The sequence below is a fragment of the Actinosynnema sp. NPDC002837 genome, from assembly GCF_040295345.1.
In the GTDB taxonomy this organism is placed as follows: Bacteria; Actinomycetota; Actinomycetes; order Mycobacteriales; family Pseudonocardiaceae; genus Actinosynnema.
In genome coordinates this window covers 56,328-105,379 of the sequence record NZ_JBEOVG010000023.1, presented here as the reverse complement: position 1 = coordinate 105,379, position 49,052 = coordinate 56,328, and the positions used below count along the sequence as shown (strand labels likewise).

Here is a 49,052-nt window from a genome sequence, read left to right as displayed (position 1 = left end):
AAGGCCGGGCACGTCGAGGTCGTCACCGGCTTCCGCACCGCAGCCGTCGAACGAGACGGCGACCGCGTGGTGCTGGTGTCGCAGGACGGACACCGGCTGGACCCCGTGGACGAAGTCGTGGCACTGACCGGGTTCCGACCGGACCACTCCTGGCTGTCCGAGGTCCGGCTCGACCTCGACCCCGTACTCCAAGCGCCGACCACGCTCGCCCCGCTCATCGACCCCAACGTCCACTCCTGCGGCACCGTCTACCCACACGGCGCGAACGAACTGCGCCACCCCGAGCCCGGCGTCTACCTCGTGGGGATGAAGAGCTACGGCCGCGCCCCGACGTTCCTCGCGATGACCGGCTACGAGCAGGTCCGCAGCGTGGCCGCCGAGATCGCCGGCGACCACGAAGCCGCCACCAAGGTCGAACTCACCCTCCCCGAAACCGGCGTCTGCGGCGGATCCGGAGTCTTCGACGTCGAACCGACGTCCACCGGTGGGTGCTGCGGCGGCCTCCAGGTGGCGGAGCTGACGTTGACGGCTCCGAGTTCGCGCGTCTGACGTCCGGCAGCCCGGCGGAACCGAGGGGCGCGCCGGGCTCCGGCCCCGCTCGCGGTGAGGACCGAAGTGATCACCCGCGGGTAACCCTGCCCAGTTCCTTCGCGATGGTGTGCACGGCGGCGCGCGCGGTCGGGCCGACGCCGATCAGGGTGGCCGAGGCGGGGCCGGTCCAGTTGCCGTAGCCGAGCAGGTGCAGGCGGGGTTCCCCGTGGACGTGGCCGTCGCGGTCGCGCAGGCCCAGCGGCGCCAGGTGGTCGAGCGCGGGGCGGAAGCCGGTGCACCAGATGACCGTGTCGGCGTCGGCGAGCGCTTGGCGGTTCATCGGTTGGGCCACGAGGACGCCTCGGTCGCGGGCGTCGCGCACGGGTGGGACGGCCACGATGTCGCCGAGGGCCCCGACGCCGCCGGGCTGGTGGGTGGCGATGTCGAACAGGGCCTTGCCGTCGATCTCGTCGGGCAGGTAGCGGGGCGGTCGGCGGGTGATCCAGGTCAGGTCGACGTGGTCGGCGAGGTCGGCGGCGATCTGGGCGCCGGAGTTGCCGCCGCCGACCACGACCACGCGTTGCCCGGCGAGTTCCCGCGGGTTGCGGTACCGCACGGTGTGCAGTTGGCGTCCGGGCAGGCCGCGGGCGCCGGCGGGGACGAACGGTCGCCACCACGTGCCGGTGGTGCTGATGACGGCGTCGGCGAACCGGCCGTCCACGTCGTAGCCGCCGTCGACCCGGCGGACCGCGCGCACGCGGACCGGACGTTCGACCGGCAGCTCGTAGCGCTTCTCGTAGGCACGCAGGTAGTCGACGACGTGCCCGGCGGTCGGGTAGCCCTCGTGCGGGAAGGACGGCATCGGCCGGCCGGGCAGGGAGCTGTGCCGGGCCGGGGAGAACAGGCGCAGCGAGTCCCAGCCGTGCAGCCACGCGCCACCCGGCTCGGGCTGGGCGTCGAGGATGGTGAAGTCCAGCCCGGCCCGGCGCAGGTAGTAGCCCGCGGCGAGCCCTGCCTGGCCGCCGCCGATCACGATGACGTTCAGCGCCGCTCCGCCTCTGCCGACTCCTCGTGGGGCGGACGGTGGGGGCCCGCGGTGCCCGGTGAGTGCTCGACCCGGTTCCGGCTCCACGGGCGGCTCGGTGCCCAGGCGTTGACGGGGGTCTTCAGGTGGTGGCTGAGCGCTTTGTCCGCCATGAGCTGCGCAGCCTCCCCCATTGGTCCGGAATCCGTCGGCGCAATGGTCGCATCCCCGACGACCGGGGTGACGGCAGGCCGGGGTCCTCACGCAACCGGCACGTCCAGTTCGGCGAGCAGGGCGCGCACCCGGCGTTCGATCTCGTCGCGCACCGGCCGGACGTCCGCCACCGCCTTGCCCGCCGGGTCGTCCAGCTCCCAGTCCAGGTAGCGCTTGCCGGGGTGGACGGGGCACGCGTCGCCGCAGCCCATGGTGACCACGACGTCGGCGGCGCGGACGATCTCCTCCGTCCACGGCTTGGGGAACTCGCCGGTGATGTCGATGTCGCGTTCGGCCATGGCCTCGACGGCGGAGGGGTTGATCTCGTAGCCCGGCTCCGAGCCGCCCGACCACGCCACCGCCGCGTCACCGGCCAGGCGCCGGAAGAACCCGAGCGCCATCTGGCTGCGCCCGGCGTTGTGGACGCAGAGGAACAGCACGGTCGGCTTGCCGTCCTGGTGGTGGCCCTCGACCCGGGCGAGGGCCTGGAGACGTTGGCGGGCGAACCGTTCGGCCAGCAGCGGCAAGTAGTTCGGGATCGTGCTGTGCGCGGCGAACTGGTCGTAGCTGGAGTGCAGGAACCGCTCGATCGTCTCCACGCCGAACACCCCGTCGAACGACTCGCGCAACCGTGCCGCCGCCGTGCGCAGGGCGAGTTGCTGATCGATGCTCAGATCGTGGTGCTCGCGTGTCCCGGCCATGCCAGGCCCTCCAAGTCGATCAGTCAGGAGTTATTGAGTCAATGATGGTTGACCTTTACCCTCCGAGTCAACCCGCACCCAACCACCGACCGAACCCTCGACCCCGCCGCGCCCTCCGCCACCCGCCACCCCGTCCGGACGTCTCCCTGGAGCCACCGGCCCCACCTCCAGCCGCCCACTCGCGGCCATCGGCCGTCAGATGAGGTTCGGGATGTCCGCGAGCTTGTGGTAGCCGATCTGCTGGTCGACCACCCTCGCCAAGTCCTTGGCATCTCGGGCCCGACCCAAGACCTCGTCCAACCACACCCGTCCGTTCACCCAGTCGAGCGGAAGCCGAGTCCGCGGCCAGACCTCGAGAAGGGAACGGGCCACCGCGGTTCCTTCATCGACCAGGTCTTGTTCCGCGCAGACCGCTGCCACCAAGATGCTTTGCCCGACTTCGTGAACGGCCGGCGGGTGACCATCGGCATGCCGGTTCTTCGCATGGTCGTGGAGCGCACGAACCACCTCCACAATCCCAGGCGGTTCGTCCACCGACAGGCTGGACTGTCGACGAACACCCTCGACCGCAACCCGGAACTCTTCCGCGTGCCGCGAGAACATGACCTGTTTCTGCGCACCCGAATCATCCAGGAGCCTCTGCCCCATGGTCAGGGAGATGACCGGGAAAGGCACTGCGAGCACATGGATGTGCACCGTCGGGAAGTACGCGTCGCCCGCGGTGTTGCGATCGAGGGTTATCCCTTGCACCACCGGACCCAGCAGCCTCAACAACCGCAGCGGACGCCACACCGCGAACTGGTCGAAAGTCCGGCCCCAGTCAGAGGTGACCTTTCCGCTCCCGACGGTCATGCCGTGTCACGCACGGTCGGGTCGGTGCGGTCGTAGCCCTCACGGTCGCCGTGACCGGGGGTCACGAACTTCGGCATGGCATTTCCTCCCCGCTTGGTGCGGACGCTCGACGGTACTGACCCCACGTCGCCGGACGTGTACTGCCCGCCCGGTCACCGGGGTTCGGTGCGCAGTTCGAGCATGCCGTCACGGAGGTCGACACGGGTGCCGAACAGGTGGCTCAGCTGATCCAGGACGGAACGCAGGTGGGCGGTGTCGGCGTCGGCGGTGTGGTGGAGGCGCAGGCGGTTGGCTTTCACCGGGGCCATCCGCAGGCGGGCGAGGTGGCCCGTGTCCGGGTGGACCGTGGCGAAGTACAGCAGGCGCAGGTCGTCGCGGTACTCCTCGTGACCGGTGATGCCTTCGTAGTCGTTGATGAGGTCGCCGCAGCCGTAGAGGATCAGCTTGCCGTGGTGGAGCTCGATCGGGCGTGGGTGGTGCGAGGAGTGGCCGTGCACGATGTCCACCCCGCCGTCGACGAGCGCGTGCGCGAAGTCGACGTGCGAGTCGGGAACGTCGTAGCCCCAGTTCGACCCCCAGTGCAGCGACACCACGACGACGTCACCGGGACGCTTGATCCGCCGCACGCGGGCGGTGACGTGGTGGGCGGCGGCCCCGGACACGTCCGGCAGCAGGGCGACCCCCGGCCGGTCCGGGGTGGCCGCCCAGCTGCCGGGGATTCCGCTGGACCGGGCCCCGAGCGAGACGAAGACGACCCGGCTCCCGTCGCCCGCGGGGAGGACGGCGGGCTGTTCCGCCTCGCTCGCGGTGCGTCCCGCGCCCGCCACCGCGATCCCTGCCCTGGTCAGCACGTCGAGGGTGTCGACCAGTCCGCGGCGGCCGAAGTCGAGCACGTGGTTGTTGGCGAGCGCGCAGGCGTCGGGTCGGGCCGCGGTCAGGCACGGGACGTTCCCCGGACTCATCCGGTAGTGCAGTCGCTTGGCGGGGTCGATCCCGCCGTCGCCGGTGACGCTGGTCTCCAGGTTGATCAACCGCACGTCCGGCGCCTCCTCGGCCAGCACGCGCAGGGCATCTCCCCACGGCCACGCGAAGTCGACCGGGCACGGGATTGGGCCGTTCTCCTGCTCCGCCAACGCAACGTAGGACCGCGCGTCCTCGACCCACGGCTCGTGCAGCCGCGGGTCGCCCGGGTGCGGCAGGATCTGGTCGACCCCGCGCCCGGTCATCACGTCACCGCACAGGAACACCGTGACCACCGGTCGATGGTCCACCTGGAGCCGAGAGATCGCCGACCACCGCACCGACCCCGAGCCCGAGTCCGAGTCCGGACGACGTCACGGTGACGGCGTCGTCCGGACCGGTGTGGAGGCCGGGTGTCCGGTGCTCGGCGACCGGTGTTCGCCCGCCGTCAGACCACGGGCTGTGCCAGCGCCGCCTCGGTCGCCTCACGCACACCCGACCGCAGGACGACGAGGTCCACGATCCCCGTCTCGGTCAACGGCCTGAGCACGGCGCGCTGGTCGGCGGCCACGGCGAACCGGACGCCCCGCCGTTCGGCCCGGTGCCGCGCCTCGATGAGCATCGACAGGCCGATCGTGCCGAAGAACGTCACCGCGGTGAGGTCGAGCACCAGCACCTCGGACGGCTCGGCCAGGCGGGCGATGACCTCGGTGCGCACGTCGTCGCAGGTCAGCATGTCCACCACGCCGTCGACGCGGATCACCGTGGCGCCGTCGCGCCGGACGGTCTCCACGAGGATGTGTGGAGCAACCTCGACCTGCTCGCTCATCGGACTGCGCCTCCTGGGAAGTCGTCGGACAACACCGTGCCCCGCCGCGGCAACGCGCCGGTCGGCCACCCCATAGTTGCCCACGGCCGGGCGCGGTGTCACCGCCGAACGTGGATGTGCGGTGGCCCGCCGTCGGGGTACGGCAGCGGAGGTACGCACCGATGTCACACGATCGGGTGGTCGTGGTGCGATCACCCGGGGAGGGACGCCACGAGCACGGCGGCGCCGTCGACGCGGTCCGCGGCGAGGTCGGTCAACGCCTGGTCGGCCGCGTCGAGCGGGTAGGGCGTGGTGGTGACCTCCAGCCGGTGCGCGCCCGCGAAGCGCAGGAACTCCGCGGCGTCCTGCCGGGTGTTGGCCGTGACGCTGCGCAGCTGCCGTTCCTGGAACAGGTGCGACCGGTAGACCAGCGGCGGGATGTCGGTGAGGTGGATGCCCGCGATCGACAGCGTGCCCCCGCGGTCCAGCGCTTCGAGCGCGGGCCGGACGAGCGTGCCGACCGGGGCGAACAGGATCGCCGAGTCCAGCGGCTCCGGTGGCGGGTCCGCGGCGTCGCCCGCCGACGTCGCGCCGAGGGCCATCGCCAGCTCACGGGCCCGAGCGCTGCGGGTCATGACGTGCACGACGGCCCCACGGGCCAGCGCGACCTGTGCCGCCAGGTGCGCGCTCGCCCCGAAGCCGTAGATGCCCAGCCGTCCGCCCTCGGGCAGTTCCGCGCGCTGCAACGCCCGGTACCCGATGATCCCGGCGCACAGCAACGGGGCCGACTCGGCGTCGGAGTACCCGGCGGGCAGGTGGTGGGCGTAGTCGGCGGGGACCACGGTGAAGTCGGCGTAGCCGCCGTCGGCGTCCCACCCGGTGTAGACCGACTCCGGGCACAGGTTCTCGTCGCCACGCAGGCAGTACCGGCACCGACCGCACGTGCCGCGCAGCCACGCCACGCCCACCCGGTCGCCGATCGCGAACCGGTCGTCGTCGGACCGGACGACCTCGCCGACGACCTCGTGCCCGGGCACGACCCCGGGACGGTGCACGGGCAGGTCGCCTTCGGTGACGTGCAGGTCGGTGCGGCAGACCCCGCAGACCAGCACCCTGAGCAGCAGCTCCCCCGGTCCCGGCTCGGGCACCGGATCCCGGTGCTGCACCAGCGGCCCGCCCGCCATCGGGCCGGGCCGGTCCACGTGCCACGCCCGCATGGTGCTCACCGGTCGATCGTCGCACCGATCCTCCCCCGCGCACCCGGAGCCCGGGGCGCCCCGCCGATGACGGTCGGCACATCGACCGCCGTCACGGCGGGTGATCCCCGTTCGGGTCGCACATTCCCCCGGAGGCTCGACACGGCCCGGTCAGGGGTATCCCATGCTGGAGTCGTCCAGAGGAGGGATGTGCCATGCGGGCAACCGTCGGTGACGAGCTGTTGGTGCACGGCAAGGTCGTCGGGCAGCACGACCGCACCGCCGAGATCCTCGAAGTGCTGGGGAAGGACGGCGAGCCGCCTTACCGGGTGCGGTTCGAGGACGGGCACGAGACCGTCATCCTGCCCAGCCCGGATGCGATCGTGCGCCACGCGAAGGGCGAGGCGTAAGCGCTCGGGCAGCCCCGAAGCGCACTGTCCACAACAGACAGTCGCGTCCGTCGGGCTGAACCCCCGATCGCACCCGGCGCTAATGAGACGCACAGATCGTTCCGGGGCTTGCCGGTTGGAACTGTTTCGCTCGATACTTCGTAACGTTTCAGTCCCGACACTGGCGTCGGGAGACGGGTGGCCCCTCCGGCGGAACCGTCTCTCGCTTACCTGCCGAGGAACGGTCCGATGAACCTGAAGAACTTGTTACCCGGCGCCGTCCTGGCGGTCGCGGGGGCGATGGTCGCGGCGTTGTTGGCGTTCGCCGCGCCGCAAGCGTCGGCGGCGAGCCTGACCCAGGTGACGAACTTCGGCACCAACCCCACCAACCTGCAGATGCACCTGTACGTCCCGGACCGCGTGGCCGCCAAGCCCGGGATCCTGCTGGCCATCCACTACTGCGGCGGGTCCGGGCCGGGATTTCACTCCCAGACCCAGTACGCGTCCCTGGCCGACCGCCACGGCTTCATCGTGATCTACCCGACCGTCACGCGCAGCAGCAAGTGCTGGGACGTCTCGTCACCGGCGGCACTGCGCCGCGGTGGCGGCAGCGACCCCGTCGGGCTGATGGCGATGGTCGACTACGTCAAGCAGCGCCACAACGGCGACCCCGGCCGGATCTTCGCCACCGGCACCTCCTCCGGCGCGATGATGACCAACGTCCTGCTCGGCGTCTACCCGGACGTCTTCCAGGCCGGCGCTTCGTTCGCCGGCGTCCCGTTCGCGTGCTTCGCCACCACCAACGGCTCGGAGTGGAACAGCCAGTGCTCCAGCGGCCAGTCGATCAAGACTCCGCAGCAGTGGGGCGACCTCGTCCGCGCGGCCTACCCCGGCTACACCGGCCCCAGGCCCAGGATGCAGATCTGGCACGGCACCAACGACGACACGCTGCGCTACCCCAACTTCGGCGAGCAGGTCAAGCAGTGGACGAACGTCCACGGACTGGGCCAGACGCCGACGTTCACCGACACGCCGCAGTCCGGCTACACGCGCACCCGCTACGGCAGCAGCGGCGGGATGGCGCCGGTCGAGGCGATCAGCATGCAGGGCGTCAGCCACAACATCCCCGTCGACGCCGCCCAGGTCATCCGCTTCTTCGGGCTCGACGGCACCCCACCCACCAGCACCACCACTACGACCACGACGACCAGCACTACGACCACCACGACCACGACGCCGCAGCCCGGTTACGGCTGCCGGGTCGAGTACACCGTGAGCGCCTGGAACACCGGCTTCACCTCGTCGATCACCATCACCAACACCGGCAGCGCGGCGATCAACGGCTGGAGCCTCGCGTTCGCCCTCCCGGGCGGGCAGACCATCACCAGCGGCTGGAGCGCCACCTACGCGCCGACCACCGGCGCGGTGACCGCCCGGAACGTCTCGTACAACGGCGCCATCGCGCCCGGCACGTCGGTGGGCATCGGCTTCCAGGCCAACCACACCGGCAACACCGGCGAACCGTCCTCGTTCACGCTCAACGGGTCGGCCTGCACCGTCGCCTGAACCTGCGGGTTCCCGGCCCGCCGCCGGGAACCCGCAGTGGCCCCCTGAACCTCGGTGCACCATCGCTTCGGGTGCTCCGCCGCCGAGCACCTCCCGGACCGTGGGTGCGACTCCATCGCGCTGTCGACCAGGACGAGCCGCGGGCAGCGGTCTCGGCACGCCCGCCGACCCGGTGAGCAGGGAGCCGTACCTCCTCACCGGTGCTCCGGCGGTGGCGCACTGCGATACCCGATTGAGCGATACCGTCTACCTTTACCGGGGCTTTACTCGCTGACCGCGCGGCCGGATACTGGCGTCGAGGGGAGTACTTCCCAAGCGCCTGCCCGGTCAGTACGGACACCTCGGTCGATGTCCTCGGGAGGCCGCCCCGGTCGGGGTGAAGGAGACCTCGAACATCGACTGTTCGGGGAGGTTCGGTGCCCCTGTCAGCGGCGGTTTCGGCGGAGGTCGTCGGCACGCCCGGTCTGTGGTTGGTCAGCATCGCCGTCCTCGTCGCGCTGCTGGTCGCCGACTTCGCGGTCACCCACCGGCCGCACGAGGTGTCGATGCGGGAAGCGGTCGGGTGGTCGGCGTTCTACCTGACCTTGCCGGTGGTGTTCGGGGCCTGGTTGTGGAACACCGCCGGCAGCGACCGGGCGCTGGAGTTCATGACCGGGTTCGTCGTCGAGAAGTCCCTGTCGGTGGACAACCTGTTCGTCTTCATGCTGCTGCTCGCCGTCTTCGCCGTCCCCTCTGACGTGCGGCAACGCGTGCTGCTCTTCGGCATCGTCGGCGCGTTGGCGCTGCGCGGCGTGTTCATCGCCGCCGGCGCGGCCATGCTGTCGGCGGGCACGTGGGCGTTCCTCGTGTTCGGGCTCATCCTGTTCGTCTCGGCGCTGAAGATCCTGCACGAGGCGCTCACCGGGAACGTCGCCCTGCGTGAGGTCTCCCGGATGCGCTCCGTCCGGCTGTTGCGGCGCCTGATGCCCGTCACCGACGACTACCGCGGCACCCGCCTGACCGTGCGCGAACACGGCCGACGCGCGCTCACCCCGCTGGCGGTCGTCGTGGTCGCCGTCTTCGCCACGGACATGGTGTTCGCCGTCGACTCGGTGCCGGCCGTCTACGGCATCACCGACGACCCCTACCTCGTGTTCGCCACCAACGCGTTCGCCCTGCTCGGCCTGCGCGCCCTGTACTTCGTCCTGCACACCGCCCTGGCCAAGCTCGTCCACCTCAACCACGGGCTGGCCGTCATCCTCGCCTTCATCGGGGCGAAGCTCGTGCTGCACTGGGCCCACGGCATCTGGCCGGACGTGCCCGAGATCCCCACCCCGGTCTCGCTGGCGGTGATCATCGCCGTGCTCGCGACCGTCATCCTGACCAGCCTGCGCTCCCGACGCCGCGCCGGGCCCTCCGCCCGCCGGCCGAGCGAGAAGGCCACCACACCACAGGACTGACCATGCTCTTCGAGTGGCTCTTCGACGTGCTCATCACCACCTTGATCACCGTGCTGGTCCTCGCCTCACTGGTGATCACCTGCGCCGCCCTGAACCCACCGCGCGGACCGCACCCCCCGCCCCGCAGCCGGTGACCCCACGGGGTGATCGCACCGACGAGGTGCCCGGGTCGGGCGTGCCGGACCGGCACCCGACCGGGGCTACCGGCGCGGCCGCGGAGAGCCGATAGTGATCCGGTTCAAGCTCGCACCCCCGTCGCGAAGTCGCACACCGCGGTGGCAGACGAGGCCAGGCCGACGCTGGAGGATCCGGAACCCATGACCATGCCGATGCCCGACGACCACCCCCTCGGGCCGCCCCCGGACGAGCAGTCGTGGGTCCGGGTCGCCGCGGACCTGGCCACCGGTTTCGCCGCCACCGCCGACGAGTTCGACCGGACCGCGCAACTGCCGGTCGCGAACCTGCGGGCCCTGCACGCCAGCGGTCTCGACCAGGCCACGCTGCCGCGCGAGTGGGGCGGGCAGTCGCTGAGCTACCGCACGGTCGGCGCGGTCCTGCGGGTCCTCAGCGCCGCCGACCCGTCCACCGCCTGCGTGTGGCTCATGCACATCGGCGCCGCCGAAGGCCTCGTGCGCCACTCCGCCCCCGACGCGGCCCGGTACTACGCCGACGAGCTCATCGCGGGCCGCCGCTTCGCCAACGCCCTGTCCGAGCCTTCGGGGGGCAACCAGTTCCTCTCACCGCAGCAGGTCGCCGAACCCGTCGACGGCGGGTACCGGCTCACCGGCGCGAAGCGGTTCGTGTCCGGCTGCGAGATCGCCGACCACTTCCTCGTCAACGCGCTCGTGGACGGGCAACCCACCCTGTTCGGGCTCGAACCCGACCACACCGTGACCTTCGAGCCGCAGGACACCCTGGGCCTGCGCGCCACCCGCAGCCACCTGATCGGGCTCAACGGCACCGTGCTGCGCTCCGACCGGCGGTGCCCGCCGTCCCCGCAGCCCAAGCCCAACCACATCGCCGCCGGCCTGGCCTGGCTCTCCCTCGGCATCGCCGACACCGCCCTGGACACGCTCGTCCGCTACGCACGCGGACGAACCCTGCCCTCGACCGGACAGCCCCTGGCGGCCGAGCAGCGCCTCCAGTTCGAGGTCGCCGACGCCGTGCTCCGGCTCGAAGCCGCCGCGCTGGTCGCCCACAACACCGCCTGGCTCGCCGACCGCGACTCGCCCCTCTTCCTGCCCGCCGCGACGCGCGCGAAGCCCACGGCGAACCAGGTCGCCCGCGACGTCGCGCAGCTGTGCCTCCAGGTCGGCGGCGGGTCCGGCTTCGTCGCCACCTCGCCGATCCAACGGATCTTCCGCGACGCGCAGGCCGGGTGGCTGATGGCCCACTCCGTGGAGTTCTGCCTCAACCTCATCGGCGCCGACGCCATGCTCGCGCCCCGCGACGAGCCCGACCAGGTCACTCGTGGTTGAGCGCACCCGACCGGAACACCGCCAGCTCGACGCCGTCGAACCCCGCCGCGCGCACGACCTCGGTGAGCGCGGGGCCGATCCCCGGCCGGTCGACCAGGTCGGGGTCGAGTTCGACCCGGCCCACGTCACCGAGGTCGCGCACGCGCAGGTCCCAGCTCGGCGTCCCCGCGCTCACCAGCCACGCCCGGACCGCCGCCTCGGCGCGTTCGACCCGCGCCAGGCGTGAGGGTGTGATCGCCACGCCGTAGCGCACCCGGCTCGCCAGGCAGGGCATCGCCGGCTTGTCCCAGGTGGACAGCCCCCAGTGCCGGCTCACCGCGCGGACGTCGGCCTTGGTCATCCCGAGGTCGCGCAACGGGGTCCGCACGCCGATCTCGTCGCCGGCGCGGATGCCCGGTCGGAACGGGTCGCGCGCGTCGTCGGCGTTCACCCCGGTCGCCACCGCGGTCAGGCCGTGGTCGCGGGCGACGGACGTGATGGTGTCCAGCACGGTGGACTTGCAGAAGTAGCAGCGGTCCCGGCCGTTCGCCGCGTACGCGGGGTTGTCCAGCTCGGCGGTACCCGGCGTGACGTGCCGGACACCGAGGCCGTCGGCGAACGCGACCGCGACCGCGAGCTCGGCGGCGGCCAGGCTCGCCGAGTCGGCGGTGACGGCGAGCACCGCGTCGGGCCCCAAGGCGCGCGCCGCGGCGGCGAGCACGAGCGCGGAGTCCACGCCGCCGGAGAAGGCGACGGCGACCGGGCCGACGTCGGCCAACCGCGCCACGAGTCGGTCGGCGGTGGTGGCGGTGTCCATCAGGGCTCCTCGGGGCTCTCGGCGGCCATGGCGAGCACGGTGCGCAGGGGCAGGCCCGTCCGCCGGGCGACGGCGACGGCGTCGTCGTACTCCGGCTTGCCGTGGTGCGGTCCGTGCTTGCGGCGCACCGGCATGCCGTGGACGTGCACGGTGTCGGTGCTGCGGGGCAGGGCCGTGCGCCGCACGCCGGTCCGCCGCACGCCGAGGGAGCCCGTCTCCACCAGCATCCGTCGTTCGATCCCGTCGGCGGTCTCCGGTGCGGCCAGCGCGTGCAGGACGTGGCCCGGTCTGCCCTTCTTCATCGTGGCCGGGGTGATCCAGCTGTCCAGCGCGCCCGCGTCCAGCAGCAGGGCGACGACGTAGCCGAGGACCTCGCCGGTGACGTCGTCGAGGTTGGTCTCCAGCACCACGAGGTCGCGTACTTCCCCTGCTTCGTCGTGGCGGGCGTCCAGGTCGCCGAGTCGCACCACGGCGACGTTGGGCCGGTCGGGCAGCGTCCTGGTGCCCACGCCGTAACCGGTGGCCGCCATGCGCATCTCCGGCACGGGACCGTAGTCCGCGCCGATCGCGAGCAGCAGCGCCGCGGCGGTCGGCGTCACGGTCTCGCCGCGCAGGGTGGTGCCGACGACGTGTGCGCCTTCCAGCAGCGCCGAGGTGGCCGGGGCCGGGCAGGGCAGCACCCCGTGCGCGGTGCGGACCGACCCGCTGCCGATCGGCAACGCCTCGCAGTGCACCGCCCGCACGTCCAGGGCGTGCAGCGCGGCGGCCACGCCGACGATGTCCACGAGGGTGTCGTGACCGCCGAGCTCGTGCAGGTGGACCTGGTCGGGGTCCTCGCCGTGCAGGCGTCCCTCGACCTCGGCGATGGCCCGCAGCGCGGCGACCGCGGTCTGAGCCACGGCCGGTTCGCGGACCCTGGACGCCATGGCGATCAGCTCGCCCGCCTTGCGGCTCGTCGCGTCGTCGGACACCGACACGACAGCGCGGCGGCCCGTGAGCCCGTGCGTGAGCACCGGGGTGACGGTGAGGTCCCAGCCGGTCAGGCCGGTGTCGGTGACCGCCGCGCGGATCGCGTCCTGCGGTGCGCCCGCGTCCACCAGCGCGGCCAGCAGCATGTCACCGGCCAGCCCGGTGAACGGCGAGATCACGCACACCCGGCTCACGTCGTCCTCCGCCCCGCCACGCGGGCGAGCCGGAACGCGGCCATCGCGGCGCCGAACCCGGAGTCGATGTTCACCACGGTGATGCCCGCCGCGCAGGAGGCGTGCATCGCCAGCAACGCGGTGATGCCCTCCAGGCCGGCGCCGTAGCCGGTCGAGGTGGGCACGGCCACCACCGGGCACGCGACCAGGCCCCCGATCGCGCTCGCCAGCGCGCCTTCCATGCCCGCCACCACGATGACGGTGTCCGCGGCCCGCAGCCGGTCCTGCTCGGCCAGCAACCGGTGCAGGCCGGCCACCCCGACGTCGGTGACCGTGGTGACGCCGAGTCCCACGGCGGTCGCGACGGCGGCGGCCTCCCGCGCCACCGGCAGGTCGGCCGTGCCCGCCGCGGCCACCACCACGTCGAACCCGGTCGGCGCGGCCGGGCGCCAGGTCAGCAGCCGCGCTCCGCTGTCGTGCGCACCGTCGGGCACGGCGGCCAGCACGGCCGCCGCCGCGTCGGGCTCCACGCGGGTGGCCAGCACCGGGCCGTCGTTGTGCCGCAACAACGTCCGCACGATCCCGCTGATCTGCTCGGGCGTCTTCCCGCTGCCGTAGATGACCTCGGGCAGGCCTTGGCGCGCTTCGCGGTCCACGTCGACCCTGGCGAACCCGAGGTCGACCGCCTCCGGTCCGGTCATGGTCGCGCTCCCCGGGTGGCGGTGAAGGGCGCGTGCGCGAGGAGCTCGCTCCCGATGGCCCTGAGCAGCTCGGGCGCCTGCCGCATCGCCGTGTCGAGGTCGCCCGCGCGCTCCAGCAGCGACCACGCGGCGACCACGCCGACCTCGCGCAGCCGTTCGGGGGTGAGCCGGACGTCGCCGGCGACGACCGCGACCGGCACGCCGTGCCGCCGTGCCGCCTCGGCCACGCCGATCGGCGCCTTGCCGCGCAGGCTCTGCTCGTCGAACCGGCCTTCGCCGACCACGACGAGTGAAGCCCCGCGCAACGCGTCCTCGACGCCGATCGCCCGCAGGACGAAGTCGGCACCGGACGTCCGCCGGGCGTCGAGGGCGGCCAACGCGGCGAACCCCGCGCCACCGGCCGCGCCCGCGCCCGGTTCCCCGCTCAGGTCCCGCCCGGTCTCCTCCGCCACGACGGCGGCGAACCGGCGGAGCCCTCGCTCCAGCACCTGCACGTCCCTGGGCGTTGCGCCCTTCTGCGGCGCGAACACCGCGGCGGCGCCGTTCGGGCCGGTCAGCGGGTTGTCGACGTCCGAGGCCAGGGTCACGCGCGCGTGCGCCAGCCTCGGGTCCAGCCCGGACAGGTCGACGCGCGCCGTGCCGGTCAACGCCGCGCCGCCGGGGCCGATCGGCTCGCCCGAGGCGCCGGTGACGCGCGCGCCCAGGGCGCGCAGCAGGCCCGCTCCCCCGTCCGTGGTGGCGCTGCCGCCCACGGCGAGCACGATGTCGGCGCAGCCGCGGTCCAGCGCGGCGCGGATCAGCTCACCGGTGCCGCAGGTGTCGGCGGTGAGCGGCGCGAGCCAGCCGTCGGGCAGCACGTCCAACCCGCTGGCCTGGGCCAGCTCGACCACCGCCCGGTCACCGCGCACGGCGAACGCGGCCCGCACCGGTTCGCCCGTGGGACCGGTGACCTCGACGCGCACCTCGTCGTAGCCGGCGCGCACCAACGCCGCCACGGTGCCCTCGCCGCCGTCGGCGACGGGCATCGCCACCGCCTGGCCGTCCGCGTCCGCCACGCCGTCGACCACCGCCGCACAGGCGTCGGCGGCGGACACCGAGCCCCGGAACTTGTCCAGGCAGACCAGGACCGTCCCGTTCACCGGCCCGGCCCTTCGACGTAGGGGATCGTCTGCGGGCCTTCCGGCAGCACGCACAGCCGGGCGTCGGGCCCGGCCGCGGCGAGGGCGTCGGCGACGGTCGCGGAGATGTCCGCGGTCTGCCGCAGGTGGGCGGTGGCCAGGTCGGCGTCGCTGAGGTAGGAGGTGTGCATGACGACCCGGCAGTCGGCCTGGATGCGCGCCTGGATCTGGACCTGCCACTGGTCGGGCACGGTGACCTGCCGCGCGGAGATCTCCGCGAGCAGCGCCTCGGGCGAGGCGGCCGAGGCCAGCACCTCGCGGTAGGAGCCGTGGTCGGGGAAGCCGTCGCGGCACTCGGCCGCGCACACGATCACCCCGCCCGCCTTGACCACCTGGTAGGCGGCCGACATGCCCTTCACCGACTGGTAGAGGTTCTGGTCCAGCGGATAGCCGGAGTTGGTGGTCACCACGACGTCGAACGGGCGGGGCACCGGCCGCATGGCGACCTCGCGCGCGGTCCGCACCGCCTCGGCGTGCATGGCGAGCAGGTCACCGCCGAACGCGGCGACGACCTCCTTGTCCTGGTTGAGGACCACGTCGAAGCCGAACGTCACGCCGGTGGCGTCCGCGATGGCGCGCACGTCGTCGTGCACGGGGTTGCCCTCGATGATCCCCCACGTCGCCCGCGGGTCGCCGATCCGGCGCGCGTCGTGCAGCACCAGCACCGTCTCCAGCGCCGCCAGGCCCGGCGCGACGAGCTTCGGGCCGCCCGAGAAGCCGGCGAAGAAGTGCGGCTCGACGAAACCGGTGGTGATGCGCACGTCCGCGTCGACCCAGTCCCGGTTCAGCCACACGGGCACGCCCGCGCCGAACTCGCCCATCCACGTCAGAGCGCTCCGGTCGCGGGCGTCGTGGTTGACGATCCGCACCGAGTCGACCACCTCGTCGCCGAACATCCGGCGCAGCTCGGCCTCCGTGTTGCCCCGGTGCGTCCCCGTGGCGACCAGCACCACGACGTCGTCGAGGTCGACCAGGCCGTCCAGCTCCTCCAGGATGGCCGGGATCATCAGCTCCCGGGGCTGCGGGCGCGTCCCGTCGCAGGCGGAGATCGCCACGGTCTGCCCTGGGCGCACGCGGTCCCGCAGCGGCGGCCCGGCGACCGGGGTGCGCAGGGCACGGCGGAGGATATCCTTCGGCGCTTCGGTCGCCTGGCGGTGCCCGGGTGTCACCACGGTGGTCACCGCCGGGTCGACCCGCAGGTCCAACCCGGTCTCGCCGTAGGCCAGTCGCACCGTGCGCATCAGCTGTCCCCCAACCGGTTGCCGCGGGCGGCGGTGCCACCGACGCGCCGGTCCCGCCCCGCCGGCACGCGGACCGGCCGGTCGGAGCCGATCATAAGCCGGTCGGGGTCGAACGCCTCCGGCACGACGTCGACGCGGGGCCGCGGGTACGCCGGCCCGAAGTCACGCCCGCCGCCGCCCTGCGGCCGGGCGGGGAGGTGCCGTGAGCGGTGGTGGGCGTCGATCCGGATCACTGCGCTCGCTCCTGCTCCAACGCGTCGAGTTCCGACCACAGCGCCTCGGGGATCACGGTGGCGGCGTGCCCGGCGTTCTCGGCGACTTCCCGTGGGTTCCGGGCGCCGACGACGACGCCGGTCACCGCCGGGTGCCGCAGCGGGAAGCGCAGTGCAGCGGCGGCCAGGGGGACGCCGTGCGCGGCGCAGCGCTCGGCCAGGACGAGGGCCCGCCGGCGCACCCCCTCCGGGGCGGGGGCGTAGTCGTAGGAGGCGCCGGGGGCCGGGTCGGCGAGGATGCCGCTGTTGAAGACCCCGCCCACGAGGACGCCCACCCGCCGCTGCTCGCACAGCGGCAGCAGGTCGTCGGCCGCGCTCCGGTCGAGCAGGGAGTACCGGCCGGCCACGAGCACGCAGTCCACGTCGGTCTCGGCGACGAACCGGGTGAGCATCGCCGTCTGGTTCATGCCCGCCCCGATCGCCCGCACCGCGCCCTCGGCCCGAAGCCGCTCCAGCGCCGGGTACGCCCCGGTAACGGCGTCCTCCCAGTGCTCGTCGGGGTCGTGGATCAGCACGACGTCGAAGGAGTCGAGGCCGGACCGCTCCAGGCTCTCCGACAACGACCGGTAGACGCCCGCCGCGCTGTAGTCGCGGACGCGGACCAGACCTTGCCCGTCGTGGAAGCCCTCGTCGCCGGGCGCGGTCTCGCCGGGCACCAGCAGCCGGCCGACCTTGGTCGACACCGTGAACTCCGCCCGGGGCCGGGTGGCCAGGAACGCCCCGAGGCGCCGTTCGGCCAGGCCCGCGCCGTAGTGGGGCGCGGTGTCGAAGTAGCGGACGCCGGTGGCCCACGCCGTCTCCAGCGCGGCGGCGGCCTGCTCCTCCGCGACCGCCGAGAACAACCCGGCCAGCGGCGCGGTGCCCAAGCCGAGCCGGCTCACCGTGACGTCCGAGCGGCCGAGCGGCACCCGTTCGGTGAACCACTGCGGGGTCGCGGAGGTCATCACGCCTGTCCCAGGACGTGGCGCTGCCGGCCCAGCCCGTCGATCTCGGCCTCGACGACGTCACCGGCACGCAGGTAGGGGAAGTCGTTGGCGCCGAAGGCGACGCCGGCCGGGGTACCGGTGTTGATCACGTCACCCGGCTCCAGCACCATGAACCGGCTGAGGTACCAGACGACGTGGCGGACACCGAAGATCATGTCCTTGGTGTGGCCGTCCTGGCGCAGCTCGCCGTTGACCCGCAACCGCATCCCCAGTCCCTGCGGGTCGCCCACCTCGTCGGGCGTGACCAGCCAGGGGCCGAGCGGGTTGAACGTCTCGCACGACTTGCCCTTGTCCCACGTCCCGCCCCGCTCGTGCTGGAACGCCCGTTCGGTGACGTCGTCGGCGATGGCGTACCCCGCGATGACGTCGTCGGCGTCGGCCGGCGAGTCCAGGTAGCGCGCCGTGCGGCCGATGAGCACCGCCAGCTCGACCTCGTAGTCGGTCTTGACGCTGTCGCGCGGGACGAGGACCGCGTCGTCGGGACCGACGACCGTGTTCGAGGCCTTCAGGAAGACCACCGGCTCGGCGGGCGGGGGCGTCGCGGTCTCGGCGGCGTGGTCGGCGTAGTTCAGCCCGACGCAGACGACCTTCCCCGGCCGGGCGACCGGGGCGCCGATCCGCAGGCCCGTGATGTCGATCGGGTCCACCGCGCCGTCGGCGAGGGCCGCTCGGACCCGGTCCACGCCGCCGCCCGCCAGGAAGGCGCCGTCGATGTCGGCGGTCAACCCGGTCAGGTCGTAGGCGGCGCCGCGGGCGTCGAGGACGACGGGCCGCTCGTGGCCCGCCGGGCCCACGCGCAGGAACTTCATCGGGGTTCTCCTTGGTGTGCGACGTCTTGGTGCGGCGTCTTGGTGCGACGTGTTGGTGTGCGACGCCGTCGTCAGCCGGCGGGCGGGACGTCGCCGTCGCGGTCCACGTGCTCGCGCAGCCACCGCTCGGTGGTGGTGATGTGCAGGAGGGCGGCGGCCTGGGCGAGGGCGGCGTCGCGATCGACCAGCGCGTGGTAGATGGCCTCGTGCTCGGCGAGGGTGCGGCTCGCCGCGTTGTCGTCGACCAGTCCGCGCCACACCCTGGCGCGCACCGTGCGGCCGGAGATGCCGTCCAGCAGGGTCGCCAACGTCGCGTTGCCCGTGGCGGCGACGACGGCCCGGTGGAAGGCGGCGTCGTGCTCGTTGAGCAGCTCCACGTCGTCGCGGGCGGCGCGCATCGCGTGGAGGTGCTCCTCGACCACGGCGAGCTCCGCGGCGCTGATCCGGGTGGCCGCGAGTCCGGTGGCGACCGGCTCGAACAGCCGGCGCACCTCGGTGAGCTCCAACAGCGTGTCGCCGTGGAGCAGCTCCACCGCGGACGCGATGCTCCCGAGCAGCACCTCCGGCTCCAGGCTGGTCACGTAGGTGCCGTCGCCCCGCCGGATCTCCAGCACGCGTGCGACCACGAGCGCCTTGACCGCCTCCCGCATCAGGTTCCGGGACAGGCCCAGCTCGGCGGCCAACTGCTGCTCCGGGGGAAGCTTCGACCCCGGCGACAGGTCACCCGACTGGATCAGGTCCCTGATGCGGTCGATCGCCTTGTCGGTCAGTGACATCGGTGGCTTCTCCCAGGACGTGGCGTGCGCGCTGGGCAGGCTAGCAATACATCCCATCTCTACGGAAGACATTGGATGTCTCGGAAACCAGGCCCACCTTCGACGTTGGCCATTTACCCGGCTAATTACCGGTTTTCCGCCTGAGTCGAGCGCCGACTCTAGACACCGACAGGCCGGACGACCTATAAATCCATCCCATGTCCTGTCGGCTCCTGGGCCGCGGACATGCCGCAGACACACGACAAGGGGTGGTGGCCATGCCTTCGACCCGACGCCGAGGCGTCCGCGCCGGAAGCGCCAGGCACGATGACTGAACTGATCACCGCCGTCGACGCGGTCGACGTGCGGTTCCCGACCTCGCGCGAGCTCGACGGCTCCGACGCCATGAACCCCGAACCCGACTACTCGGCCGCCTACGTGACCATCCGGACCAGCGAGGACGCCGAGGGCCACGGCCTCGCGTTCACCGTGGGGCGCGGCAACGACGTCGAGGTCGCCGCCGTGCGCGCCCTGGCCCCGTTGGTCGTCGGGCTGCCGGTGGACGAGGTCCTGGGCGATCCGGGCGCGTTCTCGCGGCGGCTGACCGGTGACAGCCAGCTGCGCTGGCTCGGCCCCGAGAAGGGCGCCATCCACATGGCCGCCGCGGCCGTCGTCAACGCCGTCTGGGACCTCTACGGGCGCCGCACGGGCAAGCCGGTGTGGCAGCTGCTCTCCGAACTGACCCCCGAGCAGCTCGTCGACCTCGTCGACTTCCGCTACCTCGAGGACGTCCTCACCCGCGACGAGGCGCTCGACATCCTCCGCCGCGCCGAGCCCGGCCGCGCCGACCGCGCCGCCCACCTCCTGCGGCACGGCTACCCCGCGTACACCACCACACCCGGCTGGCTCGGCTACGACGACGAGAAGCTCGTGCGCCTGTCGAAGGAGGCCGTCGCCGACGGGTTCACCCAAATCAAGCTGAAGGTCGGCGCGGACGCCGCCGCCGACCGGCGCCGCCTGCGGCTGGCCCGCGAGGCGGTCGGGCCCGACATCAGGATCGCCGTGGACGCCAACCAGGCCTGGGGCGTGCGGCAGGCCGTCGAGTGGATGACCGGGCTGCTGCCCTACGACCCGTACTGGATCGAGGAGCCCACCTCGCCCGACGACATCCTCGGCCACGCCGCGATCCGGCGGGCGCTGGCGCCGGTGAAGGTCGCCACCGGCGAGCACACCCACAACCAGGTGATGTTCAAGCAGCTGCTCCAGGCAGGCGCCCTCGACATCCTGCAACTCGACGCCAGCCGCACCGCGGGCGTCACCGAGAACGTCGCGATCCTGTTGCTGGCGGCCAAGTTCGGCGTGCCCGTGTGCCCGCACGCCGGCGGTGTCGGGCTGTGCGAGATGGTCCAGCACCTGGCGATGTTCGACTACGTCGCGGTCAGCGGCACGACCGAGGACCGCGTCATCGAGTACGTCGACCACCTGCACGAGCACTTCACCGACCCGGTGCGGATCCGCCGCGGCCACTACCTCGCCCCGACCGCGCCCGGCATCAGCGCCGAGCTGCACCCCGCCTCCATCGCCGCCCACCGCTTCCCCGAGGGGCCCGTCTGGAACCGGCAGGCCACCGCGTGAGCGCGCCCGAGTTCGCCGGCCTCGCCGCCGTGGTCACCGGCGGCGCCTCCGGCATCGGACTGGCCACGGCGCTCCTGCTGGCCTCCCGCGGCGCGCGCGTCGCGTGCCTGGACCTCGCACCGGACGGCGTGCCGGACCCGCTCGTCGGGATCCGGGCCGACGTGTCCGACGACGTCAGCGTGCGGGCCGCCGTGGAGCGGGCGGCCCAGCGGCTGGGCGGCATCGACATCCTGGTCAACAACGCCGGCATCGGCGCGCAGGGCGCCATCGAGGACAACCCGGACGACGAGTGGCGGCGGGTGTTCGAGGTCAACGTCCTCGGCATCGTCCGCACCACCCGCGCGGCCCTGCCGCACCTGCGCCGGTCCGACCACGCGGCGATCGTCAACACCTGTTCCATCGCGGCGACCGCCGGTCTGCCCGACCGCGTCCTGTACTCGTCGACCAAAGGCGCGGTGCTGGCCCTGACCCGTGCCAGCGCCGCCGACCTCGTGGCCGACGGGATCCGCGTCAACTGCGTCAACCCCGGCACCGCCGACACACCCTGGATCGCCCGCCTGCTCGACCGCGCCGAGGACCCCGAGTCGGAACGGGCCGCGCTGCACGCCCGCCAGCCCATGGGACGCCTGGTCACCGCGGACGAGGTGGCCGCCGCCATCGCCTACCTGGCGAGCCCGCTCGCCGGCTCCACCACCGGCGCCGACCTCGCCGTCGACGGCGGGATGAGCGGCCTGCGCGTCCGTCCGCGCACCTGACCGTCCCTCAAGGTTTCCCACAGCATCGCCGCTAGGAGAACCCGTGAAGAGCACCCACCGCACGATCGCCTCCCTCGGCGCGGTCGCCGCCCTCACCGCCGCCCTCGCCGCCTGCGGCGACTCGAACGCCGGGTCCGGCGGGCCCGTGGTCGGCGTCGACTACCCCCGGTCCGACACCGACTTCTGGAACTCCTACATCGAGTACAGCCCCGGGTTCGCGAAGGAGCTCGGGCTCGAGCTGAAGACCACCAACTCCCAGAACGACGTCGCCAAGCTCACCGCCAACGCCCAGACCTTCATCAGCCAGGGCGTCAAGGGCGTCGCGATGGCGCCGCAGGACACCGCGGCCATCGCGCCCACGCTGGAGCAGCTGGAGGCGAAGAAGATCCCGGTGGTCACCGTGGACACCCGCCCCGACACCGGCAACGTGTACATGGTGGTCCGGGCCGACAACCGCGCGTACGGCGAGAAGGCGTGCCGGTTCCTGGGCGCCAAGCTCGGCGGCCAGGGCAAGGTCGTGATGCTGCAAGGCGATCTCGCCTCGATCAACGGCCGCGACCGCACCGAGGCGTTCAACGACTGCATGAAGGCGAACTACCCCGGCATCACCGTCTTCGGCGAGGCCACGAACTGGGACGGCGCGGTCGCCGCGCAGAAGCTCCAGACCGACCTCACCGCCCACCCCGACATCAAGGGCGTGTACATGCAGTCCAGCTTCGCCCTCGCCGGCACGCTGCAGGTGCTCAAGCAGAAGGACCTGCTGGTGGGGCCGGAGCACCCCAAGCACGTGTTCGTGGTCTCCAACGACGGCATCCCCGAGGAGCTGGCCGGCATCGCCGAAGGCCGCATCGACGCCACCGTCTCCCAACCGGCCGACCTCTACGCCAAGTACGCCCTGCACTACCTCAAGGCCGCGATCGACGGCAAGACCTTCGCGCCCGGCAAGACCGACCACGACAGCACGATCGTCCAGGTCCGCGACGGCCTGCTGGAGGACCAGCTCTCCGCTCCCCTGGTGACCGCCGACGGCGGCACCTACGACGGCGTTCCCAGCCTCAAGAGCGACGACCAGTCGTTGTGGGGCAACAAGCTCGGTTGAGCGGAAGGCGAGACGCGAGATGACCGTGACCGCGCCCGTCGTCGAGGCGACGGGGATCACGAAGCGATTCGGGTCGACGGTGGCCCTGCACGAGGCCGCCATCAGGGTGGAGGCCGGGCAGACCCACGCCCTGGTCGGGCGCAACGGGGCGGGCAAGTCGACGCTGGTGTCCATCCTCACCGGACTCCAGGCCCCGGACGAGGGCGAGGTCGCGTTCGGCGGCGAGCCCGCCCCTCGGCTCGCCGACCGCGACGCCTGGCGGCAGCGGGTGGCGTGCGTCTACCAGAAGTCCACGATCATCCCCGAGCTGACCGTCGCCGAGAACCTCTTCCTCAACCGGCACGACCGCGGCCGCGTCGGGCTGATCAGCTGGAAGACGGTGCACGGCAGGGCGCGCGAACTGCTGGACACCTGGTCGGTCGACGTCGACGCGCGCACCCCGGCCCGGGAGCTCGACGTCGAGCAGCGGCAGTTCGTGGAGATCGCGAGGGCGCTGTCGTTCGGCGCCCGCTTCATCATCCTCGACGAGCCCACCGCCCAACTCGACGCGGCGGCCATCACCCGGCTGTTCACCCGGATCGACGACCTCCAGCGGCAGGGCGTCACCTTCCTGTTCATCAGCCACCACCTCCAGGAGATCTACGAGATCTGCGACGTGGTGACGGTGTTCCGCGACGCCAGGCACATCCTCACCGCCGCGGTCGACGAACTGCCCCGCGCCGAACTGGTCGCCGCCATGACCGGCGAGGCCGCGGCGGAGGCGGGCGGCGGTCGGCGCGGGCCAGCGCCGGACGCCGCCGACGTGCTCGTGGTGGACGGCGCGTCACTGCCCGGCGCGTACGAGGACGTGTCGTTCCGCGTCCGCGCCGGCGAGATCGTCGGTCTCGCGGGCGCGGCGAGCAGCGGCCGCATCGAGATCGCCGAGACCGTCGTCGGCTTGCGCGCGGCGGCCCGCGGCACCGTGGAGATCGCGGGGTCCCGGCCGCGGCCGGGCAGCGTGGCCTCGGCGCTGAAGGCCGGTGCGGGGTTCGTCCCGCAGGACCGGCACCACCAAGGTCTCGTGCCGCAGATGTCCTTGGCGGACAACGGGACCCTGACCATCCCCGAACGGCTCGGGCGCAACGGGTTCATCGACGGCCGCCGCCGTGACCGCATCGCCTCGACCATGATCGAGAACCTGGCGATCAAGACGCCCGGACCGGAGCTGCCGGTCTCCGGCCTGTCCGGCGGCAACCAGCAGAAGGTCGTCATGGCACGCGCCCTGGCAGGCGACCCGGAGCTGCTGGTGCTGATCAACCCGACCGCCGGCGTCGACGTGCGGTCCAAGGAGTTCCTCCTCGGCAAGGTCGAGGAGATCGCCGGGTCCGGCGCCGGCGTGCTCATCGCCTCCGACGAACTCGACGACCTGCGCCTGTGCGACCGGGTCCTGGTGGTGTTCCAGGGCCGCGTGGTCGCCGAGACGCCCGGCGGTTGGCACGACCACCAGCTCGTGGCCGCGATGGAAGGAGTGGACCTCGATGCCTGAGACCAAGACCGCCGCGGTCACCGGGAACGACCCGGCGGCAGGCCCCGCGGGGAAGTCCGCCCGGCTCCAGGGCAGGCGGCGGCTCGCCTTCGCCCGCCTGCGCGACTTGGCCCTGATCCCCGCCATCATCGCGATCGCCGTCGTCGGCCAACTGGTCAGCCCGGTGTTCCTGCAAGCCGACAACCTCGTCAACATCCTGCAGACCATGTCGGAGATCGCCGTCCTGGTCCTGGCCCAGACCCTGGTGCTGGTCGTCAAGAAGATGGACCTCTCCCTGGAGTCCACCGTCGGCCTCGCGCCCGGAGTCGCCGCGTGGCTCACCGTGCCGGTCGGCGCCGGTCACGGGCTGGGCCTGGTGCCGGGTGGCTGGTCGGTGCCCATCACGCTGGCCGTCGGCGTCCTGGTCGGCGTGGTCAACGCGCTGTTCATCATCCGGTTCGGGCTCAACGGCTTCATCGTGACGCTCGGCATGCTGATCGTGCTGCGCGGCATCCTCACCGGCATCTCCGGCGGCCAGACCTTCTTCCGCCTCCCCGAGTCGATGCTGTACCTCGGCACCACGCAGTGGTTCGGTGTGCCCGTGTCGGTGTGGCTGTGCCTGGCCCTGTTCGCCGTCGGCATCGTGGTCCTCGGCTTCACCAGCTTCGGCCGGTCCCTCTACGCGATCGGCGGCAACGTCGACGCGGCCAAGGCCGCCGGCATCCGCACCGACCGCGTGCTCTGGATCGTCATCGTCACCGCGAGCCTGCTCGCCGCCCTCGGCGGCCTGCTGCTCTCCGGCCGACTGGCCTCGGTCGCCTCCGGCCAGGGCAACGGCTACATCTTCACCGTCTTCGCCGCCGCGGTCATCGGCGGCATCAGCCTCAACGGCGGCAAGGGCACCGTGTTCGGCGCCTTCACCGGCATCCTGCTGCTGTTCATGATCCAGAACGTGCTCACCCTCGGCGGCGTCCCCGCGCAGTGGATCGGCGCCCTCAACGGGGCCATCATCCTCATCGCCCTGGCGCTCTCCCGCGTGACCGGCGGCAAGGCGCAGGATTAGGCGCCCGCGCCTCGACCACCCGTGCGGCACGGGTGGGCACGAACGGTTGACGACGTCCGAGGGGTGCGGCCAGGACGGGTGAGAGGGCGACCTCGGTGGGGTGAAGGGCCGGGTGTGCGGTGGTGGGAGGGGCGGCGGCGGAGGTAGGCATGAAGCGCGGGCGGGGTCATGGCCGCCCTGCGACGTGTCGCCTTCGTGAGGATGGACGATGTCTGCGCCGACGCTGAACCACCGGGCCACCGGGTACGACGCCCGCCAGGCGTACTGCATGGCCAAGGCCGCCGAGCTGGCCTACAAGGACCGCGAGCGGATCGAGGCCACGGCCGCGGAGTGGGGGTTCGACCGGGTGCGCCACCACCACTCGACGTTCTCCCCGCCGTTCGCGATCAGCGACACCCAGGCGTACACGATGGCCAGTCCGACGATGATCGTGACCGCGTTCCGCGGCACCGAGCCCGTGCAGCTGCGCGACTGGCTGTCGGACACGACCACGCCGCCGTGGCCCGGTCCGGCGCGCACCGGCCTGGTCCACTACGGGTTCGCCGAGGCGTTGCGGGCGGTGATGCCGTCCGTGCTGGCGGCCGTGGAGGAGTTGCGCGACGCCGAGCAGACGGTGTGGTTCACCGGGCACAGCCTCGGCGGCGGCCTGGCGATGCTGGCCGCGGCCTGGCTGCACTTCGAGGACCCGCGGCTCTCGGCCCAGGGCGTGTACACCTTCGGCCAGCCCCGCACGTGCGACCGGACCCTGGCCGACGCCTACGACAAGGCCCTGGCCGGACGCACGTTCCGGGTGGTCAACAACAACGACGTCGTCGCCCAGGTCCCGCCGGAGCCGGTGTTCCACCACGTCGCGACCCTGCGCTACATCGACTCCTCCGGCCGGGTCCGCGAGTCCATGCCCACCGTGTCCAACCTGCTCGACCGGGGCAAGGGCCTCGCCGCCGACCCGTTCGCCCCGGCCGGTGACGGGATGCGGGACCACCTCATGAAGGCCTACGTGGCCGCCCTGGAGAAGAACCTGCCCTGACCGGCGATCCCTCCCTCTTCCGAGTGGTCCCCCTGCCGACCACTCGCTCCGCGGCTCAACCCGGCACGACGACGGCCCGGCTGCGCCCGGTGTGCGCCCACGCGTCGCCGACCCGGCTCAGCGGGTACGCGGTGTAGGGCACGTGCAGGGAACCGTCGGCGAACCGGGCCATGACCTCGGGCGCCCTGGCCGACATCTCCTCGACGGACACCGAGCCCGCACCGCTCCCGCTGATCCGGATCCGCCGACTGCGCAGCAGTTCCGCGGGCAAGGACGCCTCCAGGCCCGCGAGCGAGCCGAGCTGCACGTACGCCGTGCCCGCTCCGCCGTCCTCGCCGCCCCGACCCAGCACCGCGAACGCGGCCTCGGCGATCGGCCCCCACAGATAGTCCAGCACGAGACCGGGCCGCGCCTCGGCGACGGCGCCAGCCAAGGCCCGCTCCAGGGCGTCGGACCCGTCCTGGGCCAGCGACACCGTCGTCGCACCCAGGCCGCGCAACCGCTCCAGCGCCTCCGGGTCACGCCCGGCGGCGACGACGCGTTCCGCCCCGAGCGCCAGCGCGCCCTGCACGGCCAGGCTGCCCGACATCCCGGTCGCGCCCAGCACCAGCACGGTGCCCAGCGCGCCCACTTCCTCGCGCCGCGATGTGAGGACCACCCAGCCCGACAGGCCGGGGTTCATGCCCGCGGCGACGGCGAGCGGATCCGCCCCCGCCGGCACCTCCGCCTGGAACGGGGCGGTCAGCCGCTCCGCCATCGTCCCGAACGGCGGACGCGCGTAGCCGGTGTAGACCAGGCGCCCGTCACCGGTGCGGGCGACCGCGTCGATCCCCGGCACCAGCGGGTACGTCGTCCGGCCGCCGTAGTGCCGCCCGGAGGCCGGCCCGCGCACGACGTTGTGCAGACCCGCTCCGACCAGGTGCAACGGCTCCTGACCGGGCGGGACCGCCGGCTCGGCGACGTCTCCGCAGACGGGTGGGGCATCGGGTCCGGTGACGACTGCAGCACGCATCCGAACTCTCCTTAACTAAGTTAAGCCGTGCCTCCAGCGTCCCTGAACGTCGTTAAGGTGTCAAGGAGCCGTGGTTCGAGCGGTGGGCCGCCGTCATCGAGGAGCAGGAACGGCGCCAGGCCGCCGGGACCGATCCGACGCGGTACTCGGTCACCGCGCGCGAGGCCTGGTTGGGGGAAGGCGTGGCACTGGTCAAGCTGAGGTGTCGGCCGCGGCCTGACCGGCGGGCTCCGCGCGACGAATTGTCGGACCCCGTCCGTACAGTTCGTGGACGTCGTTTCCGGGTCTGTTCTTCGGGGGGAAGTCGTGGTGCGCAGGTGGGAACTCGTCGACGGTGGCTCGGCGAAGTTCTGGGAGGTCGACCAGGACGGCGTGCGGGTGACCGTCCGATTCGGACGGCTGGGCGCGGCGGGGCAGACCCAGACCAAGGAGCTGGCCTCGGAGGCGGCGGCGCTGGCCCACGTCGCGAAGCTGGTGGCCGAGAAGGAGAAGAAGGGCTACCTGAGCGTCGCCGCCACCGCTCCCCCGCCCCCTGCGGCCACACCCGCCCCGGTCGCCGCTCCCGCGGTCGAGGCTCCCCCGCCCGACGAGGACGCCTGGGTGATGCCCCGGGAGTGGCTGCGGAAGGCGATGCGCCGCAGGGACGCCGGTCCGCAGCCGGAGTTCGCGGTGGACGCCGCGCTGGCGCAGAAGGTGCACGACCGGATCACCGAGCGCGCCGCGACGACCGCGCAGGCGCTGGCGCACCCGAAGTCGAACCCGGACCTGGTGCGGGCACTGCGCGACCACCTCGACGGCACGCCTGATCCGATGGGGGCCGCCGTGCTCGCCAAGGTGGCCGGCGCGGACGGCTCCCCGGTGCACTGGTGGATCGAGGAGTTCGGTCTGCCGTTCGCCGCGGCGGCGGCCGTGCACCACTCGATGGCGCACGTCCACCACCAGAAGGACGGCAGCGGCGACTCCCTGTTCTGGTACCCGGAACGCCACTACGGTGACGACACCACCAAGGGCCGGGCGCTGATCGAGGTCCGGACCGCGTTGGCGGCCGCGGACCAGGCGACGTACGACGCGGCGGTGGCGGAGCTGGAGAAGGTCGGCGGCTCCCCGTTCGGCCAGGCGGCGCGGGCGTTCCTCGCGCCGACGCGGCACGACTGGTTCGACGAGGCGAACGCCGCCGAGTACGCGCCGTTCTGGATGGTGGTGTGCGCGGCGAGCACGCTGGAGCAGCTGGCCGGCCTGCGGGTCGGGCCCTTCATCTGGTCTCCGGTCGGCCTCTACACGGCCCTGCACGTGCACGGGCCGGCGCTCGCCCCGCTGCTGGACGCGAACCTGCGCGCCAAGGTCGAGTTGGACGCGGACTGCCGCAAGCGGGCGCTGGACGCGCTGGCGGCGCTGCCGTCCGACGAGGCGTTCCTGTTGCTGCTCAACCGGCTGCGGGAGCGGTACGCGCGGCCGGCGCTGCTGTCCGCGATGGCAGCGTTCCCGAGGCGGGCGGCCCGCCTGCTGGCGCACCGTGCCGCCGGCGACGCGGACGTGCGCGACCTGCTGCGCCGGCACCTGCTGACCCATCCGGACCTGGACCTGCCGGACGGGGTGGCGCGGCCCGTGACGGTGCCGGACGCGCCCGCCGACGCGCTGCCGCGGGTGCTGGCCGAGCCGCCGTGGGAGCACCGTCGCCCGCGGCCCGAACCCGTGGTGCTGAAGGACGTCCCGGTGCCCGCCGCCCACCTCACGTGGCTGCCGGGCGAGCGCGAGGCGTGGCTCGGGCTGAAGAGCCGGTGGACCGACGACCGCGACGACTGGAACGACGTCGCGGCCGCCGCCCGCGCCGGGAACTACTTCGGCCACGGCCTCTTCGAGGTCGGCCCGGAGGAGCTCGCGCGCCCGCTGCTGGCCGACTGGACGCCCAACGGCACCTGGGAGAGCGAGCTCTGGGGCAGGCGCATCACGGCCCGGTTCGGGCTGGACGCCCTGCCCGCGATGACGCGGCTGGCGGTGGGCAACCCGCAGCAGGTCGGTGACCTGCTGCTCCCGTACGCCACCACCGAGGTCGCCGAGCTGATGGCGGACTGGTTGGCGCGCCTCAAGACCGCCCGCGCGCTCGCCGCCTCCTGGTTGTCCCGGCACCGCGAGGCCGCCGCCCGCCTCCTGCTGCCCGCGGCGCTGGGCGTGGCGGGCCGTGCGCGCCGCAACGCCGAGGCCGCGCTCCGCCACCTCTACCTGGAGACCGGTGTCGACGTCATCGCCGTCGCCGCCTCCGTGTCCGCCGAGGTGGGCGCGGCGGTCGACGCGCTGATCGAGGTCGACCCGCTCGACGTGCTGCCCGCCAAGCTCCCGGTGATCGGCGACTGGGCCGACCCCCGGCTGCTCCCCCAGGTGCTGCTGGCCGACGGCGCCGGCGCGTTGTCCGCCGACGCCGCGGCGAACCTCCTGATGACCGCGGCGCTGTCCAAGCCGGACGCCGTGTACCCCGGTCTGCCGCTCGCCGTCGAAGCGTGCGACCGGGCGTCGTTGGCGGAGTTCGCCTGGTCCCTCTTCGGCCGCTGGCAGGACGCCGGGGCGCCGGCGAAGGGCGCCTGGGCCTTCACCGCCCTCGGCTGGTTCGGCGACGACGAGACCGTGCGCCGGCTGGCGCCGCTGATCCGCGCCTGGCCCGGCGAGAGCCAGCACGCCCGCGCCGTGACGGGCCTCGACGTGCTGGCCCGGATCGGCAGCGAGGTGGCCCTCACCCACCTCAACAGCATCGCGGAGCGGGTCAAGTTCAAGGGCCTCAAGACCCGGGCACAGGAGAAGGTCTCCGACATCGCCGCCGCGCTCGGCCTGAGCCGCGACCAGCTGTCCGACCGCCTCGTGCCCCGCCTCGGCCTCGACGACGAGGCGACGTCGGTGATCGACTACGGCCCGCGCCGGTTCACCGTCGGCTTCGACGAGCAGCTCAAGCCCTACGTCCTCGACGAGGACGGCAAGCGCCGCAAGGACCTGCCCAAGCCCGGCGCGAAGGACGACCAGGCGCTCGCACCGCTGGAGCACAAGCGGTTCGCGGCGTTGAAGAAGGACGTCCGCGCGATCGCGTCGGACCAGATCCACCGCCTGGAGCGGGCGATGGTCGACCAGCGCACCTGGACCGCCGAGGAGTTCCGGACGGTCCTCGCCGCGCACCCGCTGCTGTGGCACCTGGTCCGCCGCCTGGTGTGGATCACCGACGCGGGCGCGTCGTTCCGCCTGGCCGAGGACCGCACGCTCGCCGACCCGTCCGACGACGGGTTCACGCTGCCCGACGACGCCCTGGTCCGCGTCGCGCACGCGGTCGACCTCCGGGACACGGCGGCGGCGTGGGGCGAGGTCTTCGCCGACTACGAGATCCTCCAACCGTTCCCGCAGCTGGGCCGCCCGATCCACCTGCCGGAGTCGACCGGCGGGCTCCTCCCCCGGCTCAAGGAGTACTGCGCCACCCCGTACCCGATCGGCAGGATCCTCGGCCTGACCAAGAAGGGCTGGGTCCGCGGCACGCCGCAGGACGCGGGCGTCGAGTGCTGGATCACCCGGCCGTTCCCGGACGGCGGGGCCCTCGTCGCCTCGCTCGACCCCGGTATCGCGGTCGGCGCGGTGGACGTCTTCCCGGAGGTCGGTTTCAGCGACGTGTGGTTCTCGCCGAGCGGCCACGGCGGCTGGTCCGCCCCGAGGAACGCTCCCGCCACCTACGAGATCGACCCGATCACCCTGTCCGAACTCCTCTCCGAACTGGAGTCGCTGCGGTCATGACCAGCACCAGGACGACGCAGCGCCCTCCGGCCGAGATCCGCTTCGCCGACGAGCTCGCGCGCCTGCGCGACGCCGACACCGCGCCCAAGCCGCCGGGCTGGGTGCTGAGCCTCGCCGCCGCGCGCCGGTTCGTGGTGGGCGACGACGAGCAGGGCATCACCAAGAAGTTCGTGGGCGACCCGTCCCTGGTGGACAGGGCGCTGGTCACGCTGGCCACCGGTCGCGGCCTGATGCTCGTCGGCGAACCGGGCACGGCGCAGTCGCTGCTGTCCGAGCTGATCGCGGCGGCGGTCTGCGGCGAGTCGACGTTGACGATCCAGGGCGGCGCGGCCACCACCGAGGACCAGATCAAGTACTCCTGGAACTACGCGCTGCTGGTGGCCGAAGGGCCGTCGCCGCGCTCGCTCGTGCCGGCGCCGGTGCTGCGGGGCATGGCCGAGGGCAAGGTCGTGCGGTTCGAGGAGATCACCCGCTGCCCGCTGGAGGTGCAGGACTGCCTGCTGTCGCCGCTGTCCGACCGCGTGCTGGCGATCGGGGAGCTGGACGGCCCGGACGGCATGGTGTTCGCGCAGGACGGGTTCAGCGTGATCGCCACCGCGAACACCCGCGACCGGGGCGTCAACGAGATGAGCGCCGCGCTGAAGCGGCGGTTCAACTTCGAGACGGTGTTCCCGATCCCCGACTTCGACACGGAGCTCGCGCTGGTCGAGCGGGAGGCGGCGAGGCTGTTGGAGAGGTCGGGGGTGGAGCTCGCGCCGAAGCGGGACGTGCTGGAGGTCCTCGTGCGCACGTTCCGAGACCTGCGCGACGGCGGCGACCGGCTCACGACCGTGATGAGCACGGCCGAGGCGGTCTCGGTGGCGCACGCGGTGGGGGTGCGGGGCTGGTTCCTGCGGGGTGAGGCGGGTTCGGCCGCGGACGTCGTCGAGTGCCTGGCGGGCACGGCGGCGAAGGACAACGCGGAGGACCTGGCCCGGCTGCGGCGGTACCTGGAGCAGCACGCTCCGCGGCACCAGGGCGAGCAGTGGCAGGAGCTGCACCGGGCCCGTCACCTGCTGCCCGGCTGATGGGGGCCGTGTTCGTCGGCGTCCGGCACCACAGCCCCGCCTGTGCCCGCCTGGTCGCCGCCACCATCCGGGCGCGGCGGCCCGCCTACGTGCTGGTCGAGGGCCCCGCCGACGTCAACGACCGCATCGATGAGCTGCTGCTGGGCCACGAGCTGCCCGTCGCGCTGTTCAGCTACTCCGACGAGCACGCGTCGTGGACGCCGTTCTGCGACTACTCGCCGGAGTGGGTGGCGATCACCGAAGCGCGCCGCTGCGGTGCGCGGGTCAGGTTCATCGACCTGCCCGCGTGGCACGAGGCGTTCCGCGACGTCGGCAACCGGTACGCCGACGCGGAGCCGCGGTACGCCGAGGCCGTCGAGCGGTTGTGCGCCGAGTTCGCGGTCGACAACGTGGACGTGCTGTGGGACCACCTGTTCGAGTGCGGGGCCGAGCCGACGGGCCTGGCCGAGTACTTCGACCTGCTCCGCGGCGCGGCCGACGTGGACGGGGGTGACTCGGCGCGCGAGGAGTACATGGCGCGCTGGGTCCGGGCGGCGGTGGCGGACGCGGGGGACGAGCCCGTCGTCGTGGTCACCGGCGGCTTCCACACGGCCGCCCTCAAGGCCAAGCTCGACGGCGCCGCCGAGTGGCCGGAGGTGCCGGAGCGGGACCGGGGCGCGACCTACCTCGTCCCGTACTCCCACGCCCGCCTGGACGCGTTCACCGGCTACCAGTCGGGCATGCCGTCGCCCGGCTACTACCAACAGGTGTGGGAGAACGGGGCACGGCGTGCGGCGGACTGGCTCGTCGAGTCGGTGGCGACGCGGTTGCGCCGCAGGCAGCAGCCGGTGTCGACGGCGGACCTCATCGCGGCGCGCACCCAGGCCGCGGCGCTGGCCCGGTTGCGCGGGCACGAGACCCCGGCGCGCACCGACGTGCTGGACGGGCTGACCAGCGCGTTGATCTCCGAAGACCTGACGCAGCCGCCTCCGTGGACGCGGCGCGGCGCGCTGCGGCCCGGCGCCCACCCGGCACTGGTCGAGATGGTCGGGGCCCTGCGGGGCGACAAGGTCGGGCGGCTGCACCCGGACACGCCCGCACCGCCCCTGGTCGACGCGGTGCGGGAGCTGCTGCGGACCCACGGTCTCGACCACGAGGGTGAGGTGGTGCTCGACCTCACCGACGCGGAGGCGCTCGCGCGGAGCCGGATCCTGCACCGCCTGCGCGTGCTGCGCATTCCCGGCTTCGAGCGCACGAGCGGCCCGTCGGCGGGCGCCGAGCCGCAGCTGGACGAGCGGTGGGCGCTCAGACCGGTCGACGACCGACTGGCGGCGTTGATCGAGGCCGCCGAGAACGGGGCCACGCTGGAGGAAGCGGCCGGGGTGGCGCTGCAACGCCGGTCGCGGCACGCGCGGCTGGAGCACCTGGCCGAGATCCTCTTCGACGCGGTGCTGTGCGGGATCTCGACGTTCTCGGATCGCGTCAAGGAGGCGCTCGACGAGGGCGTCCGGGAGACGGGCGACCTCGCGGCGCTGGGTCACGTGCTGAGCGCGGTGCTCGGGCTGTGGCGGCACGACCGGTTGTTCGGCGCGAAGAACGACCCGCTGCTGGGCGCGGTGATCGACACGGGCACGACGAGGGTGCTGTGGCTGATCGAGGGCCTGCACGGCGGACCGGCGCCGGCCGATCCGCACCGGCTCAGGGCGATGACGGCGACCAGGGACGCGGTGCGGCACGCCAAGGCGGCGTTGTCCCTGGACGCGGTGGACGTCACGGGCGTGGCGACCCGGGTCGGCGACGACCCGCAGGCGCCGCCCGACCTGCGCGGCGCGGCGCTCGGTCTCGCCTGGGCGCTCGGCGCGAAGCCGGACGTGCGGAAGGTGCGCGGCATCGAGGCGCTCGGCGACTGGCTGGCCGGGTTGTTCGCGGTCGCCCGGGAAGAGGTGCTGGCGAGCCCGGACCTGGTCGGCGTCCTCGACGAGCTGGTCAGCGCGATGACGGACGAGGAGTTCCTGGTGGCGCTGCCTGCGTTGCGGCTCGCCTTCGGCTACTTCCCGCCCCGGGAGCGGGAGCGGGTCGCGGCCGCCGTGCTCGCCCATCGCGGGGTCGAGGGCAGCGCCAGGGGCGTCACGCGCCTGCGAGCCGATCCGGTGGTGATCGCCGAGGCGAGGGCGGTGGAGGAACGCGTGGACGCGTTGCTGGCGAAGGGCGGCCTGGCATGACGGACCTGGAACGCTGGCGGCTGATCCTCGGCGAGCCCGCGTCGCGCCACACCGGCGGGCTGAGCGGCGAGGGCGTGCGCAGGGACAAGGCGCTGGAGTGGCTCTACGGGCGTGATCCCGACCTCGCCGAGCGCGGCGTGCGCCAGGGCGGCGACGGTGACTCGGTGCTGCGCACCGTCGACTGGCTGGACGAGGTGCACAGCCTGTTCCCGAGGGAGACGGTCGAACGCCTGGAGCGCGACGCGGTCGAGCGGTACGAGATCACCGACGTGGTGACGGATCCCGAGGTGCTGCGCCGGATCGAGCCGAACCCGGCGCTGCTGCGCGCGGTGCTGCGGACCAAGCACCTGATGAACCCCGCCGTGCTCGCGATGGCGCGCAGGATCGTCGAGGCGGTGGTGGGGCAGTTGACGGCGAAGCTGAGGACCGAGGTGCGCACGGCGTTCAGCGGCGCGAGGTCGCGCCGGCCGAGCATCCACCGCAACTCCCGCAACTTCGACTTCCGCGCCACGATCAGGGCGAACCTGCGGCACTACCGGCCCGAGGAGCGCAAGCTCGCGATCGAGCACCCGAAGTTCGTCTCGCGCACCCGGCGGCACCTGGAGCAGTGGCAGCTGATCCTGCTCGTCGACCAGTCGGCGTCGATGACCGGTTCGGTGATCCACTCGGCGGTCACCGCGTCGTGCCTGTGGGGGCTGCCGGGGATCAGGACGCACCTGGTGGCCTTCGACACCACCGTGGTCGACCTGACCTCGGACGTGACGGACCCGGTCGAGCTGCTGATGAAGGTGCAGCTGGGCGGCGGCACGCACATCGGCAAGGCCGTGGCGTACGGGGCGGAGCTGGTGGAGAGCCCGCGCCGGTCGATCGTGGTGGTCGTCAGCGACTTCTACGAGGGCGGCAGCGAGTCGCACCTCGTCCGCGCGGTGAAGGACCTGTGCGAGCAGGGCACCCACGTGCTGTGCCTGGCCGCGTTGGACGACGAGGCGAACCCGTCCTACGACCGCGAGCTGGCCCAGCGCCTCGCGAACGTCGGCGCCCACGTCGGCGCGATGACCCCGGGCCGGCTGGCGGAGTTCGTCGCGGAGAAGATCGGATGACCAGACCCGACCTGATGGCGCTGACCCCGGACGCGCTCGCGGCGCTGGCCAACCGGGGTCTGGTGAAGCGCGCCACCAAGGACCTGGACGCGGGAGTCGTCCCGGTGCTCGACACCGACGCGGCGGGCGCCGTGCGGGGCGAGTTCCCGGACGGCACCACGACCACGCTGCCGCCCGGCGCCCCGCTCGACGCGACCCGGTGCAGCTGCGGCGCGACGGGCGTGTGCCGGCACCGCATCGCGGTCGTCCTGGCGTACCGGCGCACCCGGGAGAGCACCGTGCCCGCCGAGCTGTGGTCGCCGGGCGCGGTGACCGACGCCGACCTGGCGGCGTTGACGGGCGAACGCGCGCTGCGCCGCGCCCGCCGGGTCCTCCGCGCCGGCTACCGCGCGAAGCTGCGACGCCCCACCGCGGCAGACCGGACGGCGCAAGCGGAACTGCCCACCTGCACGGTGACGTTCCTCGTGCCCGGCGACCTGTCCTACGTCCACACGGACGCGGTCGACCGCGACGTGGCGCTGGCGCTGGTGGTGTGGGCGTTCCGCGAGGCCGACGCGCAGGGCGCCGACACCGTCGACGTGGGCGGATCACCCACCACCGCGGCGGATCTCACCTCGGTGGCGGACCTGCTCGACCAACTGCTGCTCGACGGCGCGGCGAACGCGAGCGAGGTGCTCGACGTGGCCTGGCAACGCCTGCACCGCGACCTGACGGCGCAGCGCCTGCACTGGCCGGCCGCGGTGATCGCCGAGCTGCTCGCCCAGCTCGACGCCTATCGCCGGCGCAGCGCCGACTACCAGGCGGAGCGGTTCGCCGCACTGCTCACCGAGCTGCACGCCCGGACGACCGCGAACGGTCCGCGCGCCGAGGTCCTCGGTCCCGACGAGCCCGCCGAGACGCCGTTGCGCCGGGTCCGGCTGACCGCGCTGGGCGCGCGGCTGCGCGCCGAGTCCGCGGTGGACGTCTACTTCGCCTCGGGCGACGTGGTCCTGGTGCAGCGCGCCACTCCCCTGCGCACCGGGCAGCGCCTGGCCACGTCGAACGTGGTCTCCGAGTCGGCGACCCGCAGCGCGAGCCGTGCGGTGGCGGTGAAGGCCAACAGGGTCGCCAAGACCTCGCTCACGCCGGTCGGCACCGCGTGGCACGACCTGCCGCCGGCCTTGGTGGTCGACGACTACGCCGCGACCGCCGCACGCCTGGCCGAGCTGCCACCGCGGCAGGTCCGCGCGCGGGTCGAGGCGGAACTGGTCCGCGCGGTCCGCGTCGCCGAGGTGTCCGGCCTGGCCTACGACCCGGCCGCGCAACGCCTCACCGCCTCGCTGCACGACTCCACCGGCGCCTCGTGCGTCCTGGAGGCGACGTACCGCGCCGTCGCGCCGCGGTCGCTCGACGCGCTCGCGGCGGCGTTGCGCGCCGACCCGACGACGGTCACCGGCTCCGTCCGCCGCCACCGCGGCGCGCTGGTCGTCGATCCGCTGGCCGTGCACACCCGAGCCGGCGTGGTCGTCCCGGACCTGGCGACGGACACGCCACCGCAGCCGCTGCCGCCGGGCGTCACGGCGGCGGATCCGTTGAGCGCGAGCGTGGACGGCGCACTGGCCGTGTTGGCCGAGGCCTCGCACCGAGGCCTGGACCACCTGACCGGCGGCCTGCTCGCCCGCGTGCGGGAGGTCGGCGTCCACCTGCACGGCACCGGCCTGCGCACGGCGGCGGCGCTGGTCACGGCGTTCGCCGAGGCCCCGTCCCCGGCCACGTGGCTCGGCGCCCACCTCCGGCTGCTCGTCACCGCCGATGCCCGTTGACGCGTGGCGAGCGCGACTCGGGTGGCGCTCGCCCGGTGCGCGCAGGCTAGGTTGCCGGGATGAGCCTCCTCGATGACGTGGCCGAGCGCGACGGCTGGCGGTGCTGGGTGTGCGACGAACCGGTCGACCCCGGGATGTCGGTGAACGACTCGCGGGGGCCGAGCGTGGACAGCCGGACCGCCGACCGGAAGGCCAAGGTCGCCGAACGGCTCGCGCACCGCGGCTGCAACACCCGCAAGGGCGCGGTCACCGCGGTGATCCCCTGGCCGGACCACCTGCACGTCGCCGACCCCGCGCCGCTGATCACCGTCGCCGGGAGGCTGGAGCGCAAGGGCGGGCGCGAGGTGGTGGCCCGCTGCCCGACCGAGCGCGACGCCCGGGACGCCGCGGAATGGCTGGTGGACCGCTTCTCCCGACTGACCCCGGGCCTGCCGGTGACCGCCGCCGTCGACGCGGGCGGCGGCCAGTTCCTCGTCATCCTGGCCACCGCCCGCCGCTGAGCGGGCACCGGGCACCACCGATCCGAGCACCGCCCACCGAAGCCCCACCCGCCCGACCGGGCGCGCCCTCGCGTCGAGCCGGACCACCGCCCCATCGGAACCGGGTCGTTCCCCCATGGTTCAACCAGTGTGCGCGGGCTGTTCCCGCGCACGTCGGCGCCCTGGAACGCGGCCCGACGAGGCTTCTCGCCACCCCACCGGCAGAGAGGCACCTTCATGGCGGAGAACCGAGTCGGACGGCGCGCACTGCTCCAGGCCGCGGTCGTGGCGCCCGCTGCCGCGATGGCACCCGCGGTGCTCGCGCCGGTCGCGCACGGCGACGAGCGCGGGACGGCCCGACCCGACACCGCCGACCCCCGCTTCACGATCGCCGTGCTGCCGGACACCCAGTACCTGCTCGACGAGGGCGGCTCCGACCCCGAGCCGGTGCGCGTGGCGTTGCGCGAGGTGGCGCGCCGGCGTGACGCGAACGTCGTCTTCCTGACCCACCTGGGAGACGTGACCGAGCACGGCACGGAGACCGAGGTGCGGCTGGCCGACTCGGTGTTCACCGACGGCGTCCCCTACAGCGTGCTGGCGGGCAACCACGACGTGCCGGGCAACACCGACGACCGGCGCGGGCCGACGCCCTTCTCCAGGGTGTTCGGGCCGGAGCGGTTCCGCCGCATGCCGACCTTCGGCGGGTTCGCGCCGGACGGCTACAACAGCTACCACGTCCTGCGCGCCGGCGGGCGGCAGTGGCTGGTGCTCGCGCTGGACTGGCGGGTGTCGGACCAGGGGATCGAGTGGGCGCAGACCGTGCTGGACCGGCACCGGTCGCTGCCCACCATCCTCACCACGCACGACCTCGTCGCCGGCAGCCCGGACGCGCGGCTCTCCGCGCACGGCAGCCACTTGTGGGACAACCTGATCCGCCGCAACGACCAGGTCTTCCTCACCCTCAACGGGCACTACTGGCCGTCCGGCCGCACCACCCTGGTCAACGACCACGGCCACGACGTGCACCTGCACCTGACCAACTACCAGGACCGCTACTACGGCGGCGCGGGCATGGTCCGGTTCTACACGTTCGACCTCACCCGCGGCGTCATCGACGTGGAGACGTTCTCGCCGTGGCTGCTCGCCCGCGACGGCGACAGCCTGCCGGAGGCCGAGACCGCGCGGCTGACCGGCGACGCCGACCGGTTCACCGTGGAGATCGACTTCCGGGAGCGGTTCGCGGGCTTCGCGCCGCCCGTCGTGCCGCCGGCGCGTCCGGCGAGCGCCGTCGTCACGCGGGACACGGTGGCGTACTGGCGGTTCGACGCGGCCGGGTTCCCGGCGGGGGACGGTCCCGTGCCGGCGGGCGCGGTGGCCCGGGACCTCACCGGCCGGGGCAACGACCTCACCGTCACGCGGCTGCACGGGAGCGGCCCGGACGTGCTGACCTGGTCGGCCGAGCACCACGACGGCCAGCCCGCGCACGCGAGCCTGCGCTTCGACGGCGGCAAGGACCCCGACCGCGGCGCGGTGCTGCGCACGTCCGACACCGCACCGCTCAACGCCATGCGGTTCGAGGCGGGCTACACCATCGAGACGTTCTTCAAGCTCCCCGACCCGCTCGTCGGCGACCACGCGTGGATGGGCCTGCTCAGCTGGGAAGGCCGCGCCGGGGACGCCGGCAAGACCAGCGGCTGGTCCGACGACGAGCCGACGTGCAGCCTCAACCTGTCCGGCGAGCGGTTCCTGCAGTTCGTGGTCTACCCGGTGCCCGTCGACGCCGACCCCACGTCCTGGAGCCACGCCGTGCCGGTCGGGCGGTGGACGCACGTCGCCGTGGTCAACGACGGCCGCCGCACCACGATGTACGTCGACGGCGCGAAGATCGCCCGCAACGCCGCCGAGGAGTCACGCGGCATCTCGACGCTCGGCAGGCCGTTCGCGCTCGGGGGCACCCAGTTCGCGCTGCGCTACGGCCAGGGCTTCCACGGCTGGATCGGCGACACGCGGATCACCGCGAAGGCCCTGCGGCCCGACCGGTTCCTGACCGCCGAACGGTGATCGTCACCGAGGAGCGCGCGCCCGCGGCGGCCCGGCACGCACGTCAGGCCATGGCTCCGAGGCCGGCGCCCACCGGGAACACCAGGCCTTGGTCCCGGAGCCACGTCTCCAACCGTTGCGCGAAGTACGCGTGCCCGTCTTCGAGAGGATGACCACCGGGGCCGAACTCGAACCCACCCGACGTCGACCCGCCGAACGACGTGCCGCCCCTGCGGAGCGCGTCCCCGTAGACCGACGTGGGATCGAGCTGACGGCACAGCTCGACGGCTTCGCCCGGCAGCTTCGACGGCAGGAGGTCCCACGCGAAGGTGTACCTGGCCACCGCCCCGCGCGAGCGGAGGTACGAGTCCAGCAGGACCCAGTCGGTCAGCAGGGTGATCGTGCCGCCCTCCCGGGTCCACATGGACCGGAAGTGCTCGTCGGCGGCGCCGTCGTCGTCCGCCAGGTTCCACGGTCCCAGGCGGTACCAGTCGGTCTCGTGCGGCAGGTCCGGGCGATCCACCCGATCGCGCCGGTGGTACTCGCCCCGGTTGACGCCGGTCCACATGCACACCACCAGGGTCTCCCCGACCGGCACGCCGAACTCGCGGCACACCCGGTCGAGGTTGCCGACCGTGGTCCGGACCGTCCGGCGGTTCGAACCACCGCCGCAGGCCAGGTTCGCGACCGGGACGCCCAGGCGGGCGGCGAGCACCGCCGGCCACGCGCCCGTCCCACGATCGCGCAGCTCCTGACCGGCGGTGAAGCTGCACCCGTTCGCCACCAGCAACCTGATCACGGTGTCACCCCACCCGGATCAGCCGTGGGCGCGGTGGGCGAGGACGTGCTCGGGGAAGGTCAGCCCCTGGTCCCTGAGCCACGCTTCGAGCAGGGTCGCGTAGTACGCGTGGCCGGCCTCCAAGGGGTGCCTGCCGGGGCCGAACTCGAACTTCTTCCGCGTCACGCCGTTGATCGAGTTGCCCTTGCTGCCGATCTCGTTGCCGTAGACCGACGTCGGCTCCAGCTGACGGGACAGCTCGACGGCCTCGCCCGGCAGCTTCGACGGCAGGACGTTCCACGCGAAGGTGTACCGGGGCACCGCGCCGCGCAAGCGGAGGTACGAGTCCAGCAGGACCCAGTCGGTCAGCAGGTTGATGGTGCCGCCCTCCTCGCTCAACATGGACCGGAAGTGGGCGTTGGACGCGCCGTCGTCCTCCTCGAAGTTCCACGGACCCAGGCGCTTCCAGTCCGTCTCGTACGGCAGGTCCGGGCGGCCCACCCGGTCACGCCGGCGCCGGACGTGGTACTCGCTCCGGTAGACGCACGTCCACATGCACATCACCAGCGTCTCCTCGACCGGCACGCCGAACTCGCGGCACACCCGGTCGAGGTTGCCGACCGTGGTCCGGACGATCCGGCGGTTCGAGCTCCCGTCACCGGCCAGGTTCGCGACCGGGATGCCCAGGCGGGCGGCGAGCACGGCGGGCCACGCGCTCGTGCCGGGATCACGCAGTTCCTGGCCGCGCGTGCAGCTGCAGCCGTTGGCCACGAGGAGTCCGATCATGACGGTCACAGCACCTTGATCCCCTCGCGCCGGCCGAACGCCGACGCGTGCTCCCAGGAGTTCACCAGCGGTTCGCCCCGCGAGTTCAGGCTCGTGTTGAGCAACATCGGGCAGCCGGTCTCCAGCTCCCACTCGTGCAGCACGCGGTACAGCAGCGGGTGCTGGTCGCGGGTCACCGTCTGCACGCGGCTGGTGCCGTCGGCGTGCACGATCGCCGGGAACCTCCCCGGTTCCCGGCACCGGGCCGTGAACTGCATGTAGGGCGTCGCCGGGATCGGCATCTCGAAGAACTCCGCCGCTCGTTCCTCCCGGATCACCGGCGCGAACGGGCGGAACTTCTCCCGCCCCTTCACCTCGTTGACACGGTCCTTCATCCGCTGGGTCCGGGGGTCGGCCAGGATCGACCGGTTGCCCAGCGCGCGGGGGCCGAACTCGGCGCGCCCGTTCGCCACCGCGAGGACCCCGTCCGCCTTGAGCTCCTCGACGACCTCGTGGGGGTCGAGCGTCCGCCGGATCTCGGTGCCCAGGTAGGGCCCGGGCCACGTCACCGGTTGCCGGGTGGTGGCCGCGACGGCGCCCAGGCTGGACCCGGCGTCGCCGGGGTTGGGGAAGATCCACACGCGGTCGAAGTCGCCGGTCGCGCAGATCCTGGAGTTGGCGACGCAGTTCAGCGCCACGCCGCCCATCAGCACCAGGTTGCGGCTGCCGGTCTCGCGGCGCGCCCACCGCGCCGCGCCCAGCAGCACCTCCTCGGTGACGGCCTGGACGCTGGCCGCGAGGTCCTCGGGCCGCGCGCCGGGCAGCCAGTCGCCGATGCCGCGGTGCACGTTGGCGCGCAGCCGGAAACCCGGTTCGTCGACCGCGATCCACTCGGCCCGCAGCCGGTCGGCGTGCCGGGGCGAGCCGAAGGCGGCCATGCCCATGGTGATGTGCTCGTCCTCGTTCGGGCGGAAGCCGCAGCGCCGGGTGAAGGCGCTGTAGAGCAGCCCGAGGCTGTGCGGGTAGCGACGGCGGAACAGCACGTCCAACCCGTCGCGCGCGGTGTACTTCGAGATGGTGAACGTGTCGAACTCGCCGATCGCGTCGGCGACGATGACCGCCGCGTCACCGAACCCGCTGGTGGCGACGCCGGCCATCGCGTGGGACTCGTGGTGGTGGGCGAACGAGATCTCCGGGAGCGGGAACGGCAGGCCCAGCGACCTCAGGTAGCGGCGCGGCGCGTCCTCCTTGGTCAGGGCGTCCTTCCACTGGCCGGCCGCCGCGTGCCGCAACTTCTTGAGGTACGGCCGCTCGTACCAGGAGATGGCCTGCGGCCTGCCGTGCGACAGCGCCTCGGCGACGAGGTCGGCGTGCAGGAGCGGGTCGTTCTTGACGCGCGAATAGCGTTCCGAGTGCCCGGCGAACAGGACTTCGCCGTCGTCCACCACGGCCAGCGACGCGTCGTGCGACAGCGCGGAGATGCCCCAGACCAGCACGGCGGCCCCTCACTTGTAGAGGTGCGGGTCGTTCTTCCTCGCGCGTCTCATGCGCATCCGCCAGGCGACCGCTCCGATTGCCCGCGACACGCGCCCCGCCAACCACCCGATTGCCCGCACTGATCCACTCCTCGCGACCGCGGCCAGGCGCCGACGTGGCCGATCAGGGCAATGCCACCCGATCACACGCGGCGCGATATTCGACCCCGTTCACGATTCACCGCCCATCCTGCGAAAGCCACTCGAGCCCACCTCTCGACACGCACTTCAACCAGAAGTGTGCGTTACGCGGAACGCAAGGTGACCGGAACCGGTTCAGGCGTTCCACCAGGAGAACCGCGCACCCGACCAAGGGCACACGTGTGAGGGACGGGACCGATTCGGGCTCCTGACCAGCCCAGTCGGCTCGATCCGGCACCTTCGGCGACGAACGTCCCGTCGCGACCAAGAGGTCCACTCCATCGTGCAATCCGACGAAGCAGAGCCGCTGGTAACCTCCGGAATCAGGCCCTCCCTGGTCGACTCGGTCCATCACGGCCGGACACCCGACCGGCATTCATCAGTGAAGGGACGACGCCACCGTGACCATCGACCGAATGGACCTGGCCGCCAAACTCTACCAACCGAGAATCTTTCCCACGGCTTTGGCAGTGGCCCGCGGCAGGCGCTCGCACAACCCGGTCGTGGTGGACCTCGATCCGACCACGTTCTGCGATTTGGCGTGCCCGGAATGCATCAGCGGGAAACTGCTCAACCAAGGCCGCTTCACCGCGGAGAGGTTGGTGGCCCTCGCCGGCGAACTGGTCGAGTTGGGCGTCGCGGCGGTGATCCTGATCGGCGGCGGCGAGCCGCTGGCCCACCGGGGCACCCGGGCGGTCATCCGCGCGCTGGGCGGGGCGGGCGTGGCGGTCGGCGTGGTCACCAACGGCACGATGATCGACCAGAACCTGGACGTGCTGGCCGAGCACGCCTCCTGGGTGCGGGTCTCGGTGGACGCCGCGACCAGCGGGACCTACCGGTCCTTCCGACCCGACCGGCGCGGCGGGAGCGCGTTCGACCGGGTGATCGGCAACATGCGCCGCCTCGCCGAGGTCAAGACCGGCGCGCTGGGCTACTCGTTCCTCGTGGTGGTGCGCCGGGAGGCCGACGGCACCGCGGTCTCCAACCACGGGGAGGTGCTGGCCGGCGCGGAGTTGGCGCACGACATCGGCTGCGACTACTTCGAGGTCAAGGCCATGTTCGACGAGCGGCACCACGTGGTCGGCGTCCCGGAGGAGGTGCTGGCCTCCGTGGAGGCCCAGATCGACCGGGCGAGGCGCCTGGAGAGCGACCGGTTCCAGGTCGTCAACTCCTCCACCTTGGACTCGTTGAGGAAGCACGAGGGGCCCGTCCAGCCGAAGGACTACCGGCGCTGCGGCGTGGCCGAGCTGCGGACCCTCGTCACGCCGTCGGGCGTGTACACGTGCCCCTACCACCGGGGGAACGAGGCCGCCAGGCTCGGGGACGCGGTGACCGACAGCCTCGTCGACATCTGGCGCGACTCCGACCGGGGCATCGTCGACCCCAGCCGGGACTGCGGTTTCCACTGCGCCCGGCACCGCTCCAACCTCGAACTCGCCGAGCTGGCGGCCGGCCGGGGTCGGGCCGTGCGCGACACCGACTACGACCTGTTCATCTGACGGCGGCCCGCCCGTCCGGCCGGAAGGATCAGCGCGAATGTCCACACTGGAGCGTTCCGCCGCGGACGGGCGGGTGCGCGCCGAGGCGCCGAGGGCGACGCGGGTCAACTCGTGGAACGGGTGGGACCCGCTGCGCCACGTCATCCTCGGCCGGGCCACCGGGACGGTGGTGCAGGCGCCCGAGCCCGCGGTGCGCCGCGACTTCCCCGAGGACGGCTTCCCGCTGGGCACGTGGGGCCCGATGCCCGAGGAGATGACGGCGGCGGCGAACGAGCAGCTCGACTCGTTCGCGGACCTGCTGACGTCGCGGGGCATCCGGGTGGACCGGCCCACCCCGCTGGACTTCACCCGGCCGGTGAGCACGCCGGACTGGGAGCAGGAGTCCATGTTCGGCTGCATGCCGCCGCGCGACGTGCTGCTCACCGTCGGCCACGAGGTCCTCGAAGCCACGATGTGCTACCGGAGCAGGTGGTTCGAGTACCTGTGCTACCGCCCCGTGCTCCAGTCGCTGTTCGAGAGCGACCCGGACATGCGGTGGGAGGCGGCGCCGAAGCCGCGGCTGACCGACGAGTCGTACGTGCCCGGGTTCTGGGACACCTACAACACCCTGGGCGTCGCCGAGCAGCTGGAGAGGGTCGCCGCGCACGACCTGGTGCTGACCGAGAAGGAGCCGCTGTTCGACGCCGCCGACGTCGCCCGCTTCGGCAAGGACCTGTTCGTGCAGCTGTCGCTGGTCACCAACCGGCAGGGCCACGAGTGGCTCAGGCGCCACTTCCCCGAGCACCGGGTGCACGCCATCACGTTCACCAACACCCACCCGCTGCACATCGACGCCACGTGGGTGCCGCTGCGCCCCGGCCTGGTGCTGCACAACGGTGAGCGCCCCGCCGAGCCGGAGCTGGTCAAGTACTTCGAGGTCAACGACTGGGAGGTGGTGGAGGCCGTCGCGCCGGTGAGCTGGCGGCACCGGATGAGGCTGTCGTTCTGCACCCCCTGGCTCGCGGTGAACATCCTGAACCTCGACCCGGGCACCTTGTGCGTCGAGGCCGAGGAGGTCCGGCTGGCCGATCAGCTCGTGGGGCTCGGCTTCGAGGTCGTGCCGGTGCCGTTCCGGGCGGTCGCGCCGTTCGGCGGCGGGTTGCACTGCGCCACGGTCGACGTGGAGCGCGACGGTGTGCTGGAGGACTACTTCCCCCGCCGCGCCGGACGGTTCTGACGAGGTGGCACGTGGTTCGCGGTGTCCTCTTCGACTTCCACGGCACGCTGGCGCGGTCGGTCGCGTGGGGCGTGCCGCACCGCGAAGTGCTCGAACGCCACGGGTTGCCCGAGGCCGGGCTCCGGTGGGACGACGGCTGGTCGGTGTGGCCGGCCGACGGCGAGGCGCACGAGGCGCACTCGCGCGACCGCGACTCCTACCGGGCCTGGGAGGTGGACCGGCTGCGGCGACGTGCCCGTGCCTGCGGCGTCCCGGCGGAGCGGGTGGAGGCGGTGGTCGCGGACCTGGACCGGGAGACCCGGGCGCTCAGGGTGCGGCGCTACGACGACGTCCTCGAAGCGCTGGCGCGGCTGAGCCGGCTGGGCGTGGTCTGCGCGGTCTGCTCCAACTGGTACTGGGAGCTCGACGAGGCGATCGAGCAGGCGGGGCTGGCCGGGGTGTTCGCCGCGGCGGTGAGCTCGGCGCGCGCCGGGTGGCGCAAGCCCGATCCCCGCATCTACCGGCGGACGTTGCGCGAGTGCGGTCTCCGGCCGGCCGAGGCGTTGTTCGTCGGCGACATGTGGGGACCGGACGTCCTGGGACCGCGCGCGGTGGGGATGCGCGCGGTGCACCTGTGGCGGCCGGAGCGCGCCGCGCGGCGGGAGGTGCCGCCGCCGCTGCCACCGGGCGTGTGGCGGGTCTCCGGTCTGTCCGAAGTGGTCGAGCTGGTCGAGGGGTTCACGTGCTGAGGCGGTCCAGGACGTTGCGGGTCACCCGGTCGACATTGGCGTCGAGGCCACGTCCCACGATCACCGGCCAGTCCGTGGTGGCGGCGGTGAAGACGGTGCCGTTGCGCGTGTGGACACCCATGGTCGCCGCACGGGGACCGGTCGTGGCCTCCCTCGGGACGCAGTTCCAGTGACCGGGCTTCGGGTGGTGGAAGTCGTCGTGCACGGGTTCGAGCACGGCGATGCCCAGGATGAGGAAGGACTCCGGCGTGCCGTCCGCGCCGGTCGGCCGAGCCACGCCGTGCTCGTCGAGGGTGTACGCGGCCCCGTCGCACTCGTAGCCGATCAGCGGCAGGCCCGCGCCGAGCCGGTCGGCGACGCCGCCGTCGGAGCCGTCGCGCAGCCCCGTGCCCTCGTACACCCAGTGGTCGGCGTGCTGCACCAGGAAGCCGGTGCGCGGCCGGTCGCCGGGCCAGTCACCCGGCCACATGCCGCCGTTGCGGAAGCTGACGCCGGTCAGGGCGTTCTCCGGCGCGCCGACGCCGTCGGGCCCGGGCGTCCACCACTGGTCGGTCGCCGGCAGGTGCGGGTGGACGCCGTCGACCTCGTGGTCGGTGTCGCAGACGAGCGCCGTGCCGCCGTCCGCCACGTGCACGCGCCACCAGCAGGTGTTCGCGCTGAAGAACGCCACGTTGCCGCCCGCGTCGACGAACGCCTCGACGTGCTCGCGCATCCGGGCGCTCCAGTACTCGTCGTGCCCGACGCTGAGCAGCAGCCGGTACGGCGAGAGCAGGCCGGGGTCCTCGTGCAGGTCGAGGTCCGTGCAGAACTCCACCCGGTAGCCCGCGCGTTCGAGCCACGCGATGAACGGGGCGTCCCAGTACGCCAGGTCGTCGACGCCACCGGGCCGGTGCGCGCTGACCTTGTGCCCACCGGGCACGTCGCCGTTCGCGGGGTCGTACACCGGGTTGTCGTACAGGCTGCTCGCCCGGTCGATCCCCGGCCCGTCCGAGCGGTTGTAGGCGTGGCGGGTGAAGCCGGCCTTCTTGTAGAGGATCGGCGCGGATCCCGGCACGCGCGGGCGGAGCACGAAGTACTCCCGGCCGAAGCCGCCGTGGTGCGCGTCGTCGTGGTGCTGTTCCCCGGTCGGGCGACCGTCGTCGTCGGTGATCGGCGCGGTGTCGGTGGCCGACTCCACGAAGAAGGCGACGTACACGCCCGGCCGCCACCCCGGCGGCACCGGGACCCGGTGGCCGGGCCAACCCCAGTCGACCGAGGGACAAGCGTGCTCGGGCACCCCATCGGGGTGCGGTGGCGGGGCCGCGAACACCCCGCGCAGCCATTCCGTGCTGCCGGCGTACTCGTTTTCCGCGCCGATCCGGTAGAAGTCCACCCGGAAGAAGGCCGCATCGGTTGAAACGTGCACGCCGAGCTCATCCCCGACGACGACGCTCTCCCGCTCGAAATAGCCCTCGATCACGTCGCCCCCGTTCGGAAGGAGTGCCCGATGCAGCGGGATCGTATCCCCGAACTGATGATCGGCATCGAAGGACTGGCCCTGCTGCGCACCGCCGTGGACCACGACGACGACTTCGTCGCGGCGAGGGTGGCGGAACTGAAGAAGCTCGTCGACTCCATCCCCGACGACGAATCCGCCGGCAAACGGCTCACCGAACTGGACGTGGCGAACGGGTACGCGTTCACGGCGCACACCTACGACGCCGATCCCCACTTCCTCCTCTCGGCGGAAGAGCCCGCCGTGCGGCGACTGCTGGCCGACGTGCCACCCGGACGCGCCCTGGACGCCGCCTGCGGCACCGGCAGGCACACCGCGACCCTGGTCCGCCTCGGGCACGACGTCATCGGGATCGACCAGTCACCGCAGATGCTGGACCTGGCCGCGGCCAAGGTGGCGCGGGCCCGGTTCGAGCTCGGCGACCTGGAGCACCTGCCGCTGCCCGACGCCTCGGTCGACCTCGTGGTCTGCGGCCTGGCGCTGAGCCACCTGCCGGACATCACCGGCGCGATCGGCGAGTTCCGCCGGGTGCTGCGCCCGGGTGGTCGCCTGGTCGTCAGCGACCTGCACCCGGTCATGGTGCTGCTGCACGGGCAGTACGTGTGCGGGCACCGCTCGGGCGACCTGGTCTTCATGCGCAACCACCCGCGCCTGGTCAGCGACTACCTCACGGCGTTCGCGACCCACGGCCTCACCCTCCGGTCCTGCCAGGAGCCGCTGTTCGGCGGGCCGTTGCCGCCCGGTGGTTACGAGGAGCGGATCGCCGACGCCGCCAACGCCGCCTGGCACGGCGTGCCGGTCGCGATCGTGTGGGAGGTGGGAGCGGCGTGACCCCGCTGGTGAGCTGCCTGATGGTGACCAAGGACCGGCCGGCGCTGGCCGACCGCGCGATCAGGTGCTTCGCCGACCAGCGGTACACCGCGCGGGAGCTGGTCGTCGTCACCCAGGGCACGGCGGCGTATCGGGACCGGTTGCTGGCGTCGGTTCGCGCGCACGGGGTGGAACGAGTCGTGGTCGTCGAGGCCGATCCCGACGCGCGCCTGGGCCCGCTGCGCAACCTCTCCCTGGACGCGGCCTCGGGCGAACTGGTGTGCGTGTGGGACGACGACGATTGCAGCCACCCCGACCGGCTGGCGGTCCAGGTGGACGAGCTGATCAGGGACGGCGCCCACACGTCGTTCCTCAGCGATCACCTCCAGCTGTTCCAGCAGGACGGGGACCTGCACTGGATCGACTGGACCCGGCCCACGCCGCCCGCCGCGTACCCGTTGCTGCCCACCACGATGCTGATGACCCGCGACGCGCGGTTCCG

General features: G+C 72.9%; 43 protein-coding genes and 1 pseudogene (1 of these 44 only partly in view). 24 read left to right on the top strand and 20 right to left on the bottom strand.

Annotation, left to right across the window (positions count from 1 at the left end; genetic code table 11):
* Positions 1-549: pseudogene (locus tag ABTZ99_RS18705) on the top strand (flavoprotein); the annotation flags it as partial.
* A 70-nt stretch (positions 550-619) separates the two neighbouring features.
* Here the strand turns inward: ABTZ99_RS18705 and ABTZ99_RS18700 are convergent.
* From ABTZ99_RS18700 to ABTZ99_RS18675, 6 genes are all read right to left on the bottom strand, one after another.
* Positions 620-1,564 (bottom strand): NAD(P)-binding domain-containing protein, encoded by a 945-nt coding sequence (locus tag ABTZ99_RS18700; RefSeq protein ID WP_499612555.1) that lies wholly within the window; start codon positions 1,562-1,564, stop codon positions 620-622.
* Between the two features lie 251 nt (positions 1,565-1,815).
* Positions 1,816-2,469, bottom strand: a complete 654-nt coding sequence (locus ABTZ99_RS18695) for an arsenate reductase ArsC (protein WP_499612553.1) — start codon at positions 2,467-2,469, stop codon at positions 1,816-1,818.
* A 195-nt stretch (positions 2,470-2,664) separates the two neighbouring features.
* Positions 2,665-3,321 (bottom strand): hypothetical protein, encoded by a 657-nt coding sequence (locus tag ABTZ99_RS18690; RefSeq protein ID WP_499612551.1) that lies wholly within the window; start codon positions 3,319-3,321, stop codon positions 2,665-2,667.
* A gap of 152 nt (positions 3,322-3,473) precedes the next feature.
* Positions 3,474-4,577, bottom strand: coding sequence for a CapA family protein (locus ABTZ99_RS18685; RefSeq protein WP_499612549.1), 1,104 nt, complete (start codon positions 4,575-4,577; stop codon positions 3,474-3,476).
* Positions 4,578-4,729: 152 nt separating this feature from the next.
* On the bottom strand, positions 4,730-5,110 hold the full coding sequence (locus ABTZ99_RS18680) for an STAS domain-containing protein (RefSeq protein ID WP_498775276.1): 381 nt from the start codon (positions 5,108-5,110) through the stop codon (positions 4,730-4,732).
* A gap of 191 nt (positions 5,111-5,301) precedes the next feature.
* Positions 5,302-6,306, bottom strand: a complete 1,005-nt coding sequence (locus ABTZ99_RS18675) for a zinc-binding alcohol dehydrogenase family protein (protein ID WP_499612557.1) — start codon at positions 6,304-6,306, stop codon at positions 5,302-5,304.
* 194 nt (positions 6,307-6,500) lie between these two features.
* Between ABTZ99_RS18675 and ABTZ99_RS18670 the strand changes: the two genes are divergently transcribed.
* The 5 genes from ABTZ99_RS18670 to ABTZ99_RS18650 all read left to right on the top strand — a co-directional run bounded on the left by ABTZ99_RS18670 (position 6,501) and on the right by ABTZ99_RS18650 (position 11,157).
* Positions 6,501-6,695 carry a DUF1918 domain-containing protein gene (locus ABTZ99_RS18670; protein WP_498775278.1) on the top strand — a complete coding sequence of 65 codons (195 nt, stop codon included), beginning with the start codon at positions 6,501-6,503 and terminating at the stop codon, positions 6,693-6,695.
* Positions 6,696-6,923: 228 nt separating this feature from the next.
* A complete protein-coding gene (locus ABTZ99_RS18665; protein ID WP_499612546.1) occupies positions 6,924-8,240 on the top strand; it encodes an extracellular catalytic domain type 1 short-chain-length polyhydroxyalkanoate depolymerase in 1,317 nt (438 codons plus the stop codon).
* A gap of 416 nt (positions 8,241-8,656) precedes the next feature.
* Positions 8,657-9,679 carry a TerC/Alx family metal homeostasis membrane protein gene (locus ABTZ99_RS18660; protein WP_499612544.1) on the top strand — a complete coding sequence of 341 codons (1,023 nt, stop codon included), beginning with the start codon at positions 8,657-8,659 and terminating at the stop codon, positions 9,677-9,679.
* A 2-nt stretch (positions 9,680-9,681) separates the two neighbouring features.
* The gene (locus ABTZ99_RS18655) at positions 9,682-9,813 is read left to right on the top strand and encodes a hypothetical protein (RefSeq protein WP_498775284.1); all 132 of its coding nucleotides are present in this window, start codon (positions 9,682-9,684) and stop codon (positions 9,811-9,813) included.
* A 183-nt stretch (positions 9,814-9,996) separates the two neighbouring features.
* The gene (locus ABTZ99_RS18650; protein ID WP_498775286.1) at positions 9,997-11,157 is read left to right on the top strand and encodes an acyl-CoA dehydrogenase family protein; all 1,161 of its coding nucleotides are present in this window, start codon (positions 9,997-9,999) and stop codon (positions 11,155-11,157) included.
* Here the strand turns inward: ABTZ99_RS18650 and larE are convergent.
* The 9 genes from larE to ABTZ99_RS18605 form a co-directional block, all read right to left on the bottom strand.
* Positions 11,144-11,953 carry an ATP-dependent sacrificial sulfur transferase LarE gene (gene larE, locus ABTZ99_RS18645; protein ID WP_498775288.1) on the bottom strand — a complete coding sequence of 270 codons (810 nt, stop codon included), beginning with the start codon at positions 11,951-11,953 and terminating at the stop codon, positions 11,144-11,146. The genes ABTZ99_RS18650 and larE overlap by 14 nt on opposite strands.
* Positions 11,953-13,116, bottom strand: coding sequence for a nickel pincer cofactor biosynthesis protein LarC (gene larC / locus ABTZ99_RS18640; RefSeq protein WP_499612541.1), 1,164 nt, complete (start codon positions 13,114-13,116; stop codon positions 11,953-11,955). The genes larE and larC overlap by 1 nt, the downstream gene beginning before the upstream one ends.
* Complete coding sequence (gene larB / locus ABTZ99_RS18635) at positions 13,113-13,796, bottom strand: nickel pincer cofactor biosynthesis protein LarB (RefSeq protein ID WP_499612539.1); 684 nt, start codon at positions 13,794-13,796, stop codon at positions 13,113-13,115. The genes larC and larB overlap by 4 nt, the downstream gene beginning before the upstream one ends.
* Complete coding sequence (locus tag ABTZ99_RS18630; protein ID WP_499612538.1) at positions 13,793-14,935, bottom strand: glycerate kinase; 1,143 nt, start codon at positions 14,933-14,935, stop codon at positions 13,793-13,795. The genes larB and ABTZ99_RS18630 overlap by 4 nt, the downstream gene beginning before the upstream one ends.
* Positions 14,932-16,215 carry a nickel-dependent lactate racemase gene (larA, locus tag ABTZ99_RS18625; protein ID WP_499612536.1) on the bottom strand — a complete coding sequence of 428 codons (1,284 nt, stop codon included), beginning with the start codon at positions 16,213-16,215 and terminating at the stop codon, positions 14,932-14,934. The genes ABTZ99_RS18630 and larA overlap by 4 nt, the downstream gene beginning before the upstream one ends.
* On the bottom strand, positions 16,215-16,448 hold the full coding sequence (locus tag ABTZ99_RS18620) for a hypothetical protein (RefSeq protein WP_499612534.1): 234 nt from the start codon (positions 16,446-16,448) through the stop codon (positions 16,215-16,217). Before ABTZ99_RS18620 ends, larA begins: the two co-directional genes overlap by 1 nt.
* Positions 16,445-17,431 carry an aldo/keto reductase gene (locus ABTZ99_RS18615; protein ID WP_499612532.1) on the bottom strand — a complete coding sequence of 329 codons (987 nt, stop codon included), beginning with the start codon at positions 17,429-17,431 and terminating at the stop codon, positions 16,445-16,447. Before ABTZ99_RS18615 ends, ABTZ99_RS18620 begins: the two co-directional genes overlap by 4 nt.
* Positions 17,431-18,282, bottom strand: a complete 852-nt coding sequence (locus ABTZ99_RS18610) for a fumarylacetoacetate hydrolase family protein (RefSeq protein WP_499612530.1) — start codon at positions 18,280-18,282, stop codon at positions 17,431-17,433. The genes ABTZ99_RS18615 and ABTZ99_RS18610 overlap by 1 nt, the downstream gene beginning before the upstream one ends.
* A 71-nt stretch (positions 18,283-18,353) precedes the next feature.
* Entirely contained in the window at positions 18,354-19,058 is a 705-nt protein-coding gene (locus ABTZ99_RS18605; protein WP_498775306.1) for a FadR/GntR family transcriptional regulator, read from the bottom strand.
* Positions 19,059-19,364: 306 nt separating this feature from the next.
* Between ABTZ99_RS18605 and ABTZ99_RS18600 the strand changes: the two genes are divergently transcribed.
* From ABTZ99_RS18600 to ABTZ99_RS18575, 6 genes are all read left to right on the top strand, one after another.
* On the top strand, positions 19,365-20,672 hold the full coding sequence (locus ABTZ99_RS18600; protein WP_499612528.1) for an enolase C-terminal domain-like protein: 1,308 nt from the start codon (positions 19,365-19,367) through the stop codon (positions 20,670-20,672).
* A complete protein-coding gene (locus ABTZ99_RS18595) occupies positions 20,669-21,427 on the top strand; it encodes an SDR family NAD(P)-dependent oxidoreductase (protein WP_499612526.1) in 759 nt (252 codons plus the stop codon). The genes ABTZ99_RS18600 and ABTZ99_RS18595 overlap by 4 nt, the downstream gene beginning before the upstream one ends.
* Positions 21,428-21,470: 43 nt before the next feature.
* Positions 21,471-22,526: a sugar ABC transporter substrate-binding protein gene (locus ABTZ99_RS18590; RefSeq protein WP_498775312.1), complete on the top strand. Its 1,056-nt coding sequence runs from the start codon at positions 21,471-21,473 to the stop codon at positions 22,524-22,526.
* 19 nt (positions 22,527-22,545) lie between these two features.
* Positions 22,546-24,051: a sugar ABC transporter ATP-binding protein gene (locus ABTZ99_RS18585; RefSeq protein ID WP_498775314.1), complete on the top strand. Its 1,506-nt coding sequence runs from the start codon at positions 22,546-22,548 to the stop codon at positions 24,049-24,051.
* Positions 24,044-25,093: an ABC transporter permease gene (locus ABTZ99_RS18580; protein WP_498775318.1), complete on the top strand. Its 1,050-nt coding sequence runs from the start codon at positions 24,044-24,046 to the stop codon at positions 25,091-25,093. The genes ABTZ99_RS18585 and ABTZ99_RS18580 overlap by 8 nt, the downstream gene beginning before the upstream one ends.
* Positions 25,094-25,301: 208 nt before the next feature.
* Complete coding sequence (locus ABTZ99_RS18575) at positions 25,302-26,120, top strand: lipase family protein (RefSeq protein ID WP_498775320.1); 819 nt, start codon at positions 25,302-25,304, stop codon at positions 26,118-26,120.
* A 55-nt stretch (positions 26,121-26,175) separates the two neighbouring features.
* Here the strand turns inward: ABTZ99_RS18575 and ABTZ99_RS18570 are convergent, their stop codons facing one another.
* The gene (locus ABTZ99_RS18570; protein ID WP_498775322.1) at positions 26,176-27,132 is read right to left on the bottom strand and encodes a zinc-binding dehydrogenase; all 957 of its coding nucleotides are present in this window, start codon (positions 27,130-27,132) and stop codon (positions 26,176-26,178) included.
* A 309-nt stretch (positions 27,133-27,441) separates the two neighbouring features.
* On the opposite strand from ABTZ99_RS18570, the gene ABTZ99_RS18565 reads away from it, so the two are divergent.
* The 7 genes from ABTZ99_RS18565 (at position 27,442) to ABTZ99_RS18535 (ending at position 39,604) form a co-directional block, all read left to right on the top strand.
* Positions 27,442-30,894: a DUF4132 domain-containing protein gene (locus ABTZ99_RS18565; protein ID WP_499612522.1), complete on the top strand. Its 3,453-nt coding sequence runs from the start codon at positions 27,442-27,444 to the stop codon at positions 30,892-30,894.
* Positions 30,891-31,961, top strand: a complete 1,071-nt coding sequence (locus tag ABTZ99_RS18560; protein WP_499612520.1) for an ATP-binding protein — start codon at positions 30,891-30,893, stop codon at positions 31,959-31,961. The genes ABTZ99_RS18565 and ABTZ99_RS18560 overlap by 4 nt, the downstream gene beginning before the upstream one ends.
* The gene (locus tag ABTZ99_RS18555; protein WP_499612518.1) at positions 31,961-34,162 is read left to right on the top strand and encodes a DUF5682 family protein; all 2,202 of its coding nucleotides are present in this window, start codon (positions 31,961-31,963) and stop codon (positions 34,160-34,162) included. Before ABTZ99_RS18560 ends, ABTZ99_RS18555 begins: the two co-directional genes overlap by 1 nt.
* The gene (locus tag ABTZ99_RS18550) at positions 34,159-35,262 is read left to right on the top strand and encodes a VWA domain-containing protein (RefSeq protein ID WP_499612516.1); all 1,104 of its coding nucleotides are present in this window, start codon (positions 34,159-34,161) and stop codon (positions 35,260-35,262) included. The genes ABTZ99_RS18555 and ABTZ99_RS18550 overlap by 4 nt, the downstream gene beginning before the upstream one ends.
* Entirely contained in the window at positions 35,259-37,064 is a 1,806-nt protein-coding gene (locus tag ABTZ99_RS18545) for a YehQ family protein (RefSeq protein ID WP_499612514.1), read from the top strand. The genes ABTZ99_RS18550 and ABTZ99_RS18545 overlap by 4 nt, the downstream gene beginning before the upstream one ends.
* Before the next feature lie 59 nt (positions 37,065-37,123).
* Positions 37,124-37,564: a hypothetical protein gene (locus ABTZ99_RS18540; RefSeq protein WP_498775334.1), complete on the top strand. Its 441-nt coding sequence runs from the start codon at positions 37,124-37,126 to the stop codon at positions 37,562-37,564.
* Positions 37,565-37,780: 216 nt separating this feature from the next.
* Complete coding sequence (locus tag ABTZ99_RS18535) at positions 37,781-39,604, top strand: LamG-like jellyroll fold domain-containing protein (protein ID WP_498775336.1); 1,824 nt, start codon at positions 37,781-37,783, stop codon at positions 39,602-39,604.
* A gap of 43 nt (positions 39,605-39,647) precedes the next feature.
* Here the strand turns inward: ABTZ99_RS18535 and ABTZ99_RS18530 are convergent, their stop codons facing one another.
* From ABTZ99_RS18530 to ABTZ99_RS18520, 3 genes are read right to left on the bottom strand one after another with little or no spacing between them, the layout of a single operon-like run.
* On the bottom strand, positions 39,648-40,382 hold the full coding sequence (locus ABTZ99_RS18530; RefSeq protein WP_499612511.1) for a DUF6071 family protein: 735 nt from the start codon (positions 40,380-40,382) through the stop codon (positions 39,648-39,650).
* An 18-nt stretch (positions 40,383-40,400) separates the two neighbouring features.
* Positions 40,401-41,147 (bottom strand): DUF6071 family protein, encoded by a 747-nt coding sequence (locus ABTZ99_RS18525; protein ID WP_499612509.1) that lies wholly within the window; start codon positions 41,145-41,147, stop codon positions 40,401-40,403.
* A 5-nt stretch (positions 41,148-41,152) separates the two neighbouring features.
* The gene (locus ABTZ99_RS18520) at positions 41,153-42,622 is read right to left on the bottom strand and encodes a carbamoyltransferase family protein (protein ID WP_499612507.1); all 1,470 of its coding nucleotides are present in this window, start codon (positions 42,620-42,622) and stop codon (positions 41,153-41,155) included.
* Positions 42,623-43,272: 650 nt separating this feature from the next.
* On the opposite strand from ABTZ99_RS18520, the gene ABTZ99_RS18515 reads away from it, so the two are divergent.
* From ABTZ99_RS18515 to ABTZ99_RS18505, 3 genes are read left to right on the top strand one after another with little or no spacing between them, the layout of a single operon-like run.
* On the top strand, positions 43,273-44,301 hold the full coding sequence (locus ABTZ99_RS18515; RefSeq protein ID WP_498775344.1) for a radical SAM protein: 1,029 nt from the start codon (positions 43,273-43,275) through the stop codon (positions 44,299-44,301).
* A 37-nt stretch (positions 44,302-44,338) separates the two neighbouring features.
* A complete protein-coding gene (locus ABTZ99_RS18510; RefSeq protein ID WP_498775347.1) occupies positions 44,339-45,517 on the top strand; it encodes a glycine amidinotransferase in 1,179 nt (392 codons plus the stop codon).
* 11 nt (positions 45,518-45,528) lie between these two features.
* Positions 45,529-46,245, top strand: a complete 717-nt coding sequence (locus ABTZ99_RS18505; protein WP_498775349.1) for an HAD family hydrolase — start codon at positions 45,529-45,531, stop codon at positions 46,243-46,245.
* Here ABTZ99_RS18505 and ABTZ99_RS18500 read toward each other — a convergent pair.
* Positions 46,235-47,704 carry a N,N-dimethylformamidase beta subunit family domain-containing protein gene (locus ABTZ99_RS18500; RefSeq protein ID WP_499612504.1) on the bottom strand — a complete coding sequence of 490 codons (1,470 nt, stop codon included), beginning with the start codon at positions 47,702-47,704 and terminating at the stop codon, positions 46,235-46,237. The genes ABTZ99_RS18505 and ABTZ99_RS18500 overlap by 11 nt on opposite strands.
* 27 nt (positions 47,705-47,731) lie before the next feature.
* Here ABTZ99_RS18500 and ABTZ99_RS18495 point away from each other — a divergent pair, with 27 nt between their 5' ends.
* Together ABTZ99_RS18495 and ABTZ99_RS18490 are read left to right on the top strand one after the other, a co-directional pair.
* Positions 47,732-48,571 carry a class I SAM-dependent methyltransferase gene (locus ABTZ99_RS18495; protein WP_499612503.1) on the top strand — a complete coding sequence of 280 codons (840 nt, stop codon included), beginning with the start codon at positions 47,732-47,734 and terminating at the stop codon, positions 48,569-48,571.
* A protein-coding gene (locus ABTZ99_RS18490) for a glycosyltransferase family 2 protein (RefSeq protein WP_499612501.1) crosses the window boundary here: on the top strand, positions 48,568-49,052 show its 5' portion. 292 nt of this gene lie beyond the right edge of the window; 485 of the gene's 777 nt are visible here — the first part of the coding sequence; it begins with the start codon at positions 48,568-48,570; its stop codon lies off the right edge, out of view. The genes ABTZ99_RS18495 and ABTZ99_RS18490 overlap by 4 nt, the downstream gene beginning before the upstream one ends.

What these genes read in the sequence shown, in the direction of transcription:
- ABTZ99_RS18535 (WP_498775336.1), top strand. Translation starts at nt 37,781, where the DNA reads ATGGCGGAGAACCGAGTCGGACGGCGCGCACTGCTCCAGGCCGCGGTC.
- ABTZ99_RS18655 (WP_498775284.1), top strand. Translation starts at nt 9,682, where the DNA reads ATGCTCTTCGAGTGGCTCTTCGACGTGCTCATCACCACCTTGATCACC.
- ABTZ99_RS18560 (WP_499612520.1), top strand. Translation starts at nt 30,891, where the DNA reads ATGACCAGCACCAGGACGACGCAGCGCCCTCCGGCCGAGATCCGCTTC.
- larE (WP_498775288.1), bottom strand. Translation starts at nt 11,953, where the DNA reads ATGGACACCGCCACCACCGCCGACCGACTCGTGGCGCGGTTGGCCGAC.
- ABTZ99_RS18600 (WP_499612528.1), top strand. Translation starts at nt 19,365, where the DNA reads ATGACTGAACTGATCACCGCCGTCGACGCGGTCGACGTGCGGTTCCCG.
- ABTZ99_RS18690 (WP_499612551.1), bottom strand. Translation starts at nt 3,321, where the DNA reads ATGACCGTCGGGAGCGGAAAGGTCACCTCTGACTGGGGCCGGACTTTC.
- ABTZ99_RS18550 (WP_499612516.1), top strand. Translation starts at nt 34,159, where the DNA reads ATGACGGACCTGGAACGCTGGCGGCTGATCCTCGGCGAGCCCGCGTCG.
- ABTZ99_RS18545 (WP_499612514.1), top strand. Translation starts at nt 35,259, where the DNA reads ATGACCAGACCCGACCTGATGGCGCTGACCCCGGACGCGCTCGCGGCG.
- ABTZ99_RS18615 (WP_499612532.1), bottom strand. Translation starts at nt 17,431, where the DNA reads ATGACCTCCGCGACCCCGCAGTGGTTCACCGAACGGGTGCCGCTCGGC.
- larB (WP_499612539.1), bottom strand. Translation starts at nt 13,796, where the DNA reads ATGACCGGACCGGAGGCGGTCGACCTCGGGTTCGCCAGGGTCGACGTG.
- ABTZ99_RS18555 (WP_499612518.1), top strand. Translation starts at nt 31,961, where the DNA reads ATGGGGGCCGTGTTCGTCGGCGTCCGGCACCACAGCCCCGCCTGTGCC.
- ABTZ99_RS18680 (WP_498775276.1), bottom strand. Translation starts at nt 5,110, where the DNA reads ATGAGCGAGCAGGTCGAGGTTGCTCCACACATCCTCGTGGAGACCGTC.
- ABTZ99_RS18605 (WP_498775306.1), bottom strand. Translation starts at nt 19,058, where the DNA reads ATGTCACTGACCGACAAGGCGATCGACCGCATCAGGGACCTGATCCAG.
- ABTZ99_RS18575 (WP_498775320.1), top strand. Translation starts at nt 25,302, where the DNA reads ATGTCTGCGCCGACGCTGAACCACCGGGCCACCGGGTACGACGCCCGC.
- ABTZ99_RS18585 (WP_498775314.1), top strand. Translation starts at nt 22,546, where the DNA reads ATGACCGTGACCGCGCCCGTCGTCGAGGCGACGGGGATCACGAAGCGA.
- ABTZ99_RS18610 (WP_499612530.1), bottom strand. Translation starts at nt 18,282, where the DNA reads ATGAAGTTCCTGCGCGTGGGCCCGGCGGGCCACGAGCGGCCCGTCGTC.
- ABTZ99_RS18670 (WP_498775278.1), top strand. Translation starts at nt 6,501, where the DNA reads ATGCGGGCAACCGTCGGTGACGAGCTGTTGGTGCACGGCAAGGTCGTC.
- ABTZ99_RS18695 (WP_499612553.1), bottom strand. Translation starts at nt 2,469, where the DNA reads ATGGCCGGGACACGCGAGCACCACGATCTGAGCATCGATCAGCAACTC.
- ABTZ99_RS18525 (WP_499612509.1), bottom strand. Translation starts at nt 41,147, where the DNA reads ATGATCGGACTCCTCGTGGCCAACGGCTGCAGCTGCACGCGCGGCCAG.
- ABTZ99_RS18665 (WP_499612546.1), top strand. Translation starts at nt 6,924, where the DNA reads ATGAACCTGAAGAACTTGTTACCCGGCGCCGTCCTGGCGGTCGCGGGG.
- ABTZ99_RS18580 (WP_498775318.1), top strand. Translation starts at nt 24,044, where the DNA reads ATGCCTGAGACCAAGACCGCCGCGGTCACCGGGAACGACCCGGCGGCA.
- ABTZ99_RS18510 (WP_498775347.1), top strand. Translation starts at nt 44,339, where the DNA reads ATGTCCACACTGGAGCGTTCCGCCGCGGACGGGCGGGTGCGCGCCGAG.
- ABTZ99_RS18650 (WP_498775286.1), top strand. Translation starts at nt 9,997, where the DNA reads ATGACCATGCCGATGCCCGACGACCACCCCCTCGGGCCGCCCCCGGAC.
- larA (WP_499612536.1), bottom strand. Translation starts at nt 16,215, where the DNA reads ATGCGCACGGTGCGACTGGCCTACGGCGAGACCGGGTTGGACCTGCGG.
- ABTZ99_RS18675 (WP_499612557.1), bottom strand. Translation starts at nt 6,306, where the DNA reads ATGCGGGCGTGGCACGTGGACCGGCCCGGCCCGATGGCGGGCGGGCCG.
- ABTZ99_RS18540 (WP_498775334.1), top strand. Translation starts at nt 37,124, where the DNA reads ATGAGCCTCCTCGATGACGTGGCCGAGCGCGACGGCTGGCGGTGCTGG.
- ABTZ99_RS18495 (WP_499612503.1), top strand. Translation starts at nt 47,732, where the DNA reads ATGCAGCGGGATCGTATCCCCGAACTGATGATCGGCATCGAAGGACTG.
- ABTZ99_RS18570 (WP_498775322.1), bottom strand. Translation starts at nt 27,132, where the DNA reads ATGCGTGCTGCAGTCGTCACCGGACCCGATGCCCCACCCGTCTGCGGA.